At 56.8% G+C, this 57,671-nt stretch carries 46 protein-coding genes (2 of these 46 cut by a window edge); 36 read left to right on the top strand and 10 right to left on the bottom strand.

The window, feature by feature from the left end:
* Together gcvP and QMG40_RS13520 are read left to right on the top strand one after the other, a co-directional pair.
* On the top strand, window positions 1–1,150 hold the 3' end of the coding sequence (gene gcvP / locus QMG40_RS13525) for an aminomethyl-transferring glycine dehydrogenase (RefSeq protein WP_283531676.1). The gene continues 1,724 nt to the left of window position 1, outside the view; 1,150 of the gene's 2,874 nt are visible here — the last part of the coding sequence; the start codon falls outside the window, past its left edge; the stop codon is at window positions 1,148–1,150.
* 347 nt (window positions 1,151–1,497) lie between these two features.
* Window positions 1,498–4,893, top strand: coding sequence for a pyruvate carboxylase (locus tag QMG40_RS13520; RefSeq protein ID WP_283531590.1), 3,396 nt, complete (start codon window positions 1,498–1,500; stop codon window positions 4,891–4,893).
* Between the two features lie 150 nt (window positions 4,894–5,043).
* On the opposite strand, the gene QMG40_RS13515 is transcribed toward QMG40_RS13520, so the two are convergent.
* Window positions 5,044–6,858, bottom strand: a complete 1,815-nt coding sequence (locus QMG40_RS13515; RefSeq protein WP_283531589.1) for an AMP-dependent synthetase/ligase — start codon at window positions 6,856–6,858, stop codon at window positions 5,044–5,046.
* Between the two features lie 163 nt (window positions 6,859–7,021).
* Between QMG40_RS13515 and QMG40_RS13510 the strand changes: the two genes are divergently transcribed.
* Window positions 7,022–8,053, top strand: coding sequence for an ROK family glucokinase (locus QMG40_RS13510; RefSeq protein WP_283531588.1), 1,032 nt, complete (start codon window positions 7,022–7,024; stop codon window positions 8,051–8,053).
* Between the two features lie 23 nt (window positions 8,054–8,076).
* Here the strand turns inward: QMG40_RS13510 and QMG40_RS13505 are convergent, their stop codons facing one another.
* Together QMG40_RS13505 and QMG40_RS13500 are read right to left on the bottom strand one after the other, a co-directional pair.
* On the bottom strand, window positions 8,077–8,649 hold the full coding sequence (locus QMG40_RS13505) for a hypothetical protein (protein WP_283531587.1): 573 nt from the start codon (window positions 8,647–8,649) through the stop codon (window positions 8,077–8,079).
* The gene (locus tag QMG40_RS13500; protein ID WP_283531586.1) at window positions 8,639–9,382 is read right to left on the bottom strand and encodes an alpha/beta hydrolase; all 744 of its coding nucleotides are present in this window, start codon (window positions 9,380–9,382) and stop codon (window positions 8,639–8,641) included. The genes QMG40_RS13505 and QMG40_RS13500 overlap by 11 nt, the downstream gene beginning before the upstream one ends.
* 199 nt (window positions 9,383–9,581) lie before the next feature.
* Between QMG40_RS13500 and QMG40_RS13495 the strand changes: the two genes are divergently transcribed.
* Both QMG40_RS13495 and QMG40_RS13490 read left to right on the top strand, forming a co-directional pair.
* Window positions 9,582–10,457 (top strand): lysophospholipid acyltransferase family protein, encoded by an 876-nt coding sequence (locus tag QMG40_RS13495; protein WP_283531585.1) that lies wholly within the window; start codon window positions 9,582–9,584, stop codon window positions 10,455–10,457.
* A gap of 97 nt (window positions 10,458–10,554) precedes the next feature.
* Window positions 10,555–11,952: a class II 3-deoxy-7-phosphoheptulonate synthase gene (locus tag QMG40_RS13490; protein ID WP_283531584.1), complete on the top strand. Its 1,398-nt coding sequence runs from the start codon at window positions 10,555–10,557 to the stop codon at window positions 11,950–11,952.
* An 86-nt stretch (window positions 11,953–12,038) separates the two neighbouring features.
* Here QMG40_RS13490 and QMG40_RS13485 read toward each other — a convergent pair whose 3' ends face one another.
* Window positions 12,039–14,225, bottom strand: coding sequence for a Stk1 family PASTA domain-containing Ser/Thr kinase (locus QMG40_RS13485; protein ID WP_283531583.1), 2,187 nt, complete (start codon window positions 14,223–14,225; stop codon window positions 12,039–12,041).
* A 111-nt stretch (window positions 14,226–14,336) separates the two neighbouring features.
* Window positions 14,337–15,818 (bottom strand): lytic transglycosylase, encoded by a 1,482-nt coding sequence (locus QMG40_RS13480; protein WP_349361623.1) that lies wholly within the window; start codon window positions 15,816–15,818, stop codon window positions 14,337–14,339.
* A gap of 167 nt (window positions 15,819–15,985) precedes the next feature.
* Between QMG40_RS13480 and QMG40_RS13475 the strand changes: the two genes are divergently transcribed.
* Window positions 15,986–16,339 carry an Rv2175c family DNA-binding protein gene (locus QMG40_RS13475; protein WP_283531582.1) on the top strand — a complete coding sequence of 118 codons (354 nt, stop codon included), beginning with the start codon at window positions 15,986–15,988 and terminating at the stop codon, window positions 16,337–16,339.
* A 106-nt stretch (window positions 16,340–16,445) separates the two neighbouring features.
* On the opposite strand, the gene QMG40_RS13470 is transcribed toward QMG40_RS13475, so the two are convergent.
* On the bottom strand, window positions 16,446–17,549 hold the full coding sequence (locus tag QMG40_RS13470; protein WP_283531581.1) for a polyprenyl synthetase family protein: 1,104 nt from the start codon (window positions 17,547–17,549) through the stop codon (window positions 16,446–16,448).
* 111 nt (window positions 17,550–17,660) lie between these two features.
* Window positions 17,661–17,897 (bottom strand): hypothetical protein, encoded by a 237-nt coding sequence (locus tag QMG40_RS13465; RefSeq protein WP_283531580.1) that lies wholly within the window; start codon window positions 17,895–17,897, stop codon window positions 17,661–17,663.
* Window positions 17,898–17,949: 52 nt separating this feature from the next.
* Between QMG40_RS13465 and QMG40_RS13460 the strand changes: the two genes are divergently transcribed.
* The 27 genes from QMG40_RS13460 (at window position 17,950) to nrdR (ending at window position 50,440) form a co-directional block, all read left to right on the top strand.
* Complete coding sequence (locus QMG40_RS13460) at window positions 17,950–18,357, top strand: hypothetical protein (protein WP_283531579.1); 408 nt, start codon at window positions 17,950–17,952, stop codon at window positions 18,355–18,357.
* A gap of 55 nt (window positions 18,358–18,412) precedes the next feature.
* Window positions 18,413–19,624 (top strand): DNA polymerase IV, encoded by a 1,212-nt coding sequence (gene dinB, locus QMG40_RS13455; protein WP_459253011.1) that lies wholly within the window; start codon window positions 18,413–18,415, stop codon window positions 19,622–19,624.
* A 342-nt stretch (window positions 19,625–19,966) separates the two neighbouring features.
* On the top strand, window positions 19,967–20,344 hold the full coding sequence (locus QMG40_RS13450) for a DUF3040 domain-containing protein (protein WP_283531578.1): 378 nt from the start codon (window positions 19,967–19,969) through the stop codon (window positions 20,342–20,344).
* Between the two features lie 1,008 nt (window positions 20,345–21,352).
* Complete coding sequence (gene mraZ, locus QMG40_RS13445; protein ID WP_283531577.1) at window positions 21,353–21,784, top strand: division/cell wall cluster transcriptional repressor MraZ; 432 nt, start codon at window positions 21,353–21,355, stop codon at window positions 21,782–21,784.
* Window positions 21,785–22,169: 385 nt separating this feature from the next.
* On the top strand, window positions 22,170–23,168 hold the full coding sequence (gene rsmH, locus QMG40_RS13440) for a 16S rRNA (cytosine(1402)-N(4))-methyltransferase RsmH (RefSeq protein WP_283531576.1): 999 nt from the start codon (window positions 22,170–22,172) through the stop codon (window positions 23,166–23,168).
* Window positions 23,165–23,845, top strand: a complete 681-nt coding sequence (locus QMG40_RS13435; RefSeq protein WP_283531574.1) for a hypothetical protein — start codon at window positions 23,165–23,167, stop codon at window positions 23,843–23,845. Before rsmH ends, QMG40_RS13435 begins: the two co-directional genes overlap by 4 nt.
* A 71-nt stretch (window positions 23,846–23,916) precedes the next feature.
* Window positions 23,917–25,737 (top strand): peptidoglycan D,D-transpeptidase FtsI family protein, encoded by a 1,821-nt coding sequence (locus tag QMG40_RS13430; protein ID WP_283531573.1) that lies wholly within the window; start codon window positions 23,917–23,919, stop codon window positions 25,735–25,737.
* 54 nt (window positions 25,738–25,791) lie between these two features.
* The gene (locus QMG40_RS13425) at window positions 25,792–27,531 is read left to right on the top strand and encodes a UDP-N-acetylmuramoyl-L-alanyl-D-glutamate--2,6-diaminopimelate ligase (protein ID WP_459253015.1); all 1,740 of its coding nucleotides are present in this window, start codon (window positions 25,792–25,794) and stop codon (window positions 27,529–27,531) included.
* Window positions 27,524–29,035 carry a UDP-N-acetylmuramoyl-tripeptide--D-alanyl-D-alanine ligase gene (locus QMG40_RS13420; RefSeq protein WP_283531570.1) on the top strand — a complete coding sequence of 504 codons (1,512 nt, stop codon included), beginning with the start codon at window positions 27,524–27,526 and terminating at the stop codon, window positions 29,033–29,035. Before QMG40_RS13425 ends, QMG40_RS13420 begins: the two co-directional genes overlap by 8 nt.
* Window positions 29,032–30,144: a phospho-N-acetylmuramoyl-pentapeptide-transferase gene (mraY, locus tag QMG40_RS13415; RefSeq protein WP_283531568.1), complete on the top strand. Its 1,113-nt coding sequence runs from the start codon at window positions 29,032–29,034 to the stop codon at window positions 30,142–30,144. Before QMG40_RS13420 ends, mraY begins: the two co-directional genes overlap by 4 nt.
* A complete protein-coding gene (murD, locus tag QMG40_RS13410) occupies window positions 30,126–31,679 on the top strand; it encodes a UDP-N-acetylmuramoyl-L-alanine--D-glutamate ligase (protein ID WP_459253010.1) in 1,554 nt (517 codons plus the stop codon). Before mraY ends, murD begins: the two co-directional genes overlap by 19 nt.
* Window positions 31,679–33,010: a putative lipid II flippase FtsW gene (gene ftsW / locus QMG40_RS13405; protein ID WP_283531566.1), complete on the top strand. Its 1,332-nt coding sequence runs from the start codon at window positions 31,679–31,681 to the stop codon at window positions 33,008–33,010. Before murD ends, ftsW begins: the two co-directional genes overlap by 1 nt.
* Window positions 33,007–34,167 carry an undecaprenyldiphospho-muramoylpentapeptide beta-N-acetylglucosaminyltransferase gene (murG, locus tag QMG40_RS13400; RefSeq protein ID WP_283531565.1) on the top strand — a complete coding sequence of 387 codons (1,161 nt, stop codon included), beginning with the start codon at window positions 33,007–33,009 and terminating at the stop codon, window positions 34,165–34,167. The genes ftsW and murG overlap by 4 nt, the downstream gene beginning before the upstream one ends.
* Window positions 34,168–34,175: 8 nt before the next feature.
* Window positions 34,176–35,648 (top strand): UDP-N-acetylmuramate--L-alanine ligase, encoded by a 1,473-nt coding sequence (gene murC, locus QMG40_RS13395; RefSeq protein WP_283531672.1) that lies wholly within the window; start codon window positions 34,176–34,178, stop codon window positions 35,646–35,648.
* A complete protein-coding gene (locus QMG40_RS13390) occupies window positions 35,641–36,903 on the top strand; it encodes a cell division protein FtsQ/DivIB (protein WP_283531564.1) in 1,263 nt (420 codons plus the stop codon). Before murC ends, QMG40_RS13390 begins: the two co-directional genes overlap by 8 nt.
* 323 nt (window positions 36,904–37,226) lie before the next feature.
* Complete coding sequence (gene ftsZ, locus QMG40_RS13385) at window positions 37,227–38,396, top strand: cell division protein FtsZ (protein WP_283531665.1); 1,170 nt, start codon at window positions 37,227–37,229, stop codon at window positions 38,394–38,396.
* Between the two features lie 77 nt (window positions 38,397–38,473).
* Complete coding sequence (locus tag QMG40_RS13380) at window positions 38,474–39,328, top strand: polyphenol oxidase family protein (RefSeq protein WP_283531563.1); 855 nt, start codon at window positions 38,474–38,476, stop codon at window positions 39,326–39,328.
* A 58-nt stretch (window positions 39,329–39,386) separates the two neighbouring features.
* On the top strand, window positions 39,387–40,130 hold the full coding sequence (locus tag QMG40_RS13375; protein ID WP_283531562.1) for a YggS family pyridoxal phosphate enzyme: 744 nt from the start codon (window positions 39,387–39,389) through the stop codon (window positions 40,128–40,130).
* Window positions 40,131–40,214: 84 nt separating this feature from the next.
* Window positions 40,215–40,736, top strand: a complete 522-nt coding sequence (locus tag QMG40_RS13370; protein WP_283531561.1) for a cell division protein SepF — start codon at window positions 40,215–40,217, stop codon at window positions 40,734–40,736.
* Between the two features lie 181 nt (window positions 40,737–40,917).
* Window positions 40,918–41,208: a YggT family protein gene (locus QMG40_RS13365; RefSeq protein ID WP_283531560.1), complete on the top strand. Its 291-nt coding sequence runs from the start codon at window positions 40,918–40,920 to the stop codon at window positions 41,206–41,208.
* A gap of 145 nt (window positions 41,209–41,353) precedes the next feature.
* A complete protein-coding gene (locus QMG40_RS13360; RefSeq protein ID WP_283531559.1) occupies window positions 41,354–42,034 on the top strand; it encodes a DivIVA domain-containing protein in 681 nt (226 codons plus the stop codon).
* Window positions 42,035–42,230: 196 nt separating this feature from the next.
* Window positions 42,231–42,881, top strand: coding sequence for a signal peptidase II (gene lspA, locus QMG40_RS13355; RefSeq protein WP_283531558.1), 651 nt, complete (start codon window positions 42,231–42,233; stop codon window positions 42,879–42,881).
* On the top strand, window positions 42,874–43,797 hold the full coding sequence (locus QMG40_RS13350; protein WP_283531557.1) for an RluA family pseudouridine synthase: 924 nt from the start codon (window positions 42,874–42,876) through the stop codon (window positions 43,795–43,797). The genes lspA and QMG40_RS13350 overlap by 8 nt, the downstream gene beginning before the upstream one ends.
* Before the next feature lie 171 nt (window positions 43,798–43,968).
* The gene (gene dnaE / locus QMG40_RS13345; RefSeq protein WP_283531556.1) at window positions 43,969–47,535 is read left to right on the top strand and encodes a DNA polymerase III subunit alpha; all 3,567 of its coding nucleotides are present in this window, start codon (window positions 43,969–43,971) and stop codon (window positions 47,533–47,535) included.
* Between the two features lie 31 nt (window positions 47,536–47,566).
* On the top strand, window positions 47,567–48,355 hold the full coding sequence (locus QMG40_RS13340) for a hypothetical protein (protein ID WP_283531555.1): 789 nt from the start codon (window positions 47,567–47,569) through the stop codon (window positions 48,353–48,355).
* 63 nt (window positions 48,356–48,418) lie between these two features.
* Window positions 48,419–49,792: a histidinol dehydrogenase gene (gene hisD / locus QMG40_RS13335; RefSeq protein WP_283531664.1), complete on the top strand. Its 1,374-nt coding sequence runs from the start codon at window positions 48,419–48,421 to the stop codon at window positions 49,790–49,792.
* Window positions 49,793–49,927: 135 nt separating this feature from the next.
* Window positions 49,928–50,440, top strand: a complete 513-nt coding sequence (gene nrdR, locus QMG40_RS13330; protein WP_283531554.1) for a transcriptional regulator NrdR — start codon at window positions 49,928–49,930, stop codon at window positions 50,438–50,440.
* Window positions 50,441–50,514: 74 nt separating this feature from the next.
* Here nrdR and ppgK read toward each other — a convergent pair whose 3' ends face one another.
* Window positions 50,515–51,309, bottom strand: a complete 795-nt coding sequence (gene ppgK / locus QMG40_RS13325) for a polyphosphate--glucose phosphotransferase (RefSeq protein WP_283531553.1) — start codon at window positions 51,307–51,309, stop codon at window positions 50,515–50,517.
* Between the two features lie 102 nt (window positions 51,310–51,411).
* Window positions 51,412–52,290, bottom strand: coding sequence for a type I methionyl aminopeptidase (map, locus tag QMG40_RS13320; RefSeq protein WP_283531552.1), 879 nt, complete (start codon window positions 52,288–52,290; stop codon window positions 51,412–51,414).
* Between the two features lie 113 nt (window positions 52,291–52,403).
* On the opposite strand from map, the gene QMG40_RS13315 reads away from it, so the two are divergent.
* Complete coding sequence (locus tag QMG40_RS13315) at window positions 52,404–52,574, top strand: SPOR domain-containing protein (protein WP_283531551.1); 171 nt, start codon at window positions 52,404–52,406, stop codon at window positions 52,572–52,574.
* Window positions 52,575–52,627: 53 nt separating this feature from the next.
* Here QMG40_RS13315 and panB read toward each other — a convergent pair whose 3' ends face one another.
* Complete coding sequence (panB, locus tag QMG40_RS13310) at window positions 52,628–53,599, bottom strand: 3-methyl-2-oxobutanoate hydroxymethyltransferase (protein ID WP_459253009.1); 972 nt, start codon at window positions 53,597–53,599, stop codon at window positions 52,628–52,630.
* A gap of 351 nt (window positions 53,600–53,950) precedes the next feature.
* Here panB and QMG40_RS13305 point away from each other — a divergent pair, with 351 nt between their 5' ends.
* Window positions 53,951–55,297, top strand: a complete 1,347-nt coding sequence (locus QMG40_RS13305) for a glutamine synthetase family protein (RefSeq protein ID WP_283531550.1) — start codon at window positions 53,951–53,953, stop codon at window positions 55,295–55,297.
* 8 nt (window positions 55,298–55,305) lie between these two features.
* Window positions 55,306–57,671, top strand: partial view of a bifunctional [glutamine synthetase] adenylyltransferase/[glutamine synthetase]-adenylyl-L-tyrosine phosphorylase gene (locus tag QMG40_RS13300; protein WP_283531549.1) — the 5' portion only. 739 nt of this gene lie beyond the right edge of the window; 2,366 of the gene's 3,105 nt are visible here — the first part of the coding sequence; the start codon lies at window positions 55,306–55,308; its stop codon lies beyond the right edge, outside the window.

Here is a 57,671-nt window from a genome sequence, read left to right as displayed (position 1 = left end):
GTTTGCCGGGCTGATGGCTATCCGGGCTTTTCATGTGGAGAACGGCAACCCGGATCGCGATATCGTCTTGATCCCCACCTCTGCGCACGGTACTAATGCGGCCTCGGCTGTCATGGCAGGATTGAAAGTTGTTTCGGTTGCCACTGACGGATTTGGCAATATCGACATAGATGATCTGAAATGGCGGATCAACCTCCACGAAGAAAACTTGGCGGCCATCATGGTCACCTATCCTTCGACGCATGGTGTGTTTGAGACCTCGATCAGCAGCATTTGCGCCATGATTCACGACGCCGGTGGTCAGGTTTACGTTGATGGCGCCAACCTGAACGCTTTGGTTGGGTTGGCACAGCCGGGTAAGTTCGGTGCCGATGTTTCGCACCTGAATTTGCATAAGACTTTCTGCATTCCGCACGGCGGCGGGGGTCCTGGTGTTGGCCCGGTAGCCGTTGGTGCACATTTGGCCAAGCACTTGCCTGCCCGTGAGCTCGGAGCTAAGTCTTCGGTGGGGCTGGTCTCCAGTGCACCGTACGGTTCGGCGTCGATCCTGCCCATTTCGTGGGCCTACATTCGCATGATGGGCCCCGACGGACTCCGGCTGGCAACCCAGACTGCGATCCTGTCGGCAAACTACATCGCCCGCCGCTTGGGTGAGCACTACCCGGTCCTCTACACGGGCGCCCATGACCTGGTCGCGCATGAGTGCATCCTGGATCTGCGCGGTATTACCGCAGACTCCGGAGTGAGTGTTGACGATGTAGCTAAACGTCTGATCGACTACGGTTTCCATGCACCAACCATGTCTTTCCCAGTAGCCGGAACCTTGATGATCGAGCCCACTGAGTCTGAGGACTTGGGTGAGATCGAGCGGTTCATTAATGCCATGATTGCTATCCGCAAGGAAATCGCGGCGGTGCAGGACGGTCTCTGGCCAACTGATGACAATCCACTGGGCAACGCCCCACACACGGCGCAAAGTATTGCCCAGAAATGGGGACACCCGTACAGCAGGGAGGAAGCGGTTTTCCCTGCAGGGGTGGATCCGCGGGCCAAGTACTGGCCGGTGGTGCGCCGCATTGATCAGGCTTTTGGGGATCGAAATCTTGTGTGCTCGTGCCCGTCTATGGAGGAGCTGGCTGAAGTCTTTTGACCCAGTCCTGAGCAACAGGCGTGGCCATATTTAAGGAACTGTGTCAACACTTTTGTTCCCGGGTTTTTTATTACGGACATGGAAGTGATTTGTGTTACAGGATTTGGTTGCTGTTAGTGTGCGAGAGAAACTAACACAACTTTGTGTCACGGCACAGAAGTGGAATCATCGCCTAAAGGGCACTGATGTGATTCGCCGAACAATAGATTTATTACAGCCTCTACCAAGAGACAGGCGCCGCGCGTAACCACGTGCGGTAGCTGTCTTGGCTAGCGGGACATAGCTTGGCAGCCTTGAGCCAAGGGCCAAAGCTTGTTCCGCTTGACAATCGTTTAAACAGGAGTGGGATGTTTTCGAAAATTCTGGTTGCCAACCGCGGAGAAATCGCGATCCGGGCCTTCCGTGCCAGCTACGAGCTTGGTGCCAAGACGGTTGCGGTATACCCCTACGAAGACCGGACCTCTATTCACCGCCAAAAGGCAGATGAAGCCTACCTGATTGGTGAAGAGGGCCACCCTGTCCGGGCGTACCTGGATGTGGCAGAAGTGATTCGGGTGGCTAAGGAATCCGGAGCAGATGCCATCTACCCCGGGTACGGATTCCTCTCTGAAAATCCGGACTTGGCAGCGGCTGCCAGAGAAGCTGGCATAACTTTCGTGGGGCCACCGGCTGAGGTGCTTGAACTCACCGGAAACAAGGTTCACGCGCTGGAAGCTGCGCGCAAGGCAGGGATCCCTGTTCTGAAGTCAAGCGCGCCCAGCGATGACTTGGAGTTCCTCCTTGGTGCTGCCGCAGAGATCGGTTACCCCATTTTTGCCAAGGCTGTGGCAGGCGGCGGCGGGCGCGGTATGCGTCGTGTTGAAAAGGCTGAGGACTTGGAGGAGGCGCTCAAGGCTGCCATGCGTGAAGCGGATGCCGCCTTTGGTGACGCCACCATGTTCCTCGAGCAAGCAGTACTACGCCCGCGCCACATTGAGGTTCAAATCCTCGCCGACGGCGAAGGTAACGTGATTCACCTTTTTGAACGCGACTGTTCCTTGCAACGCCGCCACCAAAAAGTGGTTGAGATCGCCCCAGCCCCCAATTTGGACGAGAACATCCGCAAGGCGTTGCACAGCGACGCTGTGAAGTTTGCCAAAGCCATGGGCTATGTCAATGCCGGCACCGTTGAGTTCCTGGTAGACACTGTTGGTGAACGTGCCGGTCAGCACGTCTTCATTGAGATGAACCCGCGTATTCAGGTTGAACACACCGTCACGGAAGAAATCACAGATGTTGATCTGGTCCAGGCTCAGCTGCGAATCGCTGCCGGAGAGACCCTGGCGGATCTTGGTCTGAGCCAGGACTCTGTGCATGTCAAGGGTGCTGCACTGCAGTGCAGAATCACCACTGAAGATCCGTCCAACGGGTTCCGCCCAGACGTCGGAGAGATTACTACCTACCGTTCAGCCGGTGGGGCGGGTGTCAGGCTCGACGGCGGAACCATCTATGCAGGGGCCGAGATCAGCCCGCACTTTGATTCCATGCTGGTGAAGCTCACATGCCGCGGACGCGACTACGGTGCAGCCGTTTCCCGTGCCCGCCGTGCGCTGGCTGAATTCCGCATCCGCGGCGTCTCAACAAATATCGCCTTCCTGCAGGCAGTTCTTGCTGACCCCGCATTCAACGCCGGAGACGTGGCCACCTCATTTATTGATGAGCGCCCGGAATTATTGAACTCCCACGTGTCTTCGGATCGCGGTACAAAGCTGCTGACCTGGTTGGCGGATACAACTGTCAACAAGCCTCACGGTGAGCTAACGGCGCTAGAAGACCCGGCCCGTAAACTCCCTGAAGTTGATCTGGACTCGGCTCCGGCCGGAACCCGGCAACAATTGGCAGAGCTGGGCCCGGAAGGCTTCGCTGCAGCTTTGCGTGCACAAACCGCTGTAGCTGTGACGGATACCACGTTCAGAGACGCCCACCAGTCATTGCTGGCCACCAGGGTGCGTACCAGGGACCTGCTTGCGCCGGGCCCAGCCGTATCTGTGCTGACTCCGGCGCTGCTCTCGGTTGAGGCTTGGGGCGGGGCCACCTATGACGTTTCGCTGCGGTTCCTCGGTGAAGACCCGTGGCAGCGACTGGAGCAGCTCCGTGTTGCGCTGCCGAACGTCTGCCTGCAAATGCTCCTGCGCGGACGAAACACGGTGGGCTATACGCCGTACCCTAGCGAAGTCACCGATGCATTTGTTCAGGAGGCTGCCTCCAGCGGAATTGATATCTTCCGGATTTTCGACGCCCTCAACGACGTGGACCAGATGGAGCCGGCCATTAGGGCCGTGCGGGCCACCGGAACTGCAGTGGCTGAAGTGGCGCTTTGCTACACAGGCGATCTATTGGATCCTGCCGAAAAAATCTACACTCTCGATTACTACGTGGAGCTGGCCCAGCGGATCGTAGACGCCGGTGCCCATATCCTGGCGATCAAGGATATGGCGGGGGTCCTGCGCCCCGCTGCGGCAGCCAAACTGGTGACGGCCCTGCGCGAGCGCTTCGAACTGCCGGTGCACCTGCACACTCATGACACCGCAGGTGGCCAGCTGGCTACGCTGATGGCGGCCATTAATGCAGGGGTCGACGCCGTTGACGTTGCCTCCGCCGCACTGGCAGGGACAACAAGCCAGCCCTCAGCCTCTGCCCTCGTTGCCGCATTGGCTCACACCGAGCGCGACACTGGCATTGACCTAGCCGCCATCAGCTCCCTTGAACCGTATTGGGAAGCCGTGCGACGCCTGTACTCACCGTTTGAATCAGGACTTACAGCACCCACCGGCAGGGTTTACCAGCATGAAATTCCCGGTGGGCAACTTTCCAATTTGCGTCAGCAGGCCATTGCGCTGGGGCTGGGGGAGCGATTTGAAGAAATCGAGGACATGTACACGGCTGCGGACAAAATTCTTGGCCACCTTGTAAAGGTCACCCCCTCCTCTAAAGTTGTGGGCGATCTTGCCCTGCATTTGGTGGGTATCAAGGCCGACCCTGCCGACTTTCAGGAGAATCCAGAAAATTATGACATCCCGGACTCTGTGGTGGGCTTCCTGGGTGGAGAATTGGGTACCCCGCCGGGCGGCTGGCCTGAGCCATTCCGCACCAAAGCGCTGCAGGGCCGCACTCTGACTGATCGGATGGGCGTTCTCAGCCCAGCTGACAGCGCCGAGCTCGCCGGTGACAGTGCTACCCGCAGGGCGGCGTTGAACCGCTTACTCTTCGCTGGACCCACCAAAGCATTTGAAGCTGTTCGTGAGGCGTACGGTGATGTTTCAGTCCTCGACACACGTGACTACTTGTTTGGTTTACGCCGTGGGGTTGAGCACGCTCTGGATCTGGATAAGGGCGTACGCCTGATCGCGGCACTTGAGACGATCTCTGAGCCGGATGAGAAGGGAATGCGCACAGTTGTGTGCAAGCTCAACGGCCAAAGCCGTCCCATCACTGTGCGTGATCGCAGCATCGAAAGCACCGTCAAGGCTGCTGAACAGGCTGACGAGAGCGTGCCAGGACAAATCGCTGCACCCTTCGCCGGAGCCGTGAGCGTCATGCTCGTTGTTGGCGATGTGGTTGAGGCTGGCGCGACGGTTGCCACCATCGAAGCCATGAAAATGGAGGCTTCGATTACTACCCCGGTGGGTGGCACAGTCTCCCGCCTGGCAGTCTCCGGCGTAGCTCAGGTGCAGGGTGGGGACCTGCTGGTGGTGATCTCCTAACAGCACATGGCGGCTCCGGCCCCCTTAACTAAAGAGGGCGGCGCCGGCTCCCTCGCGGACGCTGAGATTTCCTCGGCCGCTGGGCGACCTTGAAAATCCATCCCCGCTCCGGGAGCCGGCGCCGCCTTTTGGCTGCGCGGCTGCCTGGCTTTAGGCGGGTTTCTTGCTCAGGTAGATCTCTTCTACCACTGCATCGAAGTCCTTCATAACCTGGGCTCTCTTTACCTTCAACGATGGGGTTAGGTGGCCCGAAGTTTCGGTAAAGTCCGAATCGACAATCCTGAACTGCTTGATAGCCTCAGCGGAAGACACCGAAGCGTTAGCCCTGTTGACGGCCGCCTGCACTGCCGCAATGACTGTAGAGTGCTTGGCTGCCTCGGCTACCGTAATTCCTGTGGGCAGTCCGTGTGCCTTGCCCCACTGAGCCAGCGCGTCCTCATCGATGGTCACAATGGCTGCGATGAACGGACGCTGATCGCCAATGACAACGCACTGCGAGACGATGGCGTCTGCACGGATCTGATCTTCCAGCAGGGCCGGAACAACATTCTTGCCACCGGAGGTGACAATGATTTCCTTCTTGCGACCAGTGATCTTAAGGAAGCCCTGATCGTCGAGCTCTCCGACGTCGCCTGTTCGGAACCAGCCGTCGATGAAGTTCTCAGCCGTCAGGTCCTCGCGACCAAAGTAGCCTTTCATCACGCAAACACCTTTGGCGAGAATTTCGCCGTCGTCCGCGATTTTTATCGCATTCCCTGGCAGGGGAGCGCCCACAGTACCGATTCTGATACGCTCGGGCCGATTAACTGTGATGGGGGCTGTTGTTTCGGTCAGACCATACCCTTCGAGGATCTGCAAACCAATACCTTGGAAGAAGTGGCCCAGGCGTTCGCCCAGGGGACCGCCGCCGGAAACAGCGTGCCGGACGTTCCCGCCCATAGCATTGCGGAGTTTGACGTAGACGAGCTTGTCAAACACGAAGTGCTTTGCCTTCAGGCCCAGGGACACTTTGCCGTCTTGGGTAGCGCGCGAGTATTCGATTGCTGTTTTGGCGGCTGCTGCAAAAATTTTGCCCTTGCCTTCGCCTTCAGCCTTGAGCGCTGCTGAGTTATAAACCTTTTCAAACACGCGAGGCACGGCAAGAATAAACGTTGGCTTGTAGCTTTGGAGGTCCTCGAGCAGGTGCTTAATGTCTGGGGTATGCCCAACCTTGGCGCCGCCAGCAACAGCCAAAACGGATATGTAGCGTGCAAAGACGTGGGCTAGGGGCAGGAACATGATTGTTTGCGAGCCCGGCACAACCACGCTGTGACCTAGCACAGAGAGAGCGTTCTCACTGAGTTCCACAAAGTTGTGGTGTGTGAGCATGCACCCTTTGGGTCGGCCTGTGGTGCCGGAAGTGTAGATAATCGTGGCTACATCATCCAAGCCGTTCGCCGTGCGGGCAGCCTCGAGGGTGTCCGCACCGACATCCTTACCAGCTTCCCTCAACACGTCCAAGCCATCGCCTTCGAGCTGCCAGACCTGGGTGAGGGTGGTGAGGCTCTCATTGTGCACTGCTTGAGAGATGATTTTCTCGTGGGATCCGGTTTCAGCAAAAACGGCTACTGCCTCGGAGTCGCCTAGGTTCCAGGCCACCTGCGACGGGGAGGATGTTTCATAGATCGGCACGGAGACAGCTCCCGCAAACCAAATGGCGAAGTCAACCAGTGTCCACTCATAGCGGGTACGCGCCATGATCCCGACTCGATCTCCCACTTTGATACCGGAAGCAATCATGCCTTTGGCAATGGCGCTGACGTCGGCTTGGAATTCTTTGGCTGACACGTCAACCCAAACATTGTCAGCATTGCGTTTGGAAAAAAGTGCGGGGTTGGTAGCCAACTTTGCTTGCCGGAGCACAAAATCGGTGGTGTTCATGGTCCGTGGACTAACTACCTTGGCCGGAACGGAAATCTCTTGCACAATAGCTCCTTTGATAAGTGGGCCTGCGATCTAGTTGCTTTACTCTATCCGCCAAGTACGTGATTCGCCCCGAACGCGATGTTACCCGTTGGTAACTTTATGTTGTTCAGCTCACACTTTCAATGTGGCGTGGACGGCGTATATAGCTGACTAGAATTATGGGATGTTCCCGCCACCGCCTAACAATGGACCCGATTCATCCGGCTGCATCAACCAGCCTCCAAAGACACGAACCCCGTTAGCGCTCGGGATCGACATTGGTGGCACAAAAGTGGCTGCCGGTGTGGTTGACAGCAACGGCGTCATCCTTGAAGAACTCAGGCGCTGCACTCCCGGCCGTGACGCACGGGCAGTGGAGGCTGTGATTGTGGAATTAGTCCATGAGCTAGGTGCAAGGTACGAGTTTGCATCGGTTGGCATCGGAGCCGCGGGGTGGATGGACTTGGCAGGAACCAAGGTTGTCTTCAGCCCCCACCTTGCCTGGCGTGATGAGCCATTGCGGGACACCCTGGAGACCTTGCTTCAGCGCCCGGTTGTCCTAACGAACGACGCAGATGCTGCTGCTTGGGCGGAATGGCGGTTTGGTGCCGGACGCGGCCACGACAGGCTGCTTATGTTGACGCTGGGGACAGGAATTGGTGGGGCGTTGATGATCAACGGCCGGGTTGAACGCGGCAGTTTTGGTATGGCTGGTGAGTTTGGGCATCAAATCATCATGCCCGGTGGGCACCGTTGCGAATGTGGCAACCGAGGATGTTGGGAGCAGTATGCTTCAGGTAATGCACTGGGGCGAGAAGGCCGCGAACTGGCTAGAAAGCACTCGCCCATGGCGGCGGGTCTGCTTGCGGCAACCCACGGCCGCCCCAAGGAGATCACAGGCAATGTTGTCACCGAACTAGCCTTGGCTGGCGAAGCCACTGCCCAAGAACTGGTGGCAGAAGTGGGTGACTGGCTGGGTTTGGGAATAGCGAATCTGGCGGCTGCCCTTGACCCAGCAATTTTTATCATCGGTGGCGGTCTCAGCGCCGCCGGTGACCTCCTGCTTGAGCCCGCGCGTCGGGCTTTTTCACGGAATCTAACAGGACGAGGCTACCGCCAAGAAGCGCTCATCACGGTGGGCCAGTTGGGCCCATCAGCGGGCTTGATCGGCGCCGCGGACCTGGCACGGGTTCGGGGTCATGAAAACACTAGGTAGTGATAACCCGGGGTCTGGAAAACCTATACGACGGCGCCGTCGCCGCTGTCATGGTCCCGGTGATCGGGCAGACGGAACAATAGGTAGCCCGTGCCCGCCAGAAATGCCACGATGACGCCAAAGATAAATGTCATGGGTATTGATCGCCAAAAAATTGCCGAGAAGACAAGGAACAGTGGGCCACCTGCCGCACCAATCCAGGCAAGCATAAGGGCTGGTTCGGTATTGCGCAGGCTGGGTAGTTCTTCCGGCACAAACTCTTCTTCGCCGTCGTCACTAAGGTAATCTCGGGGGCCAAAAGTGGTGACGTCATTGGCAGTTCCAGAGTGTTCAGCAAGTTCCTCGGGGCTGGCTTCGTGAGGTGCAGGCTCCGATTCGCGCTGCCAAACACCCAATGGGTCAAAGTCAACGACCCCCTTAGATTCTGATTCTTGATCGTCCGCTGGGTCCTGGTCTGTGGCTAATTCCTGGCTCAGGGAATGGGGCGCGTCCATGAACGCGTCATTGCCTGATTCGAGGCGGGAGACAAGATCCAGCCACACTTCCTCGTCATTACCGCCGGTGTGCGGGGTATCCGCGCCAGGGTCAGATTGCATGAAGATTCCTTCGGAAGAAGTCTGCAGACTGGGAAAAGATCAGGGGGGCATCGTTGTCCATTGTGGCTACATGGTAACTGTTTTCCAGCGGAATAACCTTTACGTCAGTGCTGGAGACCTTTTGCTTCAGGAGCTCAAGGCTGGAATCTGGAACAACGTTATCCACTGTTGAGCGGAACACCAGGGTTGGTGCTGTGACGCGGGGGAGAAGTTCGATGGTGTTCTGGAAAAGTTGCGAGAGCTGATGGACAGCCGCCACGGGCGTACGGGTGTATGCCCCCTCGCTGACGCCCTGTAGTTTCATGTCATCGCCAATGGCTGGCACACTCTTGAGCACATATTTCAGCAAACCGGAGTATTTCGCTCTGTTGTCATTAAACGTCAGACCTGGATTCACTACTGCCACTCCTGCCACAGGATGCAGTGCAGCCACACGCAGCGCTAGAGCCCCGCCCATAGACAGGCCCGCCACGAAAACGGTGTCACAGCGAGCAGCAAGTTCCAGATAGGCAGCCTCAAAATCGCGGTACCAATGCTGCCACGGGGTTTTGGCCAATTCCTGCCATGACGTGCCGTGGCCTGCCAGCAGCGGCATGTTCACGGCGAATCCTGTGTCTGCCAGGTACTCGCTCCAGCCCCGCATGCTGATAGGTGAGCCGGTGAAACCGTGGCATACCGCCACGCCAATTTTTGAATAATCCCCATGACCTGGAGATCGGAACGACTGTGCCATTGAGGCTGACTCCTTTCCTTCCCGGTAACTGAGGCCGGGGAACGCTTTTTATGGTGACGCGGCCGTGCTGAGGCGATTTTGTGCCGCTTTCACTAGACTACTGTTGATACGTCCGTTGTGGGGTAGCGCAATGGACCCGGGTCGCTTGTAACCGGCAGAGCCAGAGCGTAACCGGCAGAGTCAGAGGAGGAACACCACCGTGATCTATTGGGTACTAAAGAAAATATTCCTCGGCCCCGTTTTGAAGGTGCTGTTCCGGCCCTGGACGAAGGGTCTGGATAACTTGCCTCTTGAGGGGCCCGCAGTGCTGGCCAGTAACCATCTTTCGTTTTCAGATTCCATCTTTATGCCGCTGATGGTGCCACGGCCGGTGGTGTTTCTGGCAAAGAGTGACTACTTTACTGGTCGTGGCATCAAAGGACGCCTAACAGCAGCCTTTTTTAAACTCACAAATCAGCTGCCTATGGACCGTTCAGGTGGGGCGGCATCGGCGGATTCCTTGCAAACTGGTGTTGATGTGCTCAACGGTGGCGGCTTGCTGGGGATATATCCCGAAGGTACCCGTAGCCACGATGGCCGCCTTTACCGGGGAAAAGTGGGAGTAGCTAAGTTGATACTGACTGCCAACGTGCCCGTGATCCCCGTTGCCATGATTGGCACTGACAAGGTTCAGCCCATTGGGCGCCGGATTCCCACGATTCGACGCCTTGGCGTGATTTTTGGGGAGCCTATGGATTTCAGCAGGTACCAGGGAATGTCGGATGACAGATTTGTGCAACGTTCTGTCACCGATGAGATCATGTACGAACTCATGAGGCTTTCCGGACAGGAATATGTTGATTCCTATGCCACGACTGTCAAGGATAAACTTGCTACCGAGAAGGCAATCAAGGCCGTACCTGCCAAAGTAGCCCAAGCCGCAAAAAATGCTGGTGACGCAGTGAGACTGGGAGCAGCTTCTGCTGTGTTGCCGGGGACGGTAACAGTGATCGGCACTAAAAAAGCCAAGCCCACCCCGGAGCCTGCAACCGTTGAAGAAACTACCGACCCCGATGCGGATCCTACCGAAAAATGAGGCGTCCAAGGCCCGCTCAATAGCGCTGGTAAAAGCGTCGGCATCTCATGAAGCGGACTGGTTGGTGGCGTGCGCTCGGGCGGGATAGGCTTAAGCGGTGAACGATCTAACATACACTGCCTCGCAAGACCCCATTGCTACAACGCCCGTCCCTGGGGCGGCTGTTTATCCGGGGCTTGACAGCTGGCGTGAGCTGCCCATCGCGCAGCAGCCTACATGGGCAAAGGACCCCCACTTCGCGGCTACCGTGAAGGAACTTTCCTCCGTGCCGCCGCTGGTGTTTGCTGGCGAAGTTGATGTCCTGCGTTCACGTCTGGCCAAGGCCGCTCAAGGTGAGGCGTTCCTTCTCCAAGGTGGAGACTGTGCTGAAACCTTCGAGGCTGCAACGGCCGATAAGATCAGTGCACGGGTAAAGACAATTTTGCAGATGGCCGTGGTACTTACCTATGGGGCACAGCTTCCCGTCATCAAGATGGGGCGTATGGCGGGTCAATTCGCCAAACCGCGTTCCTCCAACGATGAAACGCGTGACGGGGTGACGTTGCCTGCTTACCGCGGCGACATCGTCAACGGTTTCGAATTCACCCCTGAGTCCCGGCGGCATGACCCAGCACGCATGCTCAAGGCGTACCATACCTCGGCCTCAACGCTGAACCTCATCCGGGCGTTCACGCAGGGTGGATTCGCGGATCTGCGCAGCGTGCACGAATGGAACCGCGGTTTCACCTCCAACCCGGCGCACAGCCGTTATGAGCGCTTGGCCAAGGATATCGACAGCGCCATTAAGTTCATGACCTCCTGCGGTGCGGACTTTGAAGCACTCAAGACAGTGGAGTTCTTCGCCAGTCACGAGGCACTGCTACTTGACTATGAGCGGGCGTTGACACGCATTGACTCACGCACAGGGCTGCCTTACGACACATCCGCCCACTTCTTGTGGATCGGCGAGCGTACCCGGGATCTGGATTCGGCCCACGTCGATTTTCTTTCTCGAGTCCGCAACCCCATTGGTGTCAAACTTGGCCCCACCACAACTTCAGATGATGCGCTGCGCCTCATCGAGAAGCTGGATCCCAACCGCGAACCTGGACGCCTGACATTCATCACTCGGATGGGTGCTACAAATATCCGTGAGAAGCTACCGAACCTGGTTGAAAAGGTGACAGCTTCCGGAGCTCAAGTCCTCTGGGTCACCGATCCGATGCACGGCAACACTGTCACCTCGCCCAACGGGTACAAAACCCGCAACTTTGACGACGTCATTGATGAAGTACGCGGTTTCTTTGAAGTTCATGAGGCCCAGGGCACCTTCCCCGGTGGTCTGCATGTGGAGATGACAGGGGATGACGTAGCGGAGTGCCTTGGTGGCGCGGATCCCATTGACCAGGAAGCTTTCCTCACCGGCTATGAGTCGGTGTGTGATCCACGCTTGAACCATAAGCAATCACTTGAAATGGCGTTCCTAGTCTCCGAGGCTCTACGCAAGTCCAAGTAATTTATTGCAAAAAATCAATACATGACAAAAATGCCGGCCTCACCTTGTAAAAAAGGTGGGGGCCGGCAGTTTTCTCTTGCGGAGAGTTACACAACACCCAACGTGATGGTTGTGCCTTCAGGGTGCTGCCCGGATCTTGGATTTTGGGTGGCCACGGTACCGAAGATTATGCCGAACGCGCCTTCTTTGATCTCGACCTTAAAGCCCAATTCTTCCAAGGCGGGGCGGGCCACGTTCAGCTGTTTTCCAACAAAACTCGGTACTTCGATCAAGCGTGGCCCTTTAGAGAGGGTAAGGGTGACTGAGTCCCCGGCCTTGAGCTCTCCGGAATCGGGGGAAGCGGAGATAACAGACCCAGCGGGAATGGAAGCGCTGTTGGCTTGCTCCGGGGCAATGGCGGCGACGAGTCCAACAGCCTTCAACGCGGCCACTGCCTGATCCTGTGGCTGTCCCGTCACGGACGGCACGGGAATGGGTTTGGGGCCCTTAGAGACAGAAATATTTACTTTTGTGTTCCCACGGAATTCCTTACCTGCAGCAATCTCCTGGGCCACTACGACGCCGGTAGCGACCTTTTCATCAAAGGCTTCGGTGACGTTGCCAACAGCCAGATGCGCATCAGAGAGAGCTTGTTTCGCATCACCGAGCTGTAGCCCAACAAGTGTGGGCACTGCGTAGAGGAGCGGACCGCGGGAGACTGCCAGGGTGACACCGTTGAATTTTCGGATTGATTCCCCAGCTGTGGGGTCGGTGGAAACGACGAAGCCGGCCGCCACCTTTTCATCAAACACATCCGTAGTGGGAGTCAGCCCGAATCCTGCCGTGCGGAGTATGTCCTGCGCTTGCGGCACAGTCTTATTGTGTACATCAGGCACCGTCGCCAAGGCGCCTGGACCCAATGCCAAGAACCAGCCTGCAGTGGCAGCAATGACACCAAGAACAACCACCAACATGATCCACAGCAGAGCCCGACGACGAGGATTCTTTGAACCCAACGTCTTTTGCGGAGTTGCTGCAGCCTTGGCGCGCGATTTTGCGGCTGCTGCACGTTGGCGCTTCGATAGTGAGAGAGTATTTTCCTTCTCACCTATCCCGAGGTAGGCACCTGCGCCGATGGCCGCGGTGAGGTTCGGCCCGGCGTCGTACTTCTCCTGCGACACGCCGTAAGCGCCGGAACTTCCCGCATTGCCCGCACCCTGATGGCTCTGGCGGGGATCATCGGCATACAACCTTGACGGCTGAGGTAAGACAGAAGTGGGGAAGTTGGGGGATGCCACGATGCCCGTGGGTTCAGAGGCCGGGGTAGCTGTTGTGATGATTTCTGTGGGACTGCCTGTGGGACTGCCTGTGGGACTGCCTGTGGGACTGTCTGTGGGACTGCCGCTGTTGCCGGTAGCGCTGTTGCCGCTGGCGCCAGCGTCCAGTTCGGTTGGTGTCAGGGTCTGGCGAATATGACGAAGATCCTCCAGTAGCGCTGCGCCATTGGCAGGGCGGTTTTCGGGATCCTTTTCGGTCATGTAGCGAACAAGTTCGTCCATGACAGGTGGCAGGGTGGGAACCGCCAAGGAGGGGGCTGGGACATCGTCCTGAATGTGGGCCATGACCACAGCCACAGGCATGGTGCCCCGGAAAGGCTGCACACCCGTGAGAAGCTCGTAGAGCATAATGCCTGCGGAATAAATATCGCTACGCGCATCCCCGCCGTGACCGCTTGCAAGCTCCGGGGCAATGTACCCGACAGTACCCAGAAGAGTGGCCGTGTTAGTGGAGGTGCTGATGGCGCGGGAGAGCCCAAAGTCGCCAATCTTTACCCACCCTTGACGAGAAATCAGAACATTTTCAGGCTTCACGTCCCGGTGCACTAACCCGGCGTTGTGTGCTGCGGCCAAACCTTCCACGATCGGGTCCAAAAGATCCAAAGCCTGGCGCGGGCTCAGCGCACCGTTCTCATTAATAACATCGCGCAAAGTATTGCCATCGATGAATTCAAAAACTAGGTAGGCGTGCTGCGGTCCCACCCCGTGGTCATGGATCTGCACCACGTGCGGGTGTGAGAGGCTGGCAGCGCTCTGCGCCTCACGACCCAGCCGTTCGATGAAGGCACTGTCCGTGGCTAAATGCGGATGTAGGATCTTTAATGCGATGTTCCGCCCCAGCCGGAGGTCAGTTGCTAGGTACACAGTGGACATGCCGCCGTGCGCCACCTTTGAGAGAATTAGGTAGCGCCCATCGATCGTGGACCCTATCAGGGGGTCAGGGGAGACTTCTTGCACTCTTCCAGCTTAGGAGTTGAAAGCAAAGGGGACCTCCCGCAACACCGTGCGGGGGTCCCCTTTTCGTTGAGAGCGTACTTTTTGCTCCCTGCAGTCACTGGCTGGCAGTTGTTAGCGGAAAAGCTCGCGGTTAGCTTTAATGCCGGCTACGTAATTCACAGTGTCGTTGAACATGCCATGGACGCTGACGGAGTACTGGCCCTGGTAATAACCTGCAATGGCCTGATCTTCATTCGGTGCACCGGAATGCAACGCCCGGATGATGGCGACCCCTGCTGTGACGTTGTCCTGCGGATCAAGCAGGTTCAGTGTGCGGCCCACTAGACCCGATGCCCACTCGCCAGCATCAGGAATGACCTGCATGGTGCCGATGGCGTTGGCTGGGGAGACTGATTGGTGGTTGAATCCGGACTCCTGTTGGGCAAACGCCATGGCAAGTGCCGGATCGACGCCCATTGCTGCCGCAGTTCTGGCCACCATTTCCTTCATCTGTGCCCTGGAAGGTGCCGGGGCTGCCAGGAGCGCAGACTTGTTGACGTTTGCATCACTAACTACTGCCTCAGGGTAGGTGTAGTGCAGAAAAGTGCTGGGGACCTGCTGCTCTGGAGTCAGTTCCGCCGTGGATGCAGCCGTGCCAGACTCAGCTGGCGTGATGGGAACGATATCGCTTGAGGCCGCAGTCAAACCCGGGATTGACAAGGTCTTTCCGGGGTAGATCGCTGATTTAGCATCCCCACCATTTGCAGCGACGAGGGACGCGAGGCTCACATCGTTCTTGGCCGCAATAGCGGAAAGTGTGTCACCAGCCTTGATCACGTACTGATTGCCACTGGCAGGAACCGCCACGTTTTCGGTGACTTGGGGTGCTTCTGCAGTTTCTCCGGAGACCTTAATTTCTTGCCCCGGCTGAATGATCGAACTGCCAGTGAGGCTGTTCAACGCGTAAACACTTTCCAGGCTTACGCCGTACTGGGCAGAAATCCCGCTGAGGGTTTCACCTGCACGAACAGTGTGGCTCTGAGTGGACGACGCCGGGCTTGAAGATTCACCCGCCGGAGCGCCGGATCCGGAGATGGTCAGGACCTTGCCGGGATGGATGATCGTGGATGCTGAGATCTTATTTAAAGCAAGAACAGACTCAACGGATACACCGAAGGTGGCTGCGATGCCGGAGACCGTGTCACCAGCAGCGACTGTATGAGTCGAGGAAGCCGACGCCTGTGCCCTAACAGCCTGTGCCTTAACAACTGGTGTGCTAACAGCACGTGCGCTAACAGCCTGTGTGCTAACTGTACGGGGCACTGAACTAGCCACCACAGCGGCCGGAATGTGACTTGAAGCAGTACGCGCCTTTACGGCCGCAAGGACCTTCTGTGCGTCAAGGGTGCCATGACTGCCGTGGGGCTTGATCTGCGTCGGAGCCGCTGTCGCGGGACTGGCCAAAGCCAAGGAGGAAAGCATGACCACGGGAATGGCTGCTGTGGCCACTGCGACCAACTGTTTGGCGCTAGTGGGCGATGGGCGTGGGGGAGTCATCGGGGCGTACCTCAAATTTCCGTTACGGATGATGCCATTGGTGTTTATGTTACTCATGTGACTAGAAGTGAATTTACACTAAAGTCCGTGCGAATGGGACTTCGATGGTAATTTCAATGTGGATTGAGCACAAAATGAACACAAGAACGTGGGAATTGTTGGGATTATCGGTTGAGCGCCCATGTGTTTGCATGCTTGAGAGCAATATGTGGGAACATTTATCTGTGAGTAATGTTGAAAAAGTAGTTAGCGAATGGTTGCCCCTACCCGATGTTGCCGAGATGCTTGACGTCTCGGTCACTAAAGTTCATGCCTTGGTTAAAGATGGTTCCCTTCTGGCCTCCCGCGTGGGTGAGCGCTCAATCAGGGCAGTTCCCGCTGAGTTCATTGCAGGAGACCACATCCTGGAAAGCCTGCGTGGCACCATCTCCGTGCTTCACGATGCCGGCTTCGAGGACAATCAAGCAATCGAATGGCTCTACACCGCGGATGATTCACTGCCAGGGCGGCCAATAGATGCCCTGCGCGAGGGCCGCAAAACTGAAATCCGCCGCCGTGCGGCAGCCCTGGGCTGGTAGATTTTTCGATAGCTTTGCGGGTTGACAGCCAGAGGTTGCTAACCCGCAAAGACACCGGCCTTTACTACTAGTTAAGAATCAGTAGTTAAGCACCATCAGTCGAGGCTCAGGACGTTCTAGCGACGGCGCCTCGGCCCACAGTCGCAAGTGCAGCAGTCACGGTCTCCTCAATGGGCAGCTGAGCAAGGGCAGCAAATGCAGTATCGCTTCTCTGGGCAATCAGCTCTTCGGCGCTTTCAAGGGCACCGCACTGGACCATGATGGAACGGACTCTCTCCACGTCGTCCTCGCTTAGCTCAGGGTTCCCCAAGTTCCTATCAACAAATTCTCGTTCGGCCCCAACGCTTGCATCTATAGTCAAGCCCACCAACACCGTCCGCTTGCCTTCACGCAGGTCATCGCCAGCAGGCTTGCCGGTTTGAACCGGATCACCAAAGACTCCCAAGACGTCATCGCGCAACTGGAAAGCCTCTCCCAGTGGCAGGGCAAACGAGCTGTAGCCTGCCAGTAAACTATCTTCACCACCGGCCAAGGCCCCTCCCAGCACCAGCGGATGCTCGGAGGAGTACTTTGCGCTCTTAAAACGGATAATGGCCAAAGCTCGAGCCACCGCAGTGCTATGCGGTTGGGACGGGCCAGCAACCTCCTCCAAAATATCCAGGTACTGCCCTGCCATGACTTCCGTGCGCATGAGATTAAAAATTTCCCGAGCGCGGTTGTCGCCTTCGGAGCTGATCCGTGCAAACATCTCTTCACTGAGAGACAAACACAAGTCACCAGTAAGGATCGCGGCTGCCTGGCCAAACCGTTCATCATCTAAAGCCCACTGGCTCTCGCTATGCAGAGTGCTGAACTGCCGGTGCACGCTTGGACTTCCGCGGCGGGTATCAGAGCGGTCAATGATGTCATCGTGGATCAATGCCGCAGCCTGAAACAGTTCAAGCGCCGCCCCCGCCTGAATGATGGCCTTTGCCTCAGGAGCGCCCCCTGCACCACGCCATCCCCAATAGCACAGTAGCGCCCGCATCCGTTTCCCGCCGGTGACGAGCTTCGAGATCGAATCCACCAAAACCAATGTTGCTGGGGATATTTGCGTCAGTAGCTGGTGCTTTTCGGCTAGGAACTCAGTCAATTGCTGCGCTACAGCCGTAATAAATGCGTCGTGTTCCCCACGCATGGGTTCTCCGGTTTGGACGGAAGTAGTGTTCATGCTTTCAAGATTCCTTCCTGTGGGATCAAAAATGCTGGAGTTCTGACTTTGTGCCAGTGTCTGGACAGCGTCAGTGAGTATTTACATCGAGTAGTCACTTGAGTCGATGGTTTACCTAAACGAGGCAGGCAGGAGTGTTGCGCCGATAGTGAAGGTCGCGGTGGACGCGCTCTGGACTATAGAGACTGTGGCAATTTCCTGACCCTGAGCCCGAACGAATGTCTTCAACGGAACGCCGTCCACTGCGTCGCCAGGCTGCGCTTCAAAGCCTTGGCTGGTCAACGACTTGGTGTAGTAAGCCAATACATCTGCTGAACTGGCCGTGACACTTGCTGTCATTGAAGCCATCGAAACGTCAGTGTTGTGCTCAAGGCTTGAAGCTTGAATTGTGGCGTCCGGCATGAGCGGCAAAACTGTTGTAGGGAAACCCGCAACCAGTTTCTTCACCGCAGACTGTGCTGACGGGGTGGCCGAACTTTCCGCGGCGGCGCTAATGGGCGCCGATGGTGATGTTGCGGCAGCGGAGGCCGAAGCGGACGAAGCAGACGAAGCGGCCGAGGCGGACGAAACAGGAGTGCTCTGGCTGGAGCAAGCCGTCAGAAGGACAATGGTAGAAACTGCGCCAGCTGCCCAGAGACATCTGCGAGATAACGGCACTATGCGCGATAACGGCACTATGCGCGAGGAGCGGGGGATGAATTTGGTCATGACTGTTTCCTTAGCTGCCGGAGCTGGTGCGATGGCATCGGCTCCAGTTTACCCAAGAAGAGGCCCAGGCATACTGGAGGTGTTGTGCCCGTCACTGTGATGAGCTCCAAGCACGCTAGTGAGTTCAAGAGAAGTTCACTCACTAGACTTGAGAGGTGAATGAGCAACCGCAGCAGCGCCGAGGGTCCCAGCAAGAGGGTTGCACAATCATGCATGTGGACATGGACGCCTTTTATGTAACTGTTGAACTGCGGGATAGCCCGGATCTACGAGGCAAAATGGTGATCGTTGGCCAGCCTGAGGGACGTTCGGTGGTACTTTCAGCTTCCTATGAAGCGCGCAGCGTGGGGGTTCGTTCCGCTATGCCCATGGTGACGGCCCTGCGATTGTGCCCAACCGCCGTCGTAATCCCACCTCGACACCAGCTTTACCAGCAGGTCTCAGGAGAGATCATGACGGTCTTCCGCTCCATTACAGACAAAGTTGAGCAATTGAGCGTGGATGAAGCCTTTCTTGATATCAGTGGCTCATTGCGACGGTTGGGAACACCTCTAGAAATTGGTGCGTTGATTCGGTCGCGCATTTCCGCAGAGGTGGGCATCACGGCGTCGGTGGGTATTGCAGCCAGTAAATTTGTGGCTAAAGTCGCCTCAACGCGTTGCAAACCCAACGGAATGCTCCTGATCGAAAAAGAGCAAACCGTGGAGTACCTCCACAGCCTGCCTGTTGAGGCCCTGTGGGGTGTAGGAGTAAAGACGCGCCAGGTCCTTGCTCGATTGGGGATCTTTACTGTGGCAGATGTGGCTGCAACACCCCTGCCCTCCCTGCAGAAGGCGCTAGGTAGCACGGGGGCTGCACTGCATTCGCTTTCCTGGGGGATAGATCCGAGGCCGGTGACCGGTGAACGCCAGGAGAAGAGCATCGGTTCTGAGGAAACGTTCGCCGTGGATACCTTCGACGACGAAGTCCTCACCAGGGAACTGTTGAGACTTTCCCACCGTGTGGCAGGGCGTCTTCGAGAAGCAGGGTTGAGCGGGCACACGCTTTCTTTGAAAATCAAGTATTCCGACTTCTCATCCATCACGCGGTCCAAGACGCTCAGCGCAGGAACTGACAGTGCGACACAAATTTATGCCGGCGCGGTGACCCTTCTGCGCGCGCTAGGAGTCCGGCCCCAAAGTGTGCGATTGATTGGGGTGCGCATGGAAAAGCTGGATGCTCTTGCGGGCGCACCGCTGCAGTTCACCTTGGACCCTCGGGATGACAACTCACGCAATGCCGAAGTGGTTGGTGATGCTATTGCGGCAAGGTTCGGTAGCGCCAAAATTGTTCCCGCACGCCTCATTAAGCCTCGCGACAGAGCGTAAAGAGCTCCCTAGCGACGCCAACAAAAGCGCATGGCTCTCATCTCAACGCGGGTAAAAAGTGCCCAAATCCAAGGGTTCCCTACGTGATCCGTACGTGATCAAAAAATGTTCCCAGCACCCCGATCGCTGACGCACCTGATATGGGTTTCCGTTCCAGAGAATCAAGCCTATTGTTAGTGGTAGGAGTTAATTCATAGATGACTTCGTCGCTTGTTCATACCCGGGCGCTCGGGACCCAGATTGCACCTAGTGCATTGCGGATTCGGTTCAGTGGGAATCAATAGGCAAGTATGTTCGTTAACGTTTTAACACGCCCATGGCCCTGACCTGAAGGAGGTCGTCATGCCCCTCTCTGAGCACGAGCAGAGACTGCTGGACCAATTAGAACAGCAGCTGCATGCGGAAGATCCCAAGTTTGCCCACGCCCTGTCAACGGCCCCAACGAAGTCATTGTCAACACGCAACATCGTCATTGGTGTGTTGATCATGATCACAGGTTTGTTGGTGCTATTAGCCGGTGTGGCGTTGCATTTGATCCCGCTTGGAATCGTTGGCTTCCTAGTCATGGGTGGAGGTGTCTACGTGGCTGTCTCAAAGCCGAGATTTGGCTCACAGCACCAGACTGAGCACAAGCCAGGGGATAAGACCCGGGCCAAGCAAAAAAGCGGATTTATGAACGGTCTTGAAGAAAAATGGGAAGAGCGTCGCCGCCAGCCGTAGACCTTTCATGCAGTACGCACCTGCAGTACGTTTCTTCCAGTAGGTTTCTTCCAGTACGCACTGCACAGTGCTGTTGTGCTGGTGTTCCCATTACGGTGTTCCCATTACGGACTTCACAAACTGGCCAGCGCTGCATTGTGCCCATTCACTGAGAACACGCTCGCTCCCTCCAGTGCCCAGAGGTGTGGGCCATCATCAGCGTCTCCGTAGCAACTCCCGCCAGCCTGCAGTAGAACACCTGCAGTAGAACACCTGCAGTGGAACAGATGGCCAATTCGGACCAGATGCTCACAAAATGCACTCAAAAATGTTCGCTTCCAGCGCTGAGTGACCTACGTTGATGCGTGCGGAACCACCATGGGTTCCCTAAATTTTTTAGAAAAATCAAATCTTTCCCTCCGCTTTCCTGCCTCCCTGGCGCCCCGCACTCCAATGGCTCTTATGGGTCGTAGTTTCTGCTGCGGCACATTTTTTCCAGGATTCCGAGTGCTGCGATGACCGGGGTACTTAAAACAGCGGGGTACTTGAAACGAAGTCAACCCTTGTCGCGGGCAGAAGAGATAGCCGGCCGCGTGACGGGGTGAGCCTGCGTGCCCATCGTTGCTTTTGCGACCGGGGACAATCTGGAGATCTGGAGAAGTGAGCGGCTGAGTTTCCTGCGGAATCCGTGAACCGGCTCTAGCTGAGATGAACCGGCTCTAGCTGAGAACTTGCACGGGCCAGAACATCCTCCACTTTGCCCCACCAGAGGGCATTTGCCGCTGAAACTCTCCATAAAAGTGGCTTCCAAGGCACCCCGGACACGCAGCAACGTCCACATCTGAATTTTTTCCTCCACCCCCGACCCACCGAGAAAATTGCCGCTACAACAAGGAACTGATGCACGACACGTAGCAAAGATGGGTATGTCTTGAGTTGACCGTGGAGGATTGTGGAGTAATGTGGAGCAGGTAAGAGGGGAATGGGTTGGAGTAGTTTCCAGACTCGACAAATGAAGGTGGTGGGGGATTGTTTCTTGGAACACACTCACCGCGCCTTGATGAGAAGGGTCGGATCATTCTTCCCGCCAAGTTCCGGGAGGAACTAGCCAGCGGACTTGTCCTTACTAAGGGGCAGGAAAACTGCATTTACGTCTTCAGTGCACGAGAGTTTGAAAAAGTACTAGCCCAGATGCAGGATGCTCCACTGTCCAACATGGCGGCACGGGATTACATTCGTATCTTTCTTTCTGGTGCGTCTGATGAAGTGCCAGACAAGCAAGGACGGGTGACAATCCCTGGAACCCTTCGTTCCTACGCCGGTCTCGAGAAGGAACTGGTGGTCATTGGCGCCGGCAGCCGGGCAGAGATCTGGGATGCAACTTCGTGGCATGCATATTTGGAAGCCAAGGAGAGCGGATTCTCGGCTACTGACGAAACAGCAATACCCGGCGTTAACTGAGGAAAGCCTCCTACGGGAAGTTTGCACAACATGAAGTACCCGCAGTTGGAATAATTTGGAAAATCTCGTCTCGACGTAGCAGTTCCTTCGGCTTAGCCGGTGCTCTTGAATGAGATCTCCAGCCGCCCAGCAACACCAATCCTGGCTCACCTTCCCCGGTGCCAGGCGTGGTAAGGCTCGGCGCGGAGGGGGATCTGGTTTAAGGACACGTATTCCAATCCTGCGGTTGCGTGAAGTGAACCAGCAAGGCCAGCTGACTAACGGAGGACAACTGTCCAATGTAAGGCTAGAAAAATTGCAGGATTAGATTTTCTTTTACCAGATTTAGATTTCCGCAAGGGTCCACAACCCCCTGCGATTTTGACCCAAGAGAAACGGAGTCGTGATGACGTCGGAACTGCCCACGCCACCTACGTCTGAACGCCACACTCCGGTTCTGAAAGATCGATGCATAAACCTGTTGGCCCCAGCCTTTGAATTGGCCCGATCCGCCGGCCGCACTCCTGTGGTTATTGACGCCACCTTGGGGATGGGTGGGCACAGCGAAGCCATGCTGCAACGCTACCCGGACCTGCACCTGATCGGCATTGACAGGGACACAGAAGCGCTGGGGTTGGCAGGGGAGCGGTTGGCGCCCTTCCAGGACCGCACTGATCTAGTGCATGCGGTCTACGACGAGATCACCGAGGTGCTGGCTGATCTTGGTATTCCCAGTATTGACGGAATCCTCATGGATCTAGGTGTTTCATCACTTCAACTGGATGAGCGCGACCGCGGGTTTGCTTATTCCTTTGATGCGCCCCTTGACATGCGCATGGATACCAGTCGCGGCCAAACCGCAGCCGACATCCTTAACAGCTACTCGGAAGAAGACCTGGTGCGGATTATCCGCAAATGGGGCGAGGAAAAATTTGCCGGTCGCATCGCAAACCACATTGTGGCGGCCCGCGACAAGGCACCCCTGATGCGCACCGGTGAATTGGTGGAAATCATTCGCAATGTGGTGCCCTCAGGGGCCGCGCGGACAGGTGGACACCCAGCAAAACGAACCTTCCAAGCGTTACGCATTGAGGTTAACGAGGAGCTGAGTGCTCTCGAGACAGCCATCCCGGCAGCGGTTGATGCCCTGGCTCTGCACGGGCGTGCAGTTGTTATGTCATACCACTCTTTGGAAGACAAGATCGTCAAAGCTGTCTTCGCCGCAGGTTCACGTTCATCTGCTCCGGCAGGATTTCCCGTGGAGTTGGACGAGCACAAAGCGACACTTAAACGCCTCACCAAGGGCACCGAGATTCCCACGAGTGAAGAAATTGCAGAAAACCCCAGGGCCGCATCAGCGCGTCTTCGGGCAGTTGAAAAAATCAGGGTCGGGAGCGCCAAATGAGCCAGCTTGCACCACGCACCACAGCGGTGACCGTAGGTAACAATGCCCGGGCCCTGAACATGCCAGTGGCTACCCCGGACGTTGGAGTAACAGCACCGAAACCGACGTCGTGGAAAGCCCGCGCCCCGCTGTCTCTGGTGGTCTCCGTTCCCAAGCGGAGCCGTTCCTCACTGGTGGTGATCTTGTTCTTGGTTGTCGTCGCCGCGCTGACTGTTGTCCTTGTGATGAGCATCTCCGTCACCAAAGGCCAATATGAATTGGTGGGTTTGAAGAACCAGCAGTCTGACTTACTCAAGGCTAATCAAACGATGGAGCAGGAAATTGCTGCGAAGCAGGCGCCTCAGGAGCTTGTCTCCCGTGCTGCCGCGTTAGGCATGGTCCCTGCTGGTTCGACAGGGCAGATTGATGTACGGACCAAAAAAGTTAGTGGGTCTCCTCAGCCTGCCTCACCTGACACCAAAGGCCTGGTGAGTATCCCACCTGCATTGATTGACAAGCCTGTGCCAGCGGCGGATACCCCACCAGCAGTTGTTCCACTGAGCCCGGGCGCAATTACCCAGAGGGAGCAGGCTGCCCAGAAGGCTGCCGCCAAATCTGAGCCAGCGCCCGTACCAGCTACAGCGACTCCGGACCTTAATGGTGGAACCATACCGGCACCCAGCCAAAAGGACAGCTAAAGTTTAACCACTGTCATAACCGCGACGGGAAGTAGTGATCTTCCCAATGTCAAAACGCAAGGAAAACAGTAGTGGCAAACAAATCCATCAAGTCAGCACGTGGTGCTAAGCCACTACAACTGAATAAGGTTGGCCGCGGGCGGATGCGCGTCGGTTTTGTCTTTATGATGGCCCTACTGCTTGTCATTGCTGGCCGGTTGGTCATGGTTCAAGGTCTAGACACTGCAAATATGGCCCAAGCTGCTGAAAATCAGCGCACGGTAGTACAAAAGTTACCCGCTGTTAGAGGCAAGATTATTGATGCCAAGGGTAAGGTTTTAGCCGAGAGTATTATTCGCTATAACATCACCGTCTCCCAGGTGAACATGGCAGAGTACCCAACCTATAAGCACAGGACCGTTGATAAAAAAACGGGTAAGTCCAGCATTGAAAAGATCACCAAAGACGAAGGACTGCAGAAGTTAGCAGACCTACTGGGGCTGAAGTTCGAGGACGTAAAGAAGAACGCCACAGGAGATAAAAACTTCAATTACATTACCCAGGACGTCAGCCCGTTGCTTGAAAAGGACGTTGCTGAACTGGGGATCCCCGGCATCTATTCCGAGGCAGTGACAAAACGCGTCTATCCCATGGGAGCCGTAGGTGGCCCCATCGTTGGTTTCGTCGATGCTGAGGGCACGCCGTTGGCTGGCATTGAACAAACCATGAATGACAAACTCACCGGGATCGACGGAACCCGGACTTACCAAGCAGGTAAGAACGGCATCATCATTCCCACCGCTCCCGTGCGGACCGAACCAGCGGTTGACGGTCAGACAGTGAAACTGACAATAGACCAAGACATTCAGTACTACGCACAGCAAGCTGCCCAGCAGCAAAAAGAACAGTACAATGCCAGTTGGGCCAGCATCAGTGTTATTGAAGTGAAGACCGGAAAAGTCATTGCGCTGGCCGACAGCGACTCCTATGACCCAAATAACGTTGGGGCCGCCGACAAAGCCAACGTCGGCTCACGCACGGTGAGTTCAGTGGTTGAGCCGGGGTCAACCAGTAAAATCATGACAGCCGCAGCTTTGGTTCAAGAGGGTCTGGCCACTCCTATGAGCCAATATCTTGTGCCACCTACGTTAAACATTGATGGACAGAACTTCTCCGATTCCTTTGTACATGGAACTGAGCAGCGCACACTGGCGGGCATCATTGCCGATTCAATGAACACGGGAACTGTGATGGCGGGCTCCAAGCTGAGTCTTAAGCAACGCTATGACTACATGCGAAAATTTGGTGTGGGCGAAAAAACCGGAATAGCTCTTCCCGGCGAAAGCCCCGGTATTTTGGCCGACTGGCAGAACTGGGATGGTCGCCAACGCTATACGGTGTTGTTCGGGCAGGGCGTAGCGCAGACACCTTTGCAAACAACCATGATCTTCCAGACGGTTGCCAACAACGGTGTGCGGCTTAAGCCGGCGATCATTGACTCATTCACCGCAGCTGACGGTGCAGTGCAGAGCGTCCCGCAGGCCCCGGGAGTGGAAGTCATCAGCCCGGCAACAGCGCAATCAGCCAGGGACATGCTTGAAGGTGTTGTCACCATGAGCGATTACAAGGTTGTCAACATCCCCGGTTACCGCACAGGCGGCAAAACAGGAACCGCTGAGGCCCCGGCAGATAATGGTGTGGGTTTTGACGGCTACACCTCCTCATTTATCGGGATGGCTCCCATGGAGGATCCCAAGTATGTGGTTGGTATTACTGTCCAACGCCCGCAAGGAAGCATCTATGGAGTCACCCAGGGGTATACCTTTAATCAGGTCATGGGGCAGGTGTTGCGCAGCTACGATGTTCCGCCGTCAACCACACCGCCGGTAAAGCTCCCAAAGTTCTACAAATGATGTTCCCGCTGATGGGTTCCGCACTGGTAGCCCAAAGAAACGTCAATGCACTCTATGCAAGCAAAGGATTCTAAAGAAGTGCCTGTAAATAATTCGTCTGCCCCCCTGCGTCCCAGTCACCGCGGGTCAGTAACGCTGGCGCAGCTGGCCGAGGTCGTGGGTGCTGAACGCGAGGGAGGTATTGAGCCCGTGACAGTGAATGGTGTCAGCTTGGACTCGCGCACTATTTGTGCCGGTGATCTCTATGTTGCCTTGCCAGGAACACGGGCTCATGGCGCGCAATTCGCCGCGCAGGCCGTAGCCGGAGGCGCTATCGCGATTTTAACGGACCATGCAGGCGCGGAAGTTCTAGGGAAGGCTTGCGCGGTGCCTGTTCTGACAGTGGCGGACCCTCGTGCAGTCACTGGAGTACTTGCCGCCACTATCTATGGCACCTGTGCCGGGACTGCAGGGGAGTCCGGGGGCGGCGCTTTGGAAAACGCTTTGGAAAACATGGACTTGTTTGGGGTGACAGGCACCAACGGAAAAACAACCACAACTTACTTCCTGAACTCTCTTTTGAAAGCACAGGGAAAAACGACCGGGCTGATTGGCACCATCGAGATCTTAGCTGGCAGTGAATCCATCCCCAGCAAGCTCACAACACCGGAGTCCACGGATGTGCACGCTCTTTTAGCCGTGATGGCTGAAAGAGGCCTCGGTGCCGCATCAATGGAGGTCTCCTCCCATGCACTAGCCTTTGGCCGGGTCGACTCAGTGGTGTTTGACGTGGCTGGATTCACCAACCTCACCCAGGATCATCTTGACCTCCACGGAGGCATGGAAGAGTATTTTGCCACCAAGGCGGCCCTTTTCACCCCCGCGCATGCAGGGGCGGCTGTCATAACAATTGATGACGCCTGGGGTCAGCGGATGGCGCGCACCAGCACGGTGCCTACAGTGACTCTTTCAACTCTCAAGCTCGCGGCTACAGAAGGTAGCGCCGACTGGCAGGTTCAGGACATCCGCCGGGACGGGATAGGATCCCGCTTTAACCTCTGCGGTCCGGATGGCGCAACTCTCACGGTCCGCACTGGGCTGCCGGGAGAGTTCAATGTCTCCAACGCAGCCCTTGCGTTACTCATGGTTCTCACCCGCCTGCTGGCCGTTGCCACGGAAGAAGATCCCGGCGTCGTCCGCTATGGAAGCAAGAGTGTCAAAGACGTTGTGACAGAGCTACAATCAGTGCTTGACGCCCATGACCCGTTTACGATCGAGGTCCCCGGACGCATGCAGCTCATCGGCACAGCACCGGTTGCCGTGGTTGATTTTGCGCATAATCCGGATGCACTGAAGCGGGCGCTGGCGGCAGTGCGCCCGGACTCCCCGGCTGCCAAGGTGATAGTTGTCTTTGGCGCTACCGGAGAGCGTGATGTCACCAAGCGTCCGCTGATGGGTGCCGTCGTTGCCAGGGGTGCAGACGTGGTTATTATTACCGACGATGACCCGCATGACGAAGATCCGGCGGCAATTCGTGCCGACGTGCTGGCCGGAGCCCGTGAAACTAACGAACAAGAGTGCTTGGGACGAGTTGTGGAGGAACATGGTTCACGGGCAGCCGCGATCGAACGCGCCGTGGAACTTGCTAGGGCCGAGGACGTGATTCTGGTGGCTGGACGCGGCCACGAAATCTATCAAGAGGTCAAAGGAGTCAATATTTCTCTCGATGACAGGGTGGAGTTGCGGGCAGCCCTGACTTCCCACGGATTCCCGCTCACTGGAGCAAGCAAGATAGAATCCTCAACTAATGATTGAAATTTCCGCGGCACAGATTGCCGAACTGACCCAAGGCACACTTTCCTTCGGCACTGATCCGGCCATGCTGGTGGACGTGGCAAAGATTGCAACCGACTCTCGAGATGTGACTCCGGGCAGTATGTACGTGGCTAAAGCTGGGGAAAATACTGATGGACACGGCTTTATTGCCGCTGCCTTTGAAGCCGGTGCTGTGCTGGCACTGGCCGAACGCACGCCGCCCGCGGACGACGCCGGAGGTGTGTTTCCAGCTGTTGTCGTCACCGACGCTGTGCTTGCAATGGGGACGCTGGCGGCCGAGGTTGTCCGCAGGATTCGGGCGCACTCGCCACTGAGCGTCATCGGCATCACCGGGTCAGCCGGCAAGACCACCACGAAGGACTTGTTGTCCGGAATACTAGCCACCGAGGGCCCTACCGTAGCGCCGGTGGGTTCCTATAACGGTGAAGTCGGTGTCCCCATGACAGTGTTTCGGGCCGTTGAGGGTACGCGGTATCTGATCATTGAAATGGGCGCCACAAAGATGGGCCAGATTTCATATCTTAGTAAGATCGTGAACCCCGATCTCGGTGTTGTCCTGTGTGTGGGAAGTGCGCACGCGGGGGAGTTTGGCTCCATAGAGAACATTGCGGTTGCTAAGGGGGAGCTGGTTGCAGCGCTAACCCCGCGGGGCCGGGCCGTGCTGAACTACGATGACGGTAGAGTCCGGACCATGGCTGCCCGTTCAGGGGCGCCTGTGACGTTCTTCAGCAGCGCTGATGCACCAGAAACTGACGTGCCCGGTGGCGCCGAATTCTTGCAGGCACGTAACGTGCACACGGATGCGGATGGTCAGCCAGTTTTTGATCTAGCCTTTCCAGACCGGATAGAAACGCTAAAAGTACGGAGCAAACTACTCGGCTTGCACCATGTCACAAATTTATTGGCTGCAGCTTCAGCCGCACATGTCCTCGGCGTTTCCCCTGAGCGTATTGCCTTCTCACTTAGTGAGCAGCGTGCGGTAAGTAGGTACAGGATGGAACGCACGGACCGTAGTGACGGCGTGAGCATTGTTAATGACGCTTATAACGCCAACCCGGAGTCCATGCGTGCAGCACTGCGTACTCTGGCCGAGCTCGGCGGAAGCGGAGCGCGCCGTACCTGGGCAGTGCTGGGTGAAATGCTTGAGCTGGGCGAGAGCTCAGTGCTGGATCATGACGCGGTTGGCCGGGTGGCCGTTCGGCTGAATATCTCTCGGCTGATTGTTGTTGGGGCCGGAGCCCGTGCCATGCACGTGGGCGCCGTCATGGAAGGCTCATGGGGAAACGAATCCATGTTTGTTCCCGACGCGGAAGCCGCTTACGCCCTACTTTCCGCCGAGCTGGCACCGGGAGACATTGTTTTAGTTAAGTCTTCGAATGGCGCCGGACTGCGGTTCCTAGGTGATCGGATAGCATTACCCACGGGGAACAACCCCGCAAATACTAGTGACCCTACCCCAGGTGAAAGGACCTCCAAGCCATGATTGCATTGCTCATCGGTGCCGGCTTGGCCTTGGCCTTTGCCATGGTCGGCACTCCCATATTCATTCGATTCCTTGTTAAACAAGGTTACGGACAGATCATCCGAGAAGATGGTCCCACCACGCACCAGATCAAACGAGGTACCCCCACCATGGGTGGCACGATCGTTGTTGGCGCCGTGTTTGCTGCCTATTTCATCACGCATTTAATCGTCTGGCTGATTAACCCTGGCACTTCTGGACCAACTGCGTCCGGTCTGCTCATGATCTACCTGATGGTGGGTATGGGATTGGTTGGGTTCTTGGATGACTTCCTGAAGATCACCAAACAACACAACACCGGGCTGAATCCCAAAGGCAAGCTTATTGGCCAGGCTGTTGTAGGCATCTCCTTCGCTATTATGGCGTTGGGGTTCCCGAACAGTTCTGGGCGCACCCCGGCCAGTACGTTCATCTCCTTTGCGCGGGACATCCCCTCGTTGAACCTGGCATTTGCAGGGGCAGGCTTAGGCGTGGTGTTGTTTGTGATTTGGTCAAACCTGATCATTACTGCAGCCACGAACGGTGTGAACCTCACTGACGGGCTTGACGGTCTGGCCACAGGGGCTTCGATCCTCGTTTTTGGCGCCTACACACTCATCGGTCTCTGGCAGAGTAGCCAGGCCTGCGGATCCCGCAAAGTACCTTCCGAAACCGTTTGCTATGAAGTTCGGGATCCGTTGGATTTGTCCCTACTTGCCGTGATCATGTTTGCCGCACTGATCGGCTTCCTGTGGTGGAATACCTCTCCCGCCAAGATTTTCATGGGCGACACCGGATCGCTGGCCATTGGCGGCGCCATGGCGGGGTTTGCCATTCTCTCCCGCACCGAAATTCTGCTGGCAATCATTGGCGGACTCTTCGTCCTCATTGCCCTCTCCGTCATCATCCAGGTTGGTTTCTTCAAGCTTTCCAAAGGTAAACGAGTCTTCTTGATGGCACCTCTGCAACACCACTTCGAGCTCAAGGGCTGGAAGGAAGTCACTGTTGTTGTCAGGTTCTGGATTCTGGCAGGACTGATGGTGGCTGTGGGCCTCGGTGCCTTCTACGCTGAATGGATTGTCCGACTGTGAGTGCCTGCGAGAATCGTTTGGGTGCACTGACGAGTTGGGACGCTGATTGGTCCGGATTGCGTGTGGTTGTCACCGGTATCTCCAAAACAGGGTTCTCGGTTGCCGATACCTTGGCGGAGTTGGGTGCGCACGTGGTTGTCATCGCAGCATCGGATGACGACGAATCCCGGGCGCATGCCGATACACTCAAGATTGTAGGGGTCAAGGAAGTCATCCTTGGGGCTGATTCCTCCACTGCCCTGCCACTGGTTGATGGGCAGCAGGCACAGCTTGTTATCACCAGCCCGGGGTTCAAACCCAGCCACCCACTGCTCATCGCAGCAGCCTCTGCCGGTATCCCCATTTGGGGAGATGTAGAGCTGGCTTGGCGTGTTCGGGTCAAAGAGGGGCGAAAAACGGCGCAGTGGATTGCCATCACTGGGACCAACGGCAAGACCACCACAACCACCATGGTTGAAGCGATGCTCCAGGGTGCTGGCCTGCGTGCAATCGCGGCAGGTAATATTGGCACGCCCATTCTTGACGCTGTTCGTGACCCGGAGGGTTATGACGTGCTGGCAGTTGAGCTCTCTTCGTTCCAGCTGCATTGGAGCGAGTCCTTGGAGCCCATCTCAAGTGTGTGCCTGAACCTCGCTGAGGATCATGTCGATTGGCATGGAAGTTTTGCCGCTTACGCCACGGATAAGGCCAAGATCTACGCGAACACCCAAGTGGCTTGTGTATACAACGCCGAGCAGATTGAAACCGAACGCATGGTCCAGGAAGCCGACGTGAAAGAAGGCTGCAGGGCAGTTGGTTTCACCACAGGCATTCCGGCCATCAGCATGGTCGGGGTTGTTGAAGGTCTCCTGGTTGACAGGGCATTTATTGCAGAACGCAAAGATAGCGCCGCCGAACTCGCCAAAATCAGCGACATTGGAGACCTGGTGCCGCGTCACCTGGTGGCCAATGCAGCTGCCGCGGCGGCTCTGGTGCTTGCCTATGGGCTCACACCAGCAGATGTTGCCAAGGGACTGCGAGAATATGACAACGGGGAGCACCGAATTCAACCGGTGGCCAGCTCTGAGGGCGTTCTGTGGATCAACGATTCAAAGGCGACCAACCCCCACGCGGCGTCAGCCTCACTATCAGCGTTCGACCCTGTTATTTGGATCGCCGGTGGCTTGTCCAAGGGAGTTGACTATGACGAACTGGTTCGGGAGCAAGCACCGCGTCTCAAAGCAGTTGTTCTGATCGGTGCAAACAGCACCGACCTGGCCAGTTCGCTGGCGCGTCATGCCAGCGGGGTTCCGGTGATTCTGACAAGAGCTCAGGGCGGCAGGCACACAGACTCAGCTCTCCTGCGTGGCGAGGCGGTAATGGCCGAGGCTGTCGCAGCGGCGGCGTCATTGGCCAGTGACGGGGACACGGTGCTCATGGCCCCGGCGTCGGCCTCGATGGATCAGTTCACCTCCTATGCTCACCGTGGTCAGGCCTTCATTGATGCCGTGCGGGAGCTGCTGGAAACTCGGGCAAGCGCTAATAAGGAGTCATAGTGGCCAAGACCCCCGCACAGCCGGGCACATCGCTTGCACGCGCACTGCGGACCAGGGCTGGCGCGCACCCGGATGCCGGCACGACCCAAGCGATCAGTGCAAAGCCTGCAAAACCAACGAAGAAGAAAACAGCCACCACTGTGCCGCCAGCTGTGGACGGACATTGGACGCGTCTGCGCGGCAGGTTATATGCATTCTCTGGCCGGCCAAGCGCTGCCTATTACTGGATCATTGCCACTACCGTGGCCCTCACCTGTGTGGGCTTGATGGCTGTGCTTTCTGCCTCCGCGGCTGAATCGATATCCGCTGGCGTAGACCCATATTCCTTGTTTTTAAAGGCTGCCATGTTTGCCGGCTTTGGGCTGGTGCTGATGATGGCTTTGTCCTTCGCCACTCCGGCGTTGCTAAAGAAGTTCGCCTGGCCGGCGTTGGGCCTGTCATTTTTTCTGTTGGTTGCCGTGCTGACCCCACTGGGGTCGGAAATTAACGGAAACCGAAACTGGATCAAACTCGGAGAATCCTTCAGCTTTCAGCCATCGGAAGCAGCCAAACTGGCCTTGGCGTTGTGGATGGGTATGGTGCTATCGCGTAAAGGACGCTTGGTTGGCGACTGGCGGCACACGCTACTGCCAGTGGTACCCGTCGGGGTGATCCTGGTGGGGTTGATCCTGTGGGGACATGACTTGGGTACCGCTGTCATTGTCATGGGCGTTGTGGGGGTCGGGCTGTTCTTCGGTGGAGGCAGCAAGCGTGTGCTGTTGGGGGCCGTTGGTATAGGACTCGCTGCCGCTGTAGTTATGGCGGCTGTCAGTGGAAACCGGACCGCCAGGCTCTCTGGCTGGTTGGGCAATTGCGACGACGGGCAGGGGCTGTGTGACCAGGCCCAAAATGGTTTGTACGCTTTGGCCTCTGGTGGCTGGTTTGGAGTAGGCCTGGGCCAGAGCAGGCAAAAATGGAGCTGGATCCCCGAGGCTCACAACGACTTCATCTTTGCGATCCTTGGAGAGGAACTGGGTCTGCTTGGCAGCCTGGTGATCATTGCCCTCTATGGTGTTCTGGCATTCGCCGTTTTCCGTGTCATCATGAAGCGCAATGACTCCTTTGCTCGCGTGGTCTGTGGTTCTATCCTGACCTGGATCATTGGCCAGGCTTTTGTCAACATCGCCATGGTCACTGGACTGTTGCCCGTGATCGGGGTTCCCTTACCCTTAATTTCCTATGGCGGCAGCGCATTGGTGATGGTGCTCGCGGCGATTGGGGTAGTCCTGTCCTTTGCCCGAACCGACCCTGCAGCCGACGATGAACAAGAAAGTGCCTCGAGTCCTTCATGAACAACACCACCAACACCAACAACACAACACCGGGTGAAGCCGCGGGCCATTCCAACTCCTCACAGCCAGCGCTGTCCGTTGTCTTTGCCGGGGGTGGCTCCGCCGGGCACGTCAGTCCACTGCTAGCCATGGCTGCGGCCCTTCGGCGGTGCGATCCTAACACCGGCATTGTGGCTGTAGGTACTAAGGGCGGACTGGAAGAAACCCTTGTTCCGGCGGCCGGCTATGAGCTGGCGTTCATTGAGCGCATCCCGTTACCGCGTAAGCCATCCCTTGACGTAATTAAACTCCCACTACGGATGATCAGGGCTGTTTTTGCGGCTAAAACGATCCTGCGCAATGCCCACGCGGATGTTCTTGTTGGTGTAGGCGGGTACGTCTGTACCCCCATGTACCTTGCCGCCAAGTCTCTGGGCGTACCAATCGTGATCCATGAAGCCAACACCAGGGCCGGGCTGGCCAACAAAGTCGGTGCCAGATACACAACTTATGTGGGGACGGCGTTTGCTGAGACAAAGATTCGTCACGCCCACTGGGTGGGAATGCCCATGCGTGCCAGCATTGCAACGTTGGATCGACTAGCTGTGCAGCGCAGTGCTCGTGAACGCCTGGGCTTACTTGCAGACAAACCAACTCTCATTGTCACAGGCGGTTCTCTGGGTGCCCTTCGGCTTAATCAGGCTGTGGCCGGGTGTGTTGATGCTTTGGCCGCAGCGGGCATCCAAACTTTGCACATCACGGGCAAGGGTAAGGCTGTGATTGATAAGAGCGAAGAGCCGCTTCGCGCAGAGCTGTACCGACAGGTTGAGTACATTGATGGTATGGAGGACGCATACGCGGCAGCGGACCTCTTATTATGCCGTTCCGGGGCAGGCACCGTCTCAGAGGTGGCAGCCGTTGGGGTTCCTGCCGTCTTTGTTCCCCTACCCATTGGCAACGGTGAACAGGCCCGTAATGCTGCCGGACTAGTGGAAGCGGGTGCTGCCTTGCTTGTCCTAGATGAAACGCTGGATGCTAAATGGATCCAAGCCGAGCTGATACCGCTGTGTCTGGACACTCCGCGCCTGGCCCGCATGGGGGCAACGGCTATAGAACTGGGAATTCGAGATGCGGCCGAGCGCATGGCGGACATGATATTTGCGGCTGGCAGAAAGTGAACCACATGATGAACAACAGCCACGCCGTTGCGTACAGTCCACCCACATTGGCCGAACTCGGTCGCGTCCATTTTATCGGTATGGGCGGTGCCGGTATGTCGGCAATCGCCAGAATCATGCTCAGTCAGGGAGTGCCTGTGAGCGGTTCAGACGCGAAGGACTCGGCCGGCCTCCTTGAGCTTGGCACCCTCGGTGCAACTGTTCACATCGGCCAGAGCGCAGCCAACGTTGAAGATGTTGACACCGTGGTGATTTCCACAGCCATCCGAGAGAGTAATCCTGAGTTGGCGGCTGCCCGTCTCTTGGGACTGCGCATCCTGCACCGTTCTCAGGCGCTGGCAGCCACCATGGCCAATGACACGGTAGTGGCCGTGGCCGGAACACACGGCAAAACAACCACCACATCGATGATCACTGTCATGTTGAGAGGCACGGGAGTTGACGCCTCCTTTGCCGTGGGTGGGACTGTGCAGGGCATAGGTGTCAATGCTGCCCACGGCGCAGCAGGGGTTTTTATAGCCGAAGCGGATGAATCAGATGCATCTTTCCTGAACTACTGCCCCGACATTGCAGTAGTAACCAACCTTGAAGCAGACCATCTTGACCATTACGGCACCGCTGAGGCAGTTTTCGCAGCGTTTGAGCAGTTCATCACTTTGCTGCCTGCGGAGGGTACTTTGGTGGCGTGCGCCGACGACGCCGGGTCAGCAGCCTTGGCAGCCCACGCACGCGCGTCCGGGCAGCGCTGCCTGACCTACGGTTTTGCACCAACTGCTGATATCCGGCTCCTTCCTGGCACGCAGGCCGGACTGCACACCACGGCCGCTGTGGTGTTCAAAGAAGGTGTTATTGCTGCAGGGCAAACAGCTCAACTGACGTTAACTTTGCAAGTTCCGGGTAAGCACAATCTAAGCAATGCCGCGGCAGCGGTGGCAGTGGCCGTTGTGCTGGGAGTCGATGTTGGCCGTGCCGTGGAAGCGCTGGCTGCTTTCAGCGGTGCGGCCAGAAGGTTTGAAGCCAAGGGGGAGGGGCGGGGGGTCGCGGTTTTTGATGACTATGCCCACCATCCAACCGAGGTGACAGCTGCGCTGCTGGCAGCAAGAACTGTGGCCGGAGACAAACGGGTTCATGTCCTTTTCCAGCCGCACCTTTTCTCACGGACTGCCGAGTTTGCCACGGAATTTGCTCGCGCCTTGGATCTCGCGGATACCGTGGCGGTCCTGGATATTTATCCTGCACGTGAAGAGCCCATCCCGGGGGTCACCAGTGAATTGATCACTGCGGCTTTGCATAAGCCATTTGGCTATGCTCCTGATAGTGCTGCCGCGGTGCAGCGTCTGGCCGGGTTGGCAGTGGCAGGGGACATTATTTTGACCATTGGTGCCGGTGATGTCACTGAGTTTGGTCCTGCTTTGGTAGCCGAGCTGAACAGCGGCAAACTCTCGGATGCAAGCACGGCAAACGGAAATACCCATGGTTGAGCCCCGTAAACCGAGAGTTATAAGAACCCGCCCAACAGATTTGCCCCCGGCGGCAGCCGAGACGCCAGGAACCAGTGGCTCAGTAGACGATGTGGGGACCGCCGACGCGGGGACCGCTGATGTGGGGACCGCCGAGGCGTCAGGGGCCAATATGGCAGCAGCGCCGCCTGCAGGGTCAGTGCGCAGCACCAGCGCCAAAGTTTCTGTGGAGCGGGTGCCCAGCACTGAATCGGAAGACGCCGGCGCTGCTCAGATTATGAGCCCCAAGACACCCAAGTGGAAGTCACTCCTGGCTAGGGTTGGCGCCGGAGAAAGTACCAAGGTTCAGCCGGCCGCAACTGAGTCTGGCGAGGCGAAGTCTGGCAACCAGGCTGGCCCAGGCAAGTCGGGCCCAGGCAAGTCGGGCCCAGGTAAGACGGGCACTGCGAAGCCCGGTACTGGTAGTTCCAAAGCCGTGATGCCACGAGAGCCAACGAACACGGCATACGGCGATTCAGGCTCGGGCCGTGATGCCACGGTGCTTGCTTTTCCTGTCCCTGAATATAAGCGGCGTCGCCGAAACCTTGTGTTTACAGCAGCCGGGGTGCTCGCCGTGTTGGTCCTGGTGATGGTGATCGCGTTGTTTTCGCCAGTGTTGGCGGTGAAGACAGTCGTGTTTGACGGCAGCAAGTTAGTTAGCGACCAAGTCCTCCAAGATGCGGTTGCACCTATTCTTGCTAAACCCCTCCCGCAGGTCACAGACGTGCAGGTGCAAGATTTACTCAGTGACGTTATTCAGGTCAAAAGTTCCCGTATAGAAGCAAGACCACCTTCTACCTTGCTGATCCATATTGTGGAGCGGGTGCCGGTTGCCTTGCTAAAAAACGATGATGATTACCTGTTGGTTGACCAGGACGGCGTGCAGCTGGGCTCCACCAAGGACCCTGGATCCGTGGCTCTGCCGCTGATCGACGGTGGCAAAGCGGCCATTGGACAAGATACGTTTCAAGCTATGACAGCCGTTCTGGCCAATTTGCCCCAGTCGATTCTTGGACAGCTTGCCAATGCAACGGCGAAGTCCCCGGATGCGGTAGAGCTAAAACTCGCAGACGGCAGGTCCATCATCTGGGGCAATGCGAATGACATGGAGCTCAAGGCCCAGGTGTTGGAAGCGCTGCTGAGTGCACCGCCACCCACGGCTGCGGAGGGGAAGCCTGAACCGGCACCTGTGAAGGTTTTTGATGTCAGTGCACCGCGGCACCCTGTGACACGATGATGGGGTGACACGATGATGGGGTGACAAAGTTCGGCGAGTGACTGCTTTAACTTCGAGAGCGACAGTTTTCTGTGTTTTTTGATGGGATTAGGGCGACACGCGGCGATGGTAATTGCATGCAGCACGGATGCACCATAGCGTCGTGACAAGAACTAGTTGACATAACTATAACCTTCAAGTTGAGGGTTAAGCTACACAAAGTTTCAAGCAGCGCTTCAAGGTTACCCCGGGAACCGCAGCCGGCGCCTAGAAAAGGGGTAAATTCTGTGTCAGAAGCAGCAAATATTGATCTTTCAGCAACATACGAACAAGGGACACCTAACGTGGCAGCACCCCAGAATTACTTGGCAGTCATCAAAGTCGTCGGTATCGGCGGTGGCGGCGTAAATGCAGTGAACCGCATGATTGACGTGGGTCTGCGCGGCGTGGAGTTCATCGCCATTAACACAGATGCGCAGGCACTACTGATGAGTGATGCCGACGTTAAGCTTGACGTCGGCCGTGAGCTGACCCGTGGATTGGGGGCCGGAGCCAATCCGGACGTCGGGCGCCAGGCGGCGGAAGACCACGCAGAGGAAATCGAAGAAGTGCTTCGCGGCGCCGACATGGTGTTCGTGACAGCAGGCGAGGGTGGTGGCACCGGAACGGGTGGCGCGCCCGTAGTGGCCCGGATCGCCCGTGGCTTGGGTGCCTTGACAATCGGTGTGGTCACGCGTCCATTCACTTTCGAGGGTCGCCGTCGTGCTACTAGCGCCGACAGCGGTATCGAGGCTCTGCGCGATGAAGTGGATACGTTGATTGTTATCCCCAACGATCGTCTGCTCTCCATCAGCGACCGCAACGTCTCAGTCATTGAAGCGTTCCGTACGGCAGATCAGGTGCTGTTGTCCGGTGTTCAGGGCATCACGGACCTCATCACAACGCCCGGCTTGATCAACCTTGACTTTGCTGACGTGAAATCCGTGATGCAAGGTGCAGGTTCTGCTTTGATGGGCATCGGTTCCGCCCGTGGCGAGGATCGCGCGGTCAAGGCTGCGGAGCTGGCCATCGCGTCCCCGCTGCTTGAGGCATCCATTGATGGCGCACATGGTGTGTTGCTGTCCATCCAGGGTGGCTCCGATCTGGGCTTGTTCGAGATCAACGAGGCTGCTCGACTGGTTCAAGAAGTTGCACACCCGGAGGCGAACATCATCTTCGGTGCCGTCATTGATGACGCGCTCGGTGACGAAGTGCGCGTGACGGTTATCGCGGCCGGCTTCGATGCCCCTGATCAGGCTACCGAGACACATGAACCAGCTGCCCAAACGGCACCACCCGTCCCGGCAGCCGTACCTGCTAGTGCCTCAGTGACAAACCTCAACCAGTGGGGACAGCAGTCAGGTACTCAGGTTCCCGCTGACGGAGGTTTTGATGTTGAACTCCCTGCCATCGTGGAACCGGATCTCACCGGGCATCGTTCCGATGACTTGGATGTCCCTGACTTCCTGAAGTAAACCCAAGTTATCTCAGTAAATCTGTCTCTCGTTGCCGGTGTGAACTGGTGGCACCCTTGAATGGTCAGGTTGTTGGTATGTGGTCTTCAATGCAGGTTCGCCCCGGAATATGGGTGGGCTTCACTGATACCTCTGCTGGCAACCTGGCTTTTCATGTTAATGACGACCCGGATGGTGTGAAGCTCCGCAGGGCGTCCCTGGCCTCGAACGTGTGTCAGGACCTGGCTCAAGAGCTGCCAGCAAACCACAGTCCGGGTTTGGGTGGCAGCGCGCACCTGACCTATATGAACCAGGTGCATGGCAGTCATGTAGAGGTTATTGACGCAGCGGTTATTGACGCAGGGGGACCCCGCAGTGAGGCACCCACGGCTGATGCTATGGTGCTGTGCTGTGCGGCTCCGAAGAGTGCTGGCCCGCTTGGTGAAGAATCGGGCGGTGGGGAATTCATTGCAACCGGCCTCTCAGTCATGGTTGCTGACTGCGTCCCCGTGGTGTGCCTTGGCATGACCGCCACTGGTATTGCCGTCCTTGCCGTTGCTCACGCTGGACGGCCGGGGGTGGAGCAGGGTGTTATTGCCAACGTTGTAGCGCAGATGCGCGCTTCGGGAGCTGTTAACATCGAGGCCTGGCTTGGCCCCAGCATATGCGGGCGTTGCTATGAGGTCCCTGAAGCAATGCGCGCAACAGTCTCGCAGAAGGTTTCGGAAGCCTTTGCAAGCACATCCTGGGGAACACCCGCACTAGACCTTCCCGCGGCGGTTCTGGCACAGTTGAGGAACGCCGGTGTGACGGGGCACCCATCTGGTATCTGCACCCTTGAGGATCAAAGGTACTTCTCGCATAGGCGTTCACAGCGGGACGGGGAGCCCGAAGGCCGGTTCATCGGCTTTATCGCCGCGGCTTCCGGGCTGTTTCACAACGCAGGCGAATAACACCCCCCCGAATCTATTTAGCAAGCACTGTGTGACCGGATGGAAAGAGCAACAGAGAATGACCTCGGAAGAAACCCGCACAGCGGAACTGGCCAGCAGTCTCACCGCCGTGAAGGAGCGGATCAATGCCGCCGCTGGGAATGAGCTCAAGCCCACGCTCATTGTTGTGACGAAGTTCCATCCAGCCTCTGACGTCCTAAGACTGCGGAGCTTGGGGGTTAGAGACGTTGGTGAAAATCGGGATCAAGAGGCTGCGGCAAAGGCTGGGCAGGTCAATGACCCTGACATGCGCTGGCATTTCATTGGACAAATGCAGACAAACAAGGCAAAGTCAGTGGCCGCCTACGCCCACGCCGTCCACTCTGTTGATAGGCCTTCGTTAGTGACATCTCTTGGCCGAGCCATGGCTGTGAGGCAGCAGGAAAACGGCAGGACGGATCTGCAGTGCTTTATTCAAGTGGACCTCTCGCAGGCCTACCCGGATCCAATCACCAGCGGTGCCGTTGGCCACGGCGGCAGGGGAGGGGTCGCGCCGTCGGGCATTGAGGAACTGGCAGAGCTGATTGCGAACACAAGCGGGCTCGCACTGGCAGGTCTCATGGCGGTTGCGCCACGAGGAGTCGCTCCGGAGCCGGCCTTTGAGTTGTTGGCCTCTGCCTCCGCGGCTTTGAAAGCCATACATCCGCGAGCTGGCGGGATCTCAGCTGGCATGAGTCACGATCTTGAAGCAGCGCTGGCCGTCGGGGCGACACACCTGCGTGTCGGTTCGGATATACTCGGCCCTCGTCCTGAGGTGCTGTAGCGTTTTGTATGTTGGCAACAACTTGTTTTACCGCACACGTACCGGAGAGAGTGCTTGTGCTTTGCAGACTAATGAGGAGCTACCATGGCTGGCGCTATGCGCAAGACAATGATCTTTCTTGGGCTCGCCGACGGTGACGAGCACTACGACGCGGAGCATGCTCCGTCCTTCTCCAGGGATGAAGAGAACGCGGAGACATATGAGCGTGATTCTGCGCCAGCTGTTGCCGCTGAAGGGACAACACCCAAAGCCGGCGACGAAGAGTATCGTGCGCCCGTGACCCCTATCAAGCGCGCCGCATCGAATCGGGAAGAGGCAGTCAGTTTGCGTCAAATCACCACCGTACATCCCCGATCCTATAATGATGCCAAAATCATTGGCGAGAGCTTCAGGGATGGCATACCTGTCATCATGAACGTCACGGACATGGGCGAAGCGGATGCCAAGCGACTGGTTGATTTCTCGGCTGGGCTGGTCTTTGGACTGCGTGGCTCTATTGAGCGCGTGACCAACAAGGTGTTTTTGCTATCCCCGTCATATATTGAAGTCCTTGGTGACGACAAGAAGATCTCGGACACCCAGGCGAGTTTCTTCAACCAAAGCTAAATCGTAGTCCCACACGTTTTAGAACTGCCCGGGCACTTTGTGCCCGGGCAGTTCGTTGTATGAGTTGCCAGCCGAATCATGGATGCGTGAGTTTTCTCCACCATGACGACTTGGCTGGTGCTGGGCTATTCTTAAAAACGACGTTTCAGATTTCATCCACTTAGGGATTGTGTGCACTCACGTGACAATTGTTTTTGCTCTTCTCTACCTGTTGCTGCTGCTCTACTTCCTCACGCTGCTATTGCGTATGGTGTTCGATTGGATACAGGTTTTTTCCCGTGATTGGCGGCCAAAGGGTGCCGCGCTCGTAGGCGCCTCGGTGGTGTATCGGATGACCGACCCGCCGCTTCGAAAGCTGCGTGCGATGATTCCTCCATTGCGTATCGGCTCAGTTGCCCTTGATATTGGCTTCATTTTATTGCTCGTTGCGGTGGGTATTGGGATGAGTGTCACAAAAAGTTTTGTCAGTTAGCGCCGCGTCGTTAGTTTTCGCCGACGAAAAGCTATATTGTAAAAAGCGATAGACCCCAAGTGCAGATCTCCAGATATGTATTCGGTACCGCAGTCGGAACGGTTTCGACCGGTTTCAGACTCACTAAGACCAATGAGGTGACCAGATGGCGCTTACGCCAGAAGACGTTGTCAACAAACGGTTCCAGCCGACCAAGTTTCGCGAAGGCTATGACCAGGACGAAGTCGACGATTTTCTTGACGAGATCGTCGTAGAGCTTCGCCGATTGCATCAAGAGAATGAGGACCTGCGCAAACAACTTGCACAGTCTTCATCCGACACTGGTGCAGTTCCCGCACAAGCGGCCCCGCTGCTTGCCAAGGAAGAAGTCGTAACGGAAGCGCCAGCCAAGGCTGAGCCTGAAGTTATTGAGCCTGTCAAGGCTGAGCCGGAGCCTGTTGTTGAGGAAGCGCCAGTAGTTGTAGCACCTGCCCCGGCAGTTGCTACAAACAACTCCGCTGAATCCGCTACCGGCGTTATCGCCCTAGCCCAGCGCCTCCATGACGAATACGTCAATGCAGGTGTTGAGCAGCGCGACAAGATCATTGCTGAAGCACAGATCGAAGCCAGCACGCTTGTCAACGACGCCCAGGAGAAGAGCCGTAAAACGCTCGGTGCCCTGGAACAGCAGCGTTCGGTGCTTGAGCGCAAGGTTGAGCAGTTGCGCGGATTTGAGCGCGACTACCGTTCACGCCTGAAGACCTACATTGAAGGTCAACTGCGTGATTTGGATGCTCGTGGTTCGGTGGCAGCACCGGACTTCGCCGAGGGCAACTCGGCATCCTAAGGAAAAACTAAAGACCGGTGGTGCAAGGAAACTTGTGCCACCGGTCTTTTTGTTTATTAACCTCAATAAAGTCTTTATGCTGCAATGGTTGTGGTTGGACGCGGTGGCTGGACCGAACGTGACCTGCGCGTCACGTTCTTGAAACGGCCACCTATAATTGAGAAGAACGTTTTGCCCAAGAACTAATGAAAGCACCATGAGCGAAAACTCTTTGCAGGACCGCACTACCGCACCGAAGTTCCTCCGGCGTTTCTGGTGGCTTTGGTTGGGATTTGCCGCCTTTGCCTATACTTGTGACCAAATGACTAAGTGGTGGGTTACCTCCACCATGATTGAGGGACAGAGAACTCCGGTGATCCCGGGCGTTCTGCAATGGTTCTTCATTCGCAACTCGGGTGCGGCTTTCTCGATCGGTGAAGATTTCACCTGGTTCTTCACCTTGATCATGGCGGCTGTGTCCATCACCATCATCATTTTGGCCCGTCGGATCGGCTCGGCGTGGTGGGCCATCGGCCTCGGTTTAGTCCTGGGCGGGGCATTAGGGAACCTGACCGACAGACTGTTCCGTCCGCCGTCGTTCGGCATGGGACACGTGGTTGACTTCATTTCCTTCCCCAACTTCGCCATCTTCAATATGGCAGATATGGGGGTTGTGGGCGGGGTCATAGCCATCTGTATTCTCACCCTCCTGGGAATTCCTTTGAGCGGGGTTAAGCCGGTGGACAGCGCGATAAAAGAAGAAGTCGCAGAAGAAAAAGTCGTGCGCTCAGCAGCAGACACGGAACTGGTTGTTGAGAACAATCCGGCCATTGCCGATACCGAAAGTGGAAAAAGGAACAATGACTGAAACGTTCACCGTTCCCGAGGACGTTGCAGGACGGCGGGCCGACGCCTCTCTGGCGGCCTTGCTGGGCATCTCACGATCCGCTGCGGCCCTGTTGTGCAACGAAGGGAATGTTCGCCAGAACGGCACTGCAGTTGGCAAGAGCGAGAAGTTCGTAGCCGGAGCCAGTGTAGAGGTTACTATTCCACAGCGCCGCGACCCACTCGAGGTTGTCGTTGAGGCTGTTGATGGTCTGAACATCTTGTTGGATGACGATGACTTCGTTGTGGTCGATAAGCCCGTTGGTGTTGCTGCGCACCCGTCGCCGGGATGGGTTGGCCCCACCGTTGTGGGTGGATTGGCAGCCGCCGGATACAACATTTCAACCTCCGGTGCCCAAGAGCGTGTCGGTATTGTGCATCGTTTGGATGTTGGTACATCCGGTGCCATGGTGGTGGCAAAAACCGAACACGCTTATACGGTCCTAAAGCAGGCTTTCCGGGAGCGGACTGTTGAGAAGATTTACCACGCCATGGTGCAGGGACTGCCCGATCCCTTAAAGGGCACTATCGACGCCCCCATTGGCCGGCACCCGGGCTATGACTGGCGTTTCGCCGTCATTGAAGACGGTCGCCCATCAATAACTCACTATGAGGTACTTGAAGCTTTTGGCAAGGCCTCTCTGGTGGAAGTGCATTTGGAGACGGGGCGGACCCATCAGATTCGTGTTCACTTCTCGGCGTTGCGCCACCCTTGTGCTGGTGACCTGACCTATGGGGCGGACCCGGCACTAGCGGCCGAGTTGGGCTTGACCCGGCAGTGGCTGCACGCCCACAAGCTAGGTTTCACGCACCCGTCATCGGGGGAGTGGGTTAGTGTCAGCAGCCCCTATCCGCTTGACCTGAGCTACGCTTTGGATCATCTGCGCGGGGATCACTAGCTCACTACCCCATCGCTCGCTCACTTCACGTTGTGTTTTGGCGTACGCTCGCTCACTAAGTGAGCGAGCGATGCGGGTTTAACGACGTGAAGTGAGCGAGCGATGGCCCAGGTGGGTGGGGCCGATCGGGTGTCGGGATTGCGGTGCGAAAATGCGTCGTAGAATAGTCCAGTGGCTAGCTCATCGACTGACAGTTTTGTCCATCTTCACAATCACACCGAATACTCCATGCTTGACGGCGCCGCGCGCCTGACCGAGTTATTCGATGAGGCCAAACGGTTAGAAATGCCTGCGTTGGCAACCACCGACCACGGTTACTTATTTGGTGCCTTCGACTTCTGGCAGAAAGCAACCAACGCCGGAATCAAGCCCATCATCGGTGTTGAAGCGTATGTAACCCCGGGAACGGCCCGCACCGATAAGACAAGGGTGAAGTGGCGCACCGACGAGTCCCAGCGCAGAGATGATATCTCCGGCGGTGGCTCCTATACGCACATGACGCTGCTCAGCTATAACAACCAGGGCATGCGGAACCTGTTCAGGGCCTCCTCCTTAGGATCCCTTGATTCCCCCATGGGCAAGTATCCCCGTCTTGACCGGGAGCTACTGAACGAATACCACCCGGGTCTGATAGCAACAACAGGTTGTCCCTCGGGCGAAGTACAAACTCGGTTGCGTCTTGGCCAATACAACGAGGCCAGGGCAGCAGCCTCTGAGTTTCAGGATATTTTCGGTGCAGAGAACTATTTCTGTGAACTCATGGATCATGGGTTGGAGATAGAACGGCGGGTAACAAAGGACCTGCTGCGACTCGCCAAGGAGCTGAAAATTCCCCTTGTCGCCACCAACGACCTGCACTACACCCACGAACACGACGCCAAGGCACACGAGGCACTTCTCGCGTTGCAATCGGGTTCCACCCTGACTGAGCCGACCTATGACGAGGGCGGCAAGCGTTTCGCATTCAGCGGCAGCGGCTACTACCTCAAGTCGGCAGCAGAAATGCGCTCCCTATTCTCGGAACTCCCGGAAGCTTGCGATAACACATTGCTGATTGCTGAGAGATGTGATGTCTCCTTCAACACTGAAGCAAACTACATGCCCAGGTTCCCCTGCCCGCCAGGAGAAGACGAAACATCCTGGATGGTCAAGGAAGTTGATGAGGGCCTGAAATACCGGTACCCGGCCGGAATCCCGGACGATGTCCGCAAGCAAGCCGATTATGAGCTGGATGTCATCATTCGCATGGGCTTCCCCGGCTATTTCCTGGTGGTTGCCGACTTCATCAACTGGTCAAAGAGCCAAGGTATTCGTGTTGGACCAGGGCGTGGTTCAGGTGCCGGCTCCATGGTTGCCTACGCCATGCGGATCACTGATCTTGACCCTCTGCGCCATGGCCTAATTTTTGAGCGGTTCCTGAACCCGGAACGTGTCTCCATGCCTGACTTTGACGTCGATTTTGATGATCGGCGCCGGCATGAGGTCATCAAGTACGTCACGGAAAAGTATGGTGATGAACGTGTTGCCATGATCGTCACCTACGGCAGCATTAAAACCAAGCAGGCTCTGAAGGACGCCTCACGCGTGCTTGGGCACCCTTTCAGCATGGGTGAAATGTTGACCAAAGCGCTGCCGCCGGCCGTGATGGCCAAAGACATCCTGCTCAACGACATTGAAAACCCCGAAGCGAAGCGTTATTCGGAGGCTGCGGATTTCCGCAACCTCATGAACTCCGATCCAGAGGCTGCGAAAGTCTTTGAGCTCTCAAAGGGTCTGGAAGGCCTCAAACGTCAGTGGGGTGTCCATGCCGCTGGTGTGATCATGAGTTCTGACCCCATCATTGACGTCATTCCCATCATGCGCCGTATCCAAGACGGTCAGGTCATCACCCAGTTCGACTACCCTACAAGTGAAGGCCTCGGCCTGATCAAAATGGACTTTTTGGGGTTGCGCAACCTCACGATCATCACCGATGCGCTGGAGAACATCAAAGCGAACAAAGGTATTGATCTTGATCTTGAGCGGCTGGAACTTGATGATGCGCCCTCTTATGAGCTTATGGCGCGCGGGGACACACTGGGCGTTTTTCAGCTTGACGGCGGACCCATGCGCGGGCTGCTTAAACTCATGCGCCCGGATAACTTTGAAGATATTTCCGCCGTCCTGGCGCTATATCGCCCCGGGCCAATGGGCGCCGATTCACACACGAATTATGCTCTGCGCAAGAATGGTCTGCAGCCCATCACGCCCATTCACCCGGAGTTGGAGGAGCCTCTCGCTGAAATCTTGGGTGGGACCTATGGCCTGATCGTGTACCAGGAACAGGTCATGTCCATTGCCCAGAAACTGGCCGGTTATTCGTTGGGGCGGGCAGACATCCTCCGCCGCGCTATGGGTAAGAAGAAAAAGTCTGAACTGGATAAACAGTATGAGGGCTTCCATCAAGGCATGCTCGACAACGGTTATTCGGACGCTGCCGTTGCCACGTTGTGGGCCATCTTGCTGCCTTTTTCCGACTATGCCTTCAACAAGGCCCACTCAGCCGCCTACGGGGTTATCAGCTACTGGACCGCGTATCTCAAAGCACACCACCCGGGCGAGTACATGGCTGCACTGCTGACAAGCGTTGGCGATGACAAGGATAAGTTGGCGCTGTACCTCAATGAATGCCGCCGCATGGGAATTACCGTCCTTGCCCCAGATGTCAATGAATCATCGCTAAACTTCACCCCCGTTGGGACGGACATCCGTTTCGGAATGGGTGCCATACGTAATGTTGGAGCCAACGTTGTCAATGGGTTGGTGGGTTCGCGGGTAGAGCGTGGAGACTTCGAGAATTTTTCTGACTTCCTCATGAAAGTTCCGGTGGTGGTATGCAACAAGCGCACCATTGAATCGCTGATTAAAGCCGGTGCTTTTGATTCGTTGGGTCATGCCCGACGAGCGTTGGCCATGATCCATGAAGAAGCAGTGGATTCGGTCATCATGATCAAGCGCAACGAGGCTGTTGGGCAATTCGACCTGTTTGCCGGTCTTGGCGGCGATGCCGAGCCGGAGTCTGCCCTTGTCACAGAGATCCCAGACCTGCCCGAATGGGAAAAGAAGGACAAGCTCGCGTTTGAACGGGACATGCTGGGTCTCTACGTCTCAGATCACCCGCTGCGCGGTCTTGAAGGAATACTAAGCCAAAACGCTGACATGTCCATCACCCAAGTCTTGGGCGACGACGGACCCCACGATGGACACATCATCACCATCTCCGGGATGATCACCAACTTGCAGCGCCGCATTGCCAAGAGCAGCGGGAACCCATACGCCCGCTGTGAGGTTGAGGATCTTGGGGGTTCCCTGGAGGTCATGTTCTTTGGCCAGGTATATGGTCCAATCGCCAACGTCCTTGCCGAGGATTTGATTGTGGTTGTCAAAGGAAGATTGCAAAAGCGTGACGACGGCGCGATTACTCTCAACGCGATGGAGCTTTCAGTCCCGGATCTTAGTGAGGGAATGTCCGGTCCGTTGGTGATTTCCATGCCCGAGCACAAAGCAAATGAGCAGGTACTCCTTGCCCTGAAACAGGTTTTAGGAGACCACCGCGGTAACACTGAAGTCAAAATGCATTTAGCTGGCAGCCGGGCTGTGAAAGTCATGAAGCTGCCACTGCATCACAGAGTCAATCCAACTCCGGCGCTTTTCGGTGACCTGAAGGTATTGTTGGGGTCCACATGTCTGGAAAGCTGATGCTGGCGGCAACGGGCGTTACGGTTAAGCGATGAGTGAGCATTCTTTACCAATAGCTAAAACGCAGCCAACTGCCAGTACGCTCGGCGGCGACGGCCCAGAGCCAGAGGTGGCTGCGCCGTTGCCTGCGCTCTCCTCGCACGCCCTCAGCAGCCGCAGCGCTCAACGGGTAGAGAATCACAAGCGCGCCTCCCAGCGTCTGCGCAGGTACAGGCGCAGCACCCAACGGCAGGCTCCGACTACGACAACCGGGGGTGTGTGGCGAGAGTGGCTTGGCTTCTCGGCCGTCACCGGTGTTGGAGCCGGTGTCCTTTGGTGGCTGTTGGCCCCGGGCGGAGCTTTTTATGGTGAGGGTAAGGACTTTGAGATATGGTTCCCGCGGGATGCAACCTTGAGTGGCTTGCTGCTGTTGGCGGGGATTCTTGCCGCAGTACTAGTTCACCGGGGACGCATGCGCTCATCCCGGCCAGCGGATTCTCCGGCTTCTTCATCGCAGGGAATACTGCTGTTGGCCGTAGCCGTGGGGGGCCTTGTTGGATCCGTCATTGCCTGGCGGGTAGGTGTTTTTGCCGGAGATTTGTTCCACACGCCGCCCAATAATATGACCAGCCCCAGCATGGTGTTTTCGCTGCGTTCAGCATCGGTGCTGATTTTGTGGCCAATGGCAAGTTTGTTGATTATTTTCATTTCCAATCTTCTCTCTTACGCGTTTGGTCCCGTTTCGGGGAATCCACGGGCTAGCATCGCCACCGATGCCCCCAACCTGCGGGGGACCGTTGGGCGGGGTCGCCGAAACAATGCAGGGTCTGAGCGGAAATAGCGGGTAAACTTAGATCTTGTGAGCAATCTTGAACCTTCAGTGCCCAGCACGGTAAGCACCAACCTGGCCGAGGCAACCGGCACGGCATATACTTCGCAGCTTGGATTGCACCGCATCGACCTGCGGGGCCGCACTCTAACCTTGGCCGAACTAAAAAGTGCTGTTCCGCGGACAGACCAATCCACTGTGTCCACGGCGGAGTCAACTGTCCGGGGGATCATTGCGCAGGTGCGCGAACACGGGCATGCGGCATTGGCTGCGCTTGCCAAGAAGTTCGACGGCGTGACCCAGGAACACCCCCGGGTCCCCACCGCAGCCCTTGCCCACGCTCTTGAAACGCTGGACCCAAAGGTCCGCGCCGCGCTGGAAGAATCCATTGCCAGGGCAAAGGCTTTTGCACAAGCACAAAAGCCGGCAGACATTCATTATCCGGTGGCCAGCGGCGCCGTAATATCTCAGCGCTGGGTTCCTGTCTCACGTGTAGGTATGTACGTCCCCGGTGGTCTGGCACCGCTGGCATCGTCTGTGATCATGAACGCTGTGCCCGCCCAAAGTGCCGGAGTTAGTTCGGTAGCTTTGGCCTCACCGCCACAGAAGGAAAACGGGGGACTGCCGGATAAGACCATTCTGGCAGCTGCCGCCCTGCTCGGCATTGAAGAGGTCTACGCAATGGGTGGGGCGCAGGCAATCGCTGCGTTTGCCTATGGTGTTGCGCAAGGAAGCAGCGCGAATGGCGGTGGGGAGTCTGTAGACCCTGTTGACGTTGTGACGGGTCCGGGCAATATTTTTGTGGCCACTGCCAAACGTCTCGTCAAGGGAGTGGTTGGCATTGATTCCGAAGCGGGCGCCACAGAGATCGCCGTCTTAGCCGATGAGAGTGCCAATCCGGCTTTCGTTGCCGCCGATTTGATCAGCCAAGCAGAGCACGATCCGAACGCTGCCTCAGTGTTGGTTACACCATCAGTGGAGTTCGCGGACGCCGTGGAACACGAATTGCTGCGACAAGTTGGCCTAACCCGGCACCGCGAGCGTGTAGAAACCGCCCTGGGCGGCCCGCAGTCCGGCATCGTCTTGGTTGATGACCTAGAGCAGGGCGTTGCCGTCTGCAACGCCTACGCGGCCGAGCACCTCGAAGTCGTCACTGAAAATGCAGTAGAAGTGGCGGCGCGAATCACCAGCGCAGGGGCAATCTTTGTGGGTGACTACAGTCCCGTGAGTTTAGGGGACTATTGTGCGGGGTCCAACCATGTGCTGCCAACAAGTGGAACTGCCGCGTTCTCCTCAGGATTGAACGTCACTACGTTCCTGCGTGCCATACAGGTCATTAACTACAACAAGGAAGCTCTCGCACAAGTAGCGGAGCATGTCATCACCTTGTCCAATACCGAAGGACTGCCGGCACACGGGGACGCTGTGGCGGTGCGTTTTCACAGCTAGCACCGTCCCTGTAGTGTCGGTAACAGCAACAGTGCGCCAACATGAGCGCGAAACGCTCAAAAGTGTGCGTCAGGTAATTATTATTTGTACTTTGCTCCTCTTAGACTGGGGGCACCAAGAGACGAAGGGATCCGCATGTACTGCCCGTTCTGCCGTAATCCCGACTCGCGGGTGGTTGATTCCCGCCTCTCCGATGACGGCTCATCCATCCGCCGTCGCCGGCAATGCACCGAATGCGGGCGTCGTTTCAGCACAGTAGAAACGGCCAGCCTCTCAGTGTCCAAACGGTCAGGAGTCGCTGAGCCATTTAGCCGCAGCAAGATCATCAGTGGGGTGCGCAAAGCATGCCAGGGCCGACCCGTTACTGATGACGATCTGGCTGTGCTGGCCCAAGAAGTAGAAGAGTCAATCAGGGCCAGTGGCGCGGCCGAAATCGAGGCCAATGATGTGGGCCTCGCCATTTTGGCTCCGTTGAGGCGCCTTGACTTGGTGGCATATCTTCGATTCGCAAGCGTCTACCAGGCCTTTGAGTCGCTGGAAGACTTTGAAGGTTCAATTGCCACGCTGCGCAGCGAGAATGCAGCAGCAACGGCTGCTGCAGCTGGTGCGGTACAAAGCCAAACTCTCCACGACGGAAGCCAAAGCTAAAGCCGTAGCGTCAGCTGGAGCCCACTGACACTACGGCTTTAGTTGCATCGTGTCCACAATTGCGTTGCGGGCGGTTATTTAGTGAGTTTGAAATGTACGGCTGCCTGCAGCGCCCCGCCAACAATTCCGGCATTATTTTTCAACTCGGCCGTGATGATCTTGGTGCGTAACTTCAGTTTTGGCAAGTAGTCTTCACTGCGTTTTGAAATGCCGCCGCCAATAATGAACAGCTCAGGGGAGAACAGAAACTCTACGTGTGAGAAGTAGCGTTGGAGTCGGAGCGCGTATTCATCCCAGCTCAGGTCATCTCGTTGCCGTGCGCTGGCCGACGCTTGGGTCTCAGCGTCGAAGCCATCCAACTCCAAATGACCAAGTTCAACGTTGGGGACAAGCTTGCCATTGAAAATGAACGCCGAGCCTATGCCTGTGCCTAGAGTGATGACAAGAACTGTACCCTTGATGCCCTGACCCGCTCCGTAGCGGGCTTCGGCCAGACCTGCAGCGTCGGCGTCATTCATGACCTGAACGTCGCGGCCAAGTTCCTTGGTGAAGATCTCATCGACATTGGCGTCGATCCAGGACTTGTCCACGTTGGCTGCCGAACGAGCTACGCCGTGGGAGATGATCGCTGGAAAAGTGATGCCAACAGGTGCATCGTCTTTGGGTGCATCAGGGCGGGTTGAGAGTTCATCAACAACGGCCTTTACCACCTTGGCAACAGCTTGGGGAGTTGATGGCGTGGGGGTGTCGATCCTGAAACGGTCTCCTACTATGGTGCCGGTTTCTAAATCAACAATGCCGCCTTTGATACCGGTGCCGCCAATATCGATGCCAATGACAGTTGTTGGGTGTGAGTGCTTCTTAGACATTCGGGCTCCAAAGATAGAAGTTTTCGGTTCAAATTCGAGTCAGGTACTAAAGGTCTGTCAGGAAGGCGCTGCGCGTGTAATGGGCTGGGATAGTTGCTTGGGCTAGGGCAGCGTCAGGACTTCGGCGCCGGTGGCCGTGACAACCATGGTGTGTTCAAACTGGGCAGTGCGTTTACGGTCACGGGTAACAACCGTCCAGTCATCGCTCCACATGTCCCACTCGATACTGCCAAGGGTGAGCATCGGTTCGATGGTGAACACCATTCCCTCCTCGATGACAGTGCTGTAAGCGGGTGCAGCGTCATAATGCGGAATAATTAAACCCGTATGAAAGGCCTCGCCCACACCATGACCGGTGAAGTCACGCACCACACCATAGCCAAAGCGTTTGGCATATGCAGAGATGGCTCGCCCAATGACATTGATCTGACGTCCTGGCGCCACAGCGCGGATGGCACGGTTCAGTGATTCCTGCGTCCGTTCAACCAGCAGACGAGACTCCTCATCGACATTGCCAACGGTGAACGTGGCGTTGGTGTCGCCATGGACGCCGTTTTTAAACGCCGTGATATCTATGTTGATGATGTCCCCGTCTTCTACAACAGTGCTGTCAGGTATACCGTGACAGATCACCTCGTTGATGGATGAACACAGCGACTTGCGAAAACCCCTGTACCCAAGCGTTGACGGGTAAGCCATGTTATCAAGCAGGAACTCGTGCCCTATCCGATCCAAGGAATCGGTGGTCACCCCAGGGACAATATGTTTGCCAACCTCCACGATGGCTTGGGCAGCAATCTTGGAAGAGATGCGAATCTTTTCTAGAGTTTCCGCATCCTTCACCTCCGAACCCTTGAACGGTGCCGGGCCGGCTTTGCCCACGTATTCGGGGCGGGGGATGGACTGTGGTACGGCCAGCTCGGGGCTGATGATACCGGGAACGAGCTTGCCCAGTGGGGCCGTGGTTGCAGTGGAAGACATAAAGCCATCCTATAAGTTTTTGTCTACGGCGGCAGCCGTAGCCCCTGTAAGTGAACCTGCACGGCCTAAGATGGCAACTGTTGGATTGACCCCGCACAGAGTTGGAGAGCAACATGGCCAAATATTGGTACAACGTGGAAACTCATGAAGTTGAAAAGAATGCACAGTCAGGGTGGAAGTCCTTGATTGGACCCTATGAAACCCGCGAGGAAGCCCAGCAAGCCCTCGCTAAGGTCCAAGAACGCAATGAGATTGCTGATGCTCTTGAAGAAGAAGAAGACTAGTTACCGAACTTTCATCTTTTGCTCCGGTCGTGCCTCGTGCAAGAGTTCAGGTGCTAGAAGGTGTGTTCCGGGCCGGGGAACACACCTGTGCGCACCTCATCGGCAAACTCGCGAGCGGCGTCGGCCAGGACGGTGCGCATTTGCGCATACTGTTTCACGAATTTGGCCATCTTCCCTGTCCGTAGTCCCGCCATATCCTGCCATACCAGTACCTGCCCGGTTGTTGAATTCCCGGCACCGATACCCACAGTTGGCACAGTGAGAGCGGCGTCTACAGCGGCGGCCGTGACGGCCGGGACCATTTCCATCAGCACACAGAACGCGCCGGCGTCAGCTAGCGCCACCGCGTCCTCGATCAAGGCTTGAGCCATATCACCGCGACCCTGCACCCGGTACCCGCCAAGTACGTGCTCACTTTGCGGTGTGAAGCCAATGTGAGCCATCACGGGGATGCCAGCCTGGGTCAACGCACGCACAGTTGGTGCGTAATACGCCCCACCTTCCATTTTGACGGCATGGACCAGCCCCTCTTTCATCAGCCGCACCGAGGAGGCGATGGCTTGCTCGGGGGACTGTTCATAACTGCCAAAGGGGAGATCGGCAACCACCAGTGCCCGTTTAGACCCAGCCGTCACTGCACGGGAGAGAATAATCATTTCATCCAAGGTGATGGGCAGCGATGTTTCATTGCCAAGGACGTTATTTGACGCCGAATCCCCAATGAGCAGTACTTCGATACCGGCTTCATCAAAAATCTGTGCCGTGTACTGGTCGTAGGCGGTGAGCATGGCGAATTTCTCGCCAGCACGTTTGGTGGCCTGCAAATGGTGTGTGCGGATTTTGTGTGCTGTGGGCGGGATGCCAGCTGGTCCAGCTGATGCAGTGGCGCCGGCACCATTGCCGTAGGGTGCTGCCAGTTCAGCTGTGTCGGACGCGCTGGAAATGGACGCAGCGGAATCAGACGCAGAGGAATCAGACACAGAGGAATCAGACACAGCGGAATCAGGAATGTTCGTGGGTGACATGCTCCCAGCCTATTACGACTCGTGTGGTGAAGTCGGCACGTTGAGACGGAGGCAAGCATGAAAGCGCGGAAATTTCCTTGTTTGTGACATCGTGCGACGGTGTTTTGGAAAAAGTTGCAGCACTAGTTTTGAAAAAAACACAGGCACGAACACGTGGCGTTGCAGATAGCCGAACTGGCTGCTCTGGCTGGCAGGAGAACTTGCCCAGACGTAACGGCGGATGTCAAAGCTTGGGTACAACCGCCCCGCTAGTAGAGTGGGCATTGCAGGGAAAGCACCTGCCCGTAAACCCTTCCGTCGTCTGAGCAGAATCGTTGCCAGCGCCGGGGCGCCACAGGAAGAGGCCCGTACATGAACCGTCAGCAAGAATTTGTGTTGCGCACCATCGAAGAGCGTGACGTGCGGTTTGTTCGCCTCTGGTTCACCGACGTGGTGGGCAGCTTGAAATCGGTGGCGCTGGCCCCCGCCGAGGTGGAAGGTGCTTTTGAAGAAGGCCTCGGTTTTGACGGTTCCGCGATCGAAGGCCTAGCCAGAGTTTTTGAGTCGGACATGCTGGCTCAACCTGACCCATCAACCTTTCAGATCCTGCCGTGGCGCGGGAATGGACATACGGAGCAGACCTCACGCATGTTTTGCGATATTCTGACCCCCGACGGCGAACCCTCCGCCGCTGATCCCCGCAACGTTCTCAAACGGACCTTGGAGAAGGCAGCGGATATGGGATTCACCTGTTACACCCACCCCGAGATCGAGTTCTATCTACTTAAATCCGATAAGCCGGGCCCGGATGGCATCCCCATCCCCGTAGACCATGCCGGCTACTTTGACCATGTCCCCGGAGGCGTGGCACAGGACTTCCGGCGCACTGCCGTAACAATGCTTGAAGACGTGGGCATCTCCGTTGAATTTAGCCACCATGAAGGTGGTCCCGGCCAAAATGAGATAGACCTGCGATACGCGGATGCCTTGGCAACAGCAGATAACATCATGACGTTTCGGACCGTGATCCGCGAGGTTGCTATTAAGCAGGGGACGTACGCCACGTTCATGCCCAAACCGTTCTCAGATCACCCGGGGTCGGGGATGCACACACATTTCTCCTTGTTTGAGGGCGATACGAACGCGTTCCATGAGCCGGGTGCCGAGTATCAAATGTCTAAAACAGCGCGCCAGTTCATGGCCGGCGTACTCAAGCACGCCCCCGAGTTCACCGCCGTCACGAATCAATTCGTCAACTCATACAAACGTTTGTGGGGAGGCGGGGAGGCCCCCAGCTATGTCTCCTGGGGTCACAACAACCGATCCGCTTTGGTTCGTGTGCCGTTGTACAAGCCGGGCAAGGGACAAGCCTCACGGTTGGAATACCGTGGTATTGATTCAGCCGCGAACCCATATCTGGCCTTTTCAGTGCTGCTAGGGGCAGGCTTGAAAGGGATCGAGGAAGATTACGAACTTCCACCTGCAGCTGTAGAGGACATCAGTGCCCTGACAAGTGGCGAACGCCGCGCCTTGGGGCACGATCCGCTGCCCTCAAGCCTCCACGATGCTGTGCGCCAAATGGAAGAGTCCGAACTTCTGCCGGAGATTCTTGGTGAGCAGGTCTTTGAGAACTTCCTGCGGAATAAGCGGGCAGAGTGGCAGGACTACCGGCTTCAAGTCACACCCTACGAACTCAGCCGCTACCTGGGAGTGCTTTAAAAACTGTCATGAGTTCGTTAACACGCACGCTTATCACCCGTGGTTTCACCGATCTGGAAACTTGTGAGAGGTTCCTAGGTTTTTCCGAACTGGCCGGGCTGGACCAGGGGGAGCTGCTGAACGCCTTGGCGGTGGCAGACAATCCCGATCTGGCCTTGCAGTCCTTGGTGCGTTTGCTTAGCGCCGTGCCTGAAAGCCGCGAGAAGTTGAACGTGGTGGATCCGGAATCCGGGGAGTTGGTCTCCAATGAGCCGCTGTTCAGACTTTTAGGTGCTTCGGAAGCGCTGGCAGATTTTCTCATGCGCCATCCCGAACACTTGGACGTCGTTGACGCTGTTGCCGTGCTTGAACCGGTTGCCGTAGATGCTGAGGTGCTGCGGGAGTCCCTGTTGCGTGCGGTAGGTGCGGACCCGGCCTCGGAGATGCCAACTGCGGAACTGGTAGGAACCGACGCGCGGATAGCCCTACGCAGTCAATACCGTAGACACCTGTGCGAACTCACGATGCGAGACTTAGGCGCAGCCTCGCCGCAATCCCTTATGCCGATGATTGGTGCGGAGTTGGCAGATCTGGCTGCGGCCGCCGTTGAAGCGGCTCTGGCCGTTGCCCGCACAGAAGTCGGGGTCGCCTTCGGCGCGCAGAAGGTGGCTGCGCTCCGGTTTGCCGTGATTGGTATGGGCAAGTGCGGGGCGCGGGAACTGAACTATATTTCAGACGTGGACGTCATGTATGTGGTGGCCACCAACGAGCCCGTCAGCAGCACTGCGGATGTCCCGGATGAGGCGAAAACGCAGGTGGTGGATGCCCCTGCCAGCATTGACGAGGCAGAGGCTGCACGCTTGGGTAATGCCTTAGCTGGTGCGCTAACTAGGACTATTTACTCGCCCGAACGTGAGCCAGGGCTGTGGGAGGTTGACGCAAACCTGCGCCCCGAAGGAGCTGACGGACAGTTGGTGCGCAGCCTGGATTCATATGTGGCGTACTACCACCGTTGGGCGGAAAGCTGGGAGTTCCAGGCGCTACTGAAGGCGCGGGCGATGGCCGGGGACAAAGAGCTGGGGAAAGCTTTCGAGGATGCCATTGAACCGATGATTTGGGCCTCTTCAGAGCGGGAAGGCTTTGTTGAGTCGGTTCAGGCGATGCGTCGGAGAGTCACGGCCAACATTCGTGATGATGAGGCAGAGCGCCAAATTAAGCTTGGTAACGGGGGCTTGCGCGATGTGGAGTTTACTGTTCAGCTTCTACAACTTGTGCATGGGCGAACCGATACCAGCATCAGGTCCCGGGCAACAACGACAGCGATCGATGAGCTGACTAAAGCTGGCTATATTGGCAGAACCGATGCTGCACTGCTGCTGAACCACTACACGTACCTGCGGGTATTGGAGCATCGAATACAGCTGGTGCAAATGCGCAGGACGCACACCATGCCGACCGCTCCTGACCAATTACGTGCATTGGCGCGGGCTCTGGCCGGGCCGCTGAGTACAAAGCGGCCAAGCGCCGAATCGTTATTGTCAGACTGGGCCAAGGTCAAACGCTCAGTCAACTCCTTGCATAAGAGGATTTTTTATCGTCCCATTCTGGCCACGGCCGCGCATCTCAGTGTTGAAGACGCGGCGTTGACAACGGGTGCGGCACGGGCCCGGCTGGCCGCGCTGGGCTATCGCGATACCGCCGGGGCCACCAGACACATTGAGGCGCTCACTGCCGGAGTGAGCCGCCGGGCGGCTTTGCAACGGCAGTTACTACCTGTGCTGCTTGGCTGGCTGGCCGACGGCGTTGACCCAGACGCCGGGTTGCTGGCGTTCCGGCGAGTCAGTGATGCATTAGGTACCTCGCATTGGTATTTGGGCATGCTGCGGGATCATCAAGCTGCAGCCGAACGCCTGTGCCACTTACTCTCAAGTTCACGCCTGGTCAGTGACCTTCTTGAAGTCTCTCCCGAAGCGACGGCATGGTTGGGCAGCTCCAAGGACTTAAAACCGGAGAGTTTTCAGGCTCAATGGACAGAAATCCAAGCAACCATCTCCCGCCATGGCGAAGCAACAGGAGCTATTCGCCTGATCAGGCTGATTAGGCAACGCGAAATTCTGCGGATTGCTATCGCAGATTCCTGCGGACTGCTCAGCCAGGACGAGGTTTCCGCGGCGTTGAGTGATGCTGACAAAGCAACAGTTTTAGGTGCCCTGCGCATTGCGGAGAAGGAGGTGTACGCAGACCAAGAAGTCCTGACGAAGGTGCTGGTTGTTGCCATGGGCCGTCAGGGAGGACGAGAAATTGGTTATGGCTCAGATGCGGATGTCTTGTTCGTACACAAGCCTGTTGGAGACCTCAGCGAAGAACAGCTCAGGGAAGCAAATAAACAGGCCAT

The sequence above is a fragment of the Arthrobacter antibioticus genome (genome assembly GCF_030063205.1).
GTDB lineage: Bacteria > Actinomycetota > Actinomycetes > Actinomycetales > Micrococcaceae > Specibacter.
The sequence above is the reverse complement of the archived record's forward strand: the minus strand, read 5'-3'. Positions and strand labels throughout refer to the sequence as shown.

What these genes read in the sequence shown, in the direction of transcription:
- QMG40_RS13390 (WP_283531564.1), top strand. Translation starts at nt 35,641, where the DNA reads ATGGTTGAGCCCCGTAAACCGAGAGTTATAAGAACCCGCCCAACAGAT.
- nrdR (WP_283531554.1), top strand. Translation starts at nt 49,928, where the DNA reads ATGTACTGCCCGTTCTGCCGTAATCCCGACTCGCGGGTGGTTGATTCC.
- murD (WP_459253010.1), top strand. Translation starts at nt 30,126, where the DNA reads ATGGATTGTCCGACTGTGAGTGCCTGCGAGAATCGTTTGGGTGCACTG.
- QMG40_RS13480 (WP_349361623.1), bottom strand. Translation starts at nt 15,818, where the DNA reads ATGAGTAACATAAACACCAATGGCATCATCCGTAACGGAAATTTGAGG.
- QMG40_RS13360 (WP_283531559.1), top strand. Translation starts at nt 41,354, where the DNA reads ATGGCGCTTACGCCAGAAGACGTTGTCAACAAACGGTTCCAGCCGACC.
- QMG40_RS13425 (WP_459253015.1), top strand. Translation starts at nt 25,792, where the DNA reads ATGCAAGCAAAGGATTCTAAAGAAGTGCCTGTAAATAATTCGTCTGCC.
- QMG40_RS13340 (WP_283531555.1), top strand. Translation starts at nt 47,567, where the DNA reads ATGAGTGAGCATTCTTTACCAATAGCTAAAACGCAGCCAACTGCCAGT.
- QMG40_RS13450 (WP_283531578.1), top strand. Translation starts at nt 19,967, where the DNA reads ATGCCCCTCTCTGAGCACGAGCAGAGACTGCTGGACCAATTAGAACAG.
- QMG40_RS13420 (WP_283531570.1), top strand. Translation starts at nt 27,524, where the DNA reads ATGATTGAAATTTCCGCGGCACAGATTGCCGAACTGACCCAAGGCACA.
- QMG40_RS13520 (WP_283531590.1), top strand. Translation starts at nt 1,498, where the DNA reads ATGTTTTCGAAAATTCTGGTTGCCAACCGCGGAGAAATCGCGATCCGG.
- QMG40_RS13435 (WP_283531574.1), top strand. Translation starts at nt 23,165, where the DNA reads ATGAGCCAGCTTGCACCACGCACCACAGCGGTGACCGTAGGTAACAAT.
- QMG40_RS13315 (WP_283531551.1), top strand. Translation starts at nt 52,404, where the DNA reads ATGGCCAAATATTGGTACAACGTGGAAACTCATGAAGTTGAAAAGAAT.
- murG (WP_283531565.1), top strand. Translation starts at nt 33,007, where the DNA reads ATGAACAACACCACCAACACCAACAACACAACACCGGGTGAAGCCGCG.
- QMG40_RS13500 (WP_283531586.1), bottom strand. Translation starts at nt 9,382, where the DNA reads ATGGCACAGTCGTTCCGATCTCCAGGTCATGGGGATTATTCAAAAATT.
- QMG40_RS13380 (WP_283531563.1), top strand. Translation starts at nt 38,474, where the DNA reads ATGTGGTCTTCAATGCAGGTTCGCCCCGGAATATGGGTGGGCTTCACT.
- QMG40_RS13510 (WP_283531588.1), top strand. Translation starts at nt 7,022, where the DNA reads ATGTTCCCGCCACCGCCTAACAATGGACCCGATTCATCCGGCTGCATC.
- QMG40_RS13470 (WP_283531581.1), bottom strand. Translation starts at nt 17,549, where the DNA reads ATGAACACTACTTCCGTCCAAACCGGAGAACCCATGCGTGGGGAACAC.
- QMG40_RS13505 (WP_283531587.1), bottom strand. Translation starts at nt 8,649, where the DNA reads ATGCAATCTGACCCTGGCGCGGATACCCCGCACACCGGCGGTAATGAC.
- panB (WP_459253009.1), bottom strand. Translation starts at nt 53,599, where the DNA reads ATGTCACCCACGAACATTCCTGATTCCGCTGTGTCTGATTCCTCTGTG.
- ppgK (WP_283531553.1), bottom strand. Translation starts at nt 51,309, where the DNA reads ATGTCTAAGAAGCACTCACACCCAACAACTGTCATTGGCATCGATATT.
- QMG40_RS13370 (WP_283531561.1), top strand. Translation starts at nt 40,215, where the DNA reads ATGGCTGGCGCTATGCGCAAGACAATGATCTTTCTTGGGCTCGCCGAC.
- QMG40_RS13305 (WP_283531550.1), top strand. Translation starts at nt 53,951, where the DNA reads ATGAACCGTCAGCAAGAATTTGTGTTGCGCACCATCGAAGAGCGTGAC.
- murC (WP_283531672.1), top strand. Translation starts at nt 34,176, where the DNA reads ATGAACAACAGCCACGCCGTTGCGTACAGTCCACCCACATTGGCCGAA.
- lspA (WP_283531558.1), top strand. Translation starts at nt 42,231, where the DNA reads ATGAGCGAAAACTCTTTGCAGGACCGCACTACCGCACCGAAGTTCCTC.
- map (WP_283531552.1), bottom strand. Translation starts at nt 52,290, where the DNA reads ATGTCTTCCACTGCAACCACGGCCCCACTGGGCAAGCTCGTTCCCGGT.
- rsmH (WP_283531576.1), top strand. Translation starts at nt 22,170, where the DNA reads ATGACGTCGGAACTGCCCACGCCACCTACGTCTGAACGCCACACTCCG.
- QMG40_RS13375 (WP_283531562.1), top strand. Translation starts at nt 39,387, where the DNA reads ATGACCTCGGAAGAAACCCGCACAGCGGAACTGGCCAGCAGTCTCACC.
- mraY (WP_283531568.1), top strand. Translation starts at nt 29,032, where the DNA reads ATGATTGCATTGCTCATCGGTGCCGGCTTGGCCTTGGCCTTTGCCATG.
- QMG40_RS13465 (WP_283531580.1), bottom strand. Translation starts at nt 17,897, where the DNA reads ATGGCTTCAATGACAGCAAGTGTCACGGCCAGTTCAGCAGATGTATTG.
- QMG40_RS13350 (WP_283531557.1), top strand. Translation starts at nt 42,874, where the DNA reads ATGACTGAAACGTTCACCGTTCCCGAGGACGTTGCAGGACGGCGGGCC.
- QMG40_RS13460 (WP_283531579.1), top strand. Translation starts at nt 17,950, where the DNA reads ATGAGCGGCAAAACTGTTGTAGGGAAACCCGCAACCAGTTTCTTCACC.